At 35.7% G+C, this 57671-nt stretch carries 60 protein-coding genes, 1 pseudogene and 1 riboswitch (2 of these 62 only partly in view); of the genes and pseudogenes, 17 read left to right on the top strand and 44 right to left on the bottom strand.

The window, feature by feature from the left end; genetic code table 11:
* On the bottom strand, window positions 1-2328 hold the 5' portion of the coding sequence (cpdB, locus tag NSS74_RS03785) for a bifunctional 2',3'-cyclic-nucleotide 2'-phosphodiesterase/3'-nucleotidase (RefSeq protein ID WP_340813214.1). The gene continues 42 nt to the left of window position 1, outside the view; only the first 2328 of its 2370 coding nucleotides appear in the window; it begins with the start codon at window positions 2326-2328; the stop codon falls past the left edge of the window.
* 366 nt (window positions 2329-2694) lie between these two features.
* Between cpdB and NSS74_RS03780 the strand changes: the two genes are divergently transcribed.
* The gene (locus tag NSS74_RS03780; RefSeq protein WP_002143069.1) at window positions 2695-3474 is read left to right on the top strand and encodes a GDSL-type esterase/lipase family protein; all 780 of its coding nucleotides are present in this window, start codon (window positions 2695-2697) and stop codon (window positions 3472-3474) included.
* 72 nt (window positions 3475-3546) lie between these two features.
* A complete protein-coding gene (locus NSS74_RS03775) occupies window positions 3547-3993 on the top strand; it encodes a MarR family winged helix-turn-helix transcriptional regulator (protein ID WP_002088507.1) in 447 nt (148 codons plus the stop codon).
* Between the two features lie 24 nt (window positions 3994-4017).
* On the opposite strand, the gene NSS74_RS03770 is transcribed toward NSS74_RS03775, so the two are convergent.
* From NSS74_RS03770 to argC, 7 genes are all read right to left on the bottom strand, one after another.
* The gene (locus tag NSS74_RS03770; RefSeq protein ID WP_340813212.1) at window positions 4018-4239 is read right to left on the bottom strand and encodes a hypothetical protein; all 222 of its coding nucleotides are present in this window, start codon (window positions 4237-4239) and stop codon (window positions 4018-4020) included.
* Window positions 4240-4297: 58 nt separating this feature from the next.
* Window positions 4298-4849, bottom strand: coding sequence for a DUF2062 domain-containing protein (locus NSS74_RS03765; RefSeq protein ID WP_002088510.1), 552 nt, complete (start codon window positions 4847-4849; stop codon window positions 4298-4300).
* Window positions 4850-4997: 148 nt separating this feature from the next.
* Complete coding sequence (gene argF, locus NSS74_RS03760; RefSeq protein ID WP_002014968.1) at window positions 4998-5948, bottom strand: ornithine carbamoyltransferase; 951 nt, start codon at window positions 5946-5948, stop codon at window positions 4998-5000.
* Between the two features lie 12 nt (window positions 5949-5960).
* Window positions 5961-7121, bottom strand: a complete 1161-nt coding sequence (locus NSS74_RS03755) for an acetylornithine transaminase (RefSeq protein WP_002143073.1) — start codon at window positions 7119-7121, stop codon at window positions 5961-5963.
* Window positions 7118-7885 (bottom strand): acetylglutamate kinase, encoded by a 768-nt coding sequence (argB, locus tag NSS74_RS03750; RefSeq protein ID WP_002143074.1) that lies wholly within the window; start codon window positions 7883-7885, stop codon window positions 7118-7120. Before argB ends, NSS74_RS03755 begins: the two co-directional genes overlap by 4 nt.
* 11 nt (window positions 7886-7896) lie before the next feature.
* On the bottom strand, window positions 7897-9120 hold the full coding sequence (gene argJ / locus NSS74_RS03745; protein WP_002143075.1) for a bifunctional glutamate N-acetyltransferase/amino-acid acetyltransferase ArgJ: 1224 nt from the start codon (window positions 9118-9120) through the stop codon (window positions 7897-7899).
* A gap of 10 nt (window positions 9121-9130) precedes the next feature.
* Window positions 9131-10168, bottom strand: coding sequence for an N-acetyl-gamma-glutamyl-phosphate reductase (argC, locus tag NSS74_RS03740; protein WP_002143076.1), 1038 nt, complete (start codon window positions 10166-10168; stop codon window positions 9131-9133).
* Between the two features lie 224 nt (window positions 10169-10392).
* Between argC and NSS74_RS03735 the strand changes: the two genes are divergently transcribed.
* Window positions 10393-10578 (top strand): YqzH family protein, encoded by a 186-nt coding sequence (locus NSS74_RS03735; protein ID WP_002033845.1) that lies wholly within the window; start codon window positions 10393-10395, stop codon window positions 10576-10578.
* A gap of 29 nt (window positions 10579-10607) precedes the next feature.
* Here the strand turns inward: NSS74_RS03735 and NSS74_RS03730 are convergent, their stop codons facing one another.
* The gene (locus tag NSS74_RS03730) at window positions 10608-11402 is read right to left on the bottom strand and encodes an SDR family oxidoreductase (RefSeq protein WP_002143077.1); all 795 of its coding nucleotides are present in this window, start codon (window positions 11400-11402) and stop codon (window positions 10608-10610) included.
* Window positions 11403-11411: 9 nt separating this feature from the next.
* The gene (locus tag NSS74_RS03725) at window positions 11412-12365 is read right to left on the bottom strand and encodes an MBL fold metallo-hydrolase (protein ID WP_002143078.1); all 954 of its coding nucleotides are present in this window, start codon (window positions 12363-12365) and stop codon (window positions 11412-11414) included.
* A gap of 166 nt (window positions 12366-12531) precedes the next feature.
* Here NSS74_RS03725 and proI point away from each other — a divergent pair, with 166 nt between their 5' ends.
* A complete protein-coding gene (gene proI, locus NSS74_RS03720; RefSeq protein WP_016100643.1) occupies window positions 12532-13371 on the top strand; it encodes a pyrroline-5-carboxylate reductase ProI in 840 nt (279 codons plus the stop codon).
* A gap of 57 nt (window positions 13372-13428) precedes the next feature.
* Here proI and sdaAA read toward each other — a convergent pair whose 3' ends face one another.
* The 4 genes from sdaAA to rnz all read right to left on the bottom strand — a co-directional run bounded on the left by sdaAA (window position 13429) and on the right by rnz (window position 16654).
* Window positions 13429-14307, bottom strand: coding sequence for an L-serine ammonia-lyase, iron-sulfur-dependent, subunit alpha (gene sdaAA, locus NSS74_RS03715; RefSeq protein ID WP_002033842.1), 879 nt, complete (start codon window positions 14305-14307; stop codon window positions 13429-13431).
* A gap of 18 nt (window positions 14308-14325) precedes the next feature.
* Complete coding sequence (sdaAB, locus tag NSS74_RS03710) at window positions 14326-14985, bottom strand: L-serine ammonia-lyase, iron-sulfur-dependent subunit beta (protein ID WP_002088527.1); 660 nt, start codon at window positions 14983-14985, stop codon at window positions 14326-14328.
* 45 nt (window positions 14986-15030) lie between these two features.
* Window positions 15031-15168, bottom strand: coding sequence for a hypothetical protein (locus NSS74_RS03705; RefSeq protein WP_002066987.1), 138 nt, complete (start codon window positions 15166-15168; stop codon window positions 15031-15033).
* Window positions 15169-15730: 562 nt separating this feature from the next.
* Window positions 15731-16654: a ribonuclease Z gene (gene rnz, locus NSS74_RS03700; protein WP_002014952.1), complete on the bottom strand. Its 924-nt coding sequence runs from the start codon at window positions 16652-16654 to the stop codon at window positions 15731-15733.
* Between the two features lie 189 nt (window positions 16655-16843).
* Between rnz and NSS74_RS03695 the strand changes: the two genes are divergently transcribed.
* The 9 genes from NSS74_RS03695 (at window position 16844) to NSS74_RS03650 (ending at window position 25535) form a co-directional block, all read left to right on the top strand.
* Window positions 16844-17095 (top strand): DUF3932 family protein, encoded by a 252-nt coding sequence (locus NSS74_RS03695; protein WP_000665712.1) that lies wholly within the window; start codon window positions 16844-16846, stop codon window positions 17093-17095.
* Between the two features lie 396 nt (window positions 17096-17491).
* A complete protein-coding gene (locus NSS74_RS03685) occupies window positions 17492-17902 on the top strand; it encodes a hypothetical protein (RefSeq protein WP_002033980.1) in 411 nt (136 codons plus the stop codon).
* Window positions 17903-18019: 117 nt separating this feature from the next.
* Window positions 18020-18811 carry a hypothetical protein gene (locus NSS74_RS03680; RefSeq protein ID WP_340813208.1) on the top strand — a complete coding sequence of 264 codons (792 nt, stop codon included), beginning with the start codon at window positions 18020-18022 and terminating at the stop codon, window positions 18809-18811.
* Window positions 18798-19538 carry a hypothetical protein gene (locus tag NSS74_RS03675; RefSeq protein ID WP_159147060.1) on the top strand — a complete coding sequence of 247 codons (741 nt, stop codon included), beginning with the start codon at window positions 18798-18800 and terminating at the stop codon, window positions 19536-19538. Before NSS74_RS03680 ends, NSS74_RS03675 begins: the two co-directional genes overlap by 14 nt.
* A 5-nt stretch (window positions 19539-19543) precedes the next feature.
* Entirely contained in the window at window positions 19544-20404 is an 861-nt protein-coding gene (locus tag NSS74_RS03670) for a hypothetical protein (RefSeq protein WP_002143082.1), read from the top strand.
* Window positions 20391-21035 carry an ATP-binding cassette domain-containing protein gene (locus NSS74_RS03665; RefSeq protein ID WP_002143084.1) on the top strand — a complete coding sequence of 215 codons (645 nt, stop codon included), beginning with the start codon at window positions 20391-20393 and terminating at the stop codon, window positions 21033-21035. The genes NSS74_RS03670 and NSS74_RS03665 overlap by 14 nt, the downstream gene beginning before the upstream one ends.
* 12 nt (window positions 21036-21047) lie before the next feature.
* Complete coding sequence (locus NSS74_RS03660; RefSeq protein WP_159147062.1) at window positions 21048-21557, top strand: hypothetical protein; 510 nt, start codon at window positions 21048-21050, stop codon at window positions 21555-21557.
* Between the two features lie 548 nt (window positions 21558-22105).
* A riboswitch (M-box (ykoK) riboswitch) is annotated at window positions 22106-22273 on the top strand.
* Window positions 22274-22603: 330 nt separating this feature from the next.
* Window positions 22604-25309 carry a magnesium-translocating P-type ATPase gene (gene mgtA / locus NSS74_RS03655; protein WP_340813203.1) on the top strand — a complete coding sequence of 902 codons (2706 nt, stop codon included), beginning with the start codon at window positions 22604-22606 and terminating at the stop codon, window positions 25307-25309.
* A gap of 73 nt (window positions 25310-25382) precedes the next feature.
* Window positions 25383-25535 carry a hypothetical protein gene (locus NSS74_RS03650; protein WP_340813577.1) on the top strand — a complete coding sequence of 51 codons (153 nt, stop codon included), beginning with the start codon at window positions 25383-25385 and terminating at the stop codon, window positions 25533-25535.
* Here NSS74_RS03650 and NSS74_RS03645 read toward each other — a convergent pair.
* The gene (locus tag NSS74_RS03645; RefSeq protein WP_002033973.1) at window positions 25528-26766 is read right to left on the bottom strand and encodes a DNA polymerase IV; all 1239 of its coding nucleotides are present in this window, start codon (window positions 26764-26766) and stop codon (window positions 25528-25530) included. The two genes, NSS74_RS03650 and NSS74_RS03645, sit on opposite strands and share 8 nt — an antisense overlap.
* Window positions 26767-26908: 142 nt before the next feature.
* On the opposite strand from NSS74_RS03645, the gene NSS74_RS03640 reads away from it, so the two are divergent.
* Window positions 26909-27115 carry a hypothetical protein gene (locus NSS74_RS03640; protein WP_000809197.1) on the top strand — a complete coding sequence of 69 codons (207 nt, stop codon included), beginning with the start codon at window positions 26909-26911 and terminating at the stop codon, window positions 27113-27115.
* A gap of 51 nt (window positions 27116-27166) precedes the next feature.
* Here the strand turns inward: NSS74_RS03640 and NSS74_RS03635 are convergent, their stop codons facing one another.
* Window positions 27167-28285, bottom strand: coding sequence for a tripeptidase T (locus tag NSS74_RS03635; RefSeq protein ID WP_002015107.1), 1119 nt, complete (start codon window positions 28283-28285; stop codon window positions 27167-27169).
* A gap of 127 nt (window positions 28286-28412) precedes the next feature.
* Entirely contained in the window at window positions 28413-28958 is a 546-nt protein-coding gene (locus NSS74_RS03630; RefSeq protein WP_002015105.1) for a GNAT family N-acetyltransferase, read from the bottom strand.
* A 188-nt stretch (window positions 28959-29146) separates the two neighbouring features.
* Between NSS74_RS03630 and prli42 the strand changes: the two genes are divergently transcribed.
* Window positions 29147-29239 carry a stressosome-associated protein Prli42 gene (gene prli42, locus NSS74_RS03625; protein WP_000549036.1) on the top strand — a complete coding sequence of 31 codons (93 nt, stop codon included), beginning with the start codon at window positions 29147-29149 and terminating at the stop codon, window positions 29237-29239.
* 90 nt (window positions 29240-29329) lie between these two features.
* Here prli42 and NSS74_RS03620 read toward each other — a convergent pair whose 3' ends face one another.
* The 19 genes and pseudogenes from NSS74_RS03620 to NSS74_RS03530 form a co-directional block, all read right to left on the bottom strand.
* Window positions 29330-29569 (bottom strand): DUF3894 domain-containing protein, encoded by a 240-nt coding sequence (locus NSS74_RS03620; RefSeq protein ID WP_002088543.1) that lies wholly within the window; start codon window positions 29567-29569, stop codon window positions 29330-29332.
* A 64-nt stretch (window positions 29570-29633) separates the two neighbouring features.
* Window positions 29634-30194, bottom strand: a complete 561-nt coding sequence (locus NSS74_RS03615; RefSeq protein ID WP_002015103.1) for a L,D-transpeptidase — start codon at window positions 30192-30194, stop codon at window positions 29634-29636.
* Window positions 30195-30210: 16 nt separating this feature from the next.
* Window positions 30211-31179 (bottom strand): aromatic acid exporter family protein, encoded by a 969-nt coding sequence (locus tag NSS74_RS03610; protein ID WP_002033971.1) that lies wholly within the window; start codon window positions 31177-31179, stop codon window positions 30211-30213.
* Window positions 31180-31279: 100 nt separating this feature from the next.
* Window positions 31280-32002, bottom strand: a complete 723-nt coding sequence (locus tag NSS74_RS03605; protein WP_002088545.1) for an amino acid ABC transporter ATP-binding protein — start codon at window positions 32000-32002, stop codon at window positions 31280-31282.
* Window positions 31995-32654, bottom strand: a complete 660-nt coding sequence (locus NSS74_RS03600; RefSeq protein ID WP_002067073.1) for an amino acid ABC transporter permease — start codon at window positions 32652-32654, stop codon at window positions 31995-31997. The genes NSS74_RS03605 and NSS74_RS03600 overlap by 8 nt, the downstream gene beginning before the upstream one ends.
* A gap of 36 nt (window positions 32655-32690) precedes the next feature.
* On the bottom strand, window positions 32691-33470 hold the full coding sequence (locus NSS74_RS03595; protein ID WP_002033967.1) for a transporter substrate-binding domain-containing protein: 780 nt from the start codon (window positions 33468-33470) through the stop codon (window positions 32691-32693).
* A gap of 250 nt (window positions 33471-33720) precedes the next feature.
* A complete protein-coding gene (locus tag NSS74_RS03590) occupies window positions 33721-34134 on the bottom strand; it encodes a BrxA/BrxB family bacilliredoxin (protein WP_002015097.1) in 414 nt (137 codons plus the stop codon).
* A gap of 143 nt (window positions 34135-34277) precedes the next feature.
* Window positions 34278-34684, bottom strand: a pseudogene (locus NSS74_RS03585) (YjdF family protein).
* 123 nt (window positions 34685-34807) lie between these two features.
* Window positions 34808-35272, bottom strand: a complete 465-nt coding sequence (locus NSS74_RS03580) for an NUDIX hydrolase (protein ID WP_002190637.1) — start codon at window positions 35270-35272, stop codon at window positions 34808-34810.
* Between the two features lie 73 nt (window positions 35273-35345).
* Window positions 35346-36050 carry a DUF421 domain-containing protein gene (locus NSS74_RS03575; protein WP_088040116.1) on the bottom strand — a complete coding sequence of 235 codons (705 nt, stop codon included), beginning with the start codon at window positions 36048-36050 and terminating at the stop codon, window positions 35346-35348.
* A 106-nt stretch (window positions 36051-36156) separates the two neighbouring features.
* Window positions 36157-37335, bottom strand: coding sequence for an FtsW/RodA/SpoVE family cell cycle protein (locus tag NSS74_RS03570; protein ID WP_000831201.1), 1179 nt, complete (start codon window positions 37333-37335; stop codon window positions 36157-36159).
* 340 nt (window positions 37336-37675) lie between these two features.
* Window positions 37676-39001, bottom strand: a complete 1326-nt coding sequence (locus NSS74_RS03565; protein ID WP_340813200.1) for a dihydrolipoamide acetyltransferase family protein — start codon at window positions 38999-39001, stop codon at window positions 37676-37678.
* 15 nt (window positions 39002-39016) lie between these two features.
* Window positions 39017-40000, bottom strand: a complete 984-nt coding sequence (bfmBAB, locus tag NSS74_RS03560) for a 3-methyl-2-oxobutanoate dehydrogenase subunit beta (RefSeq protein WP_000290070.1) — start codon at window positions 39998-40000, stop codon at window positions 39017-39019.
* A gap of 13 nt (window positions 40001-40013) precedes the next feature.
* Window positions 40014-41015 (bottom strand): 3-methyl-2-oxobutanoate dehydrogenase subunit alpha, encoded by a 1002-nt coding sequence (gene bfmBAA / locus NSS74_RS03555; RefSeq protein ID WP_002033961.1) that lies wholly within the window; start codon window positions 41013-41015, stop codon window positions 40014-40016.
* A 27-nt stretch (window positions 41016-41042) separates the two neighbouring features.
* Entirely contained in the window at window positions 41043-42464 is a 1422-nt protein-coding gene (gene lpdA / locus NSS74_RS03550) for a dihydrolipoyl dehydrogenase (RefSeq protein ID WP_002033960.1), read from the bottom strand.
* 4 nt (window positions 42465-42468) lie between these two features.
* Window positions 42469-43572 carry a butyrate kinase gene (buk, locus tag NSS74_RS03545; protein WP_002088555.1) on the bottom strand — a complete coding sequence of 368 codons (1104 nt, stop codon included), beginning with the start codon at window positions 43570-43572 and terminating at the stop codon, window positions 42469-42471.
* Window positions 43573-43659: 87 nt separating this feature from the next.
* Window positions 43660-44760 carry a leucine dehydrogenase gene (locus tag NSS74_RS03540; RefSeq protein WP_002015088.1) on the bottom strand — a complete coding sequence of 367 codons (1101 nt, stop codon included), beginning with the start codon at window positions 44758-44760 and terminating at the stop codon, window positions 43660-43662.
* Window positions 44761-44795: 35 nt separating this feature from the next.
* Entirely contained in the window at window positions 44796-45695 is a 900-nt protein-coding gene (gene yqiS / locus NSS74_RS03535) for a phosphate butyryltransferase (RefSeq protein ID WP_002033959.1), read from the bottom strand.
* A gap of 195 nt (window positions 45696-45890) precedes the next feature.
* Window positions 45891-47963 carry a sigma-54 interaction domain-containing protein gene (locus NSS74_RS03530; RefSeq protein WP_002033958.1) on the bottom strand — a complete coding sequence of 691 codons (2073 nt, stop codon included), beginning with the start codon at window positions 47961-47963 and terminating at the stop codon, window positions 45891-45893.
* A 137-nt stretch (window positions 47964-48100) separates the two neighbouring features.
* Here NSS74_RS03530 and NSS74_RS03525 point away from each other — a divergent pair, with 137 nt between their 5' ends.
* A complete protein-coding gene (locus NSS74_RS03525; protein ID WP_001190193.1) occupies window positions 48101-48334 on the top strand; it encodes a DUF2627 domain-containing protein in 234 nt (77 codons plus the stop codon).
* Window positions 48335-48385: 51 nt separating this feature from the next.
* On the opposite strand, the gene NSS74_RS03520 is transcribed toward NSS74_RS03525, so the two are convergent.
* A complete protein-coding gene (locus NSS74_RS03520) occupies window positions 48386-49114 on the bottom strand; it encodes a glycerophosphodiester phosphodiesterase (protein WP_002033957.1) in 729 nt (242 codons plus the stop codon).
* A gap of 50 nt (window positions 49115-49164) precedes the next feature.
* Here NSS74_RS03520 and NSS74_RS03515 point away from each other — a divergent pair, with 50 nt between their 5' ends.
* Window positions 49165-49311 (top strand): YycC family protein, encoded by a 147-nt coding sequence (locus tag NSS74_RS03515; protein ID WP_001247671.1) that lies wholly within the window; start codon window positions 49165-49167, stop codon window positions 49309-49311.
* A 240-nt stretch (window positions 49312-49551) separates the two neighbouring features.
* Here the strand turns inward: NSS74_RS03515 and NSS74_RS03510 are convergent, their stop codons facing one another.
* The 7 genes from NSS74_RS03510 to dxs all read right to left on the bottom strand — a co-directional run.
* Entirely contained in the window at window positions 49552-50115 is a 564-nt protein-coding gene (locus tag NSS74_RS03510) for a PRK06770 family protein (RefSeq protein WP_002033955.1), read from the bottom strand.
* A 297-nt stretch (window positions 50116-50412) separates the two neighbouring features.
* Window positions 50413-51207, bottom strand: coding sequence for a sporulation transcription factor Spo0A (spo0A, locus tag NSS74_RS03505; RefSeq protein WP_002015081.1), 795 nt, complete (start codon window positions 51205-51207; stop codon window positions 50413-50415).
* Window positions 51208-51493: 286 nt separating this feature from the next.
* Window positions 51494-52786 (bottom strand): SpoIVB peptidase, encoded by a 1293-nt coding sequence (gene spoIVB / locus NSS74_RS03500; RefSeq protein WP_002015079.1) that lies wholly within the window; start codon window positions 52784-52786, stop codon window positions 51494-51496.
* A gap of 119 nt (window positions 52787-52905) precedes the next feature.
* Window positions 52906-54645, bottom strand: coding sequence for a DNA repair protein RecN (gene recN / locus NSS74_RS03495; protein ID WP_002088564.1), 1740 nt, complete (start codon window positions 54643-54645; stop codon window positions 52906-52908).
* A 270-nt stretch (window positions 54646-54915) separates the two neighbouring features.
* Window positions 54916-55365, bottom strand: a complete 450-nt coding sequence (argR, locus tag NSS74_RS03490; RefSeq protein WP_002015076.1) for an arginine repressor ArgR — start codon at window positions 55363-55365, stop codon at window positions 54916-54918.
* A 142-nt stretch (window positions 55366-55507) separates the two neighbouring features.
* On the bottom strand, window positions 55508-56347 hold the full coding sequence (locus NSS74_RS03485) for a TlyA family RNA methyltransferase (protein ID WP_002015074.1): 840 nt from the start codon (window positions 56345-56347) through the stop codon (window positions 55508-55510).
* Between the two features lie 3 nt (window positions 56348-56350).
* Window positions 56351-57671 carry the 3' portion of a 1-deoxy-D-xylulose-5-phosphate synthase gene (gene dxs / locus NSS74_RS03480; RefSeq protein WP_002143098.1) on the bottom strand. Its footprint extends 572 nt past the window's final position, so the window shows 1321 of its 1893 coding nt (coding positions 573-1893); the start codon falls outside the window, past its right edge; it ends in the stop codon at window positions 56351-56353.

Here is a 57671-nt window from a genome sequence, read left to right as displayed (position 1 = left end):
CGCTCCAACAAACGCCAGACCTGCTCCAATTGTAGAAGCAACACTTGTACCTGTTTTCGGTAAATCACGTTCTTCTTTATTTTCACTTACAGTTGTTGTTTCTTTTGAGTTTTGATTATCCGTTGTAGTTTGTCCAGATCCTGTATTATTTCCATCTTGTTTTGGTTCATTTCCATTATTGCCTTCACCTGTTGGTGGTGTCGTTGGATTTTCTCCGTTATTGCCTTCACCTGTTGGCGGTGCCGTTGGATTCTCTCCATTATTGCCTTCACCTGTTGGTGGTGTCGTTGGATTTTCTCCGTTATTGCCTTCACCTGTTGGCGGTGTTGTTGGATTCTCTCCACCAGTTTCCTTATCATCATTCTTCTTCGTTATATCAATTGCATATTTAGCAAATTCATTTTCAGATGGTCCAACATATGATATCTTTCCATCTTTCTTTATATGATTTTGTGCATTTGGTGAAGAATCAAATGTTGTATTTAATTTATCTGCAACAATCGGCTTAAACGTCCAATTTTGATCTGCTGCTGGATCAATAACTGGTGTTTCTTGCATATACTTCACAATGATTTGACGTGTTTCATCTTGTGATTGGTATACAACTTCCCCTTTACTTACACCTGGGAACGTTTGGCTACTTCCACGATAGTTATTTGTAGCGACGATGAACTCTTGATTATCAGCTACTGGCCTCCCTTCATACGTCATATTTATAATACGATTCGTATTTGCATTTACAACTTTTCCATCTTTATCGTATTTCGCCGGTTGTGTTACATCAATTTCGTATTTTAAGCCATCTAAAATATCAAAGTTATATGTAGGATAGCCTATATTTACTAACGGCTGTTCTTCTGTTTTCTTTGAATCAATTTGATTAAACTGACCTGCAGACATTTCAAGCCATTCTTTCACTTGTGCCCCATTTACTTTTACAGCATATAACGTATTTGGATATACATATAAATCCGCTACGTTTTTAATTGCTAATGTCCCTGCTGGAATATCCGTATAATATGTAGCACCGTTTCGGCCACCCGCTTTAAATGGTGCTCCTGCAGATAATACTGGAATTCCTTTATATTTACTATATTGTCCGTTTTCAGCGAATAGCTTTTCTACATACCATTTTTGTGCATTTGTCACAAGTTGTACAGAAGGATCATCTTGTACTAATGAGAAATAACTATTAATTGGCGCTGTCGTTTTTCCTACAGCTGTATTCACATAATCAATTGTCGCTTGATGATCATCCTTAATTTCATTAACTAATCTTTGATCAGATTGTACTAATGGGTTCCCTTTACTATCAGCAATCGGACGAAGTTGCGGCTTCGATTGCTCTTTTTGTACTTCCCATTTTCCGTTTACCTTTTTCAATTGCATATCAATAATACCCAGGTTACTTCCAAAGACACCAGGCATTACAACAGGAACACCATTAAATACATCCTTCACTTCAGTATGTGAATGTCCCATTAATACTGCATCTACACCAGGAACCTCTGTTAAATAATACGAAGCATTTTCCATTTTGGGGCTACGGCCGCTCTTATCGACACCTGAATGGGCTAATGCAACAATAACGTCCGCACCTTGCGCCTTCATTTCTGGAACTAACTTTTCCGCTGTATCAACAATATCTTTCGCTTTTACTTTTCCTTCTAAATTTGCTTTATCCCAGTTCATAACTTGAGGTGGAACAAATCCCATTACACCAATTTTCACCTTTTGTTTTTGACCAGATTCATCCTCTACTTCTTTTTCAAAAATATGATATGGTTTAAAGTAGTTTTGGTCGTTCTCTTCATTATTATCTTTATCGTCTTTATAAACGTTCGAGTTAATAACCGGGAACTCTGTTTTACTAATCACTTTGTTTAAATAATCTAAACCGTAGTTAAATTCATGATTCCCAAGAGAGATGACGTCATACTTCATTAAATTCATTACACGATATAATGGATGTGTATAACTAGGATCCACAGGCTTCTTCGGATCATTTATTTTATTCGCTACATAATCTCCAAGCGGTGTCCCTTGTAATGCATCCCCATCATCAAATAGGACAGAGTTCTTCGCTTCTTCACGTGCTTTATTAACAAGTGTTGCAGTTTGCACGAGACCTACTTTATTATCTGTTTTCGTTTGATAATAATCGTAATTCATTAAGTTAACGTGAATATCTGATGTTTCTAAAATTCGTAAGTTAACTGTACTCTCCCCAGCTTTTTCCTCTGCTTGAGCTGTTGTTGGCAACACTTGCGGTGCTATAACGCCAATAGCAAGTGTTGCTCCAGCTAGCATTTTTTTTGACTTTTTCACAAAAAATCCCCCTTATACAATTACCCCAAAATAATGAAGTGAATCTCTATCAGTCTCTAACCACATACCTTTTTTCCTCTATTAGAGACACGATTTTCATTTCATCTTGCGCTAACGAGTAGTCCCCTTAAACGCCCGATTGATGAAAACTAACAATTAACGGGAGATAAAGCTCCCACTAAGTAGAATTTCACCTTATCTGACATTATCATATATAAAGTTCTTTCGTATCGTCAATATTTTTTGACAAACTTCAACAAATTTTCTGTAAAGTTATTATAAACTTTTCATAAACATATAATATGCCCTTACATTGCTAATACTGCTGAATATGATACAATTACCAATTACAAGGAGGATGAATTTATGAGAAAAGTCATCTTAACAATTGTTTGTCTCCTCCTTCTAATCATTTCTTATTCTAATTTTGAAAAGAACGATGAGACAAAACAAAAAGAAACTGAAAGAAAAACAGAAAAAACATCTGCTCCGAGTTGGATTGATAAGCAAACGAATGATTCCTTTTATCACCTCGTATTAGGTGATTCACTTGCAAAAGGATATGGATCTACACAAGGGGGATTTGCCGAATTAGCTTCTAAACAATTAGAAGGACAAATTCATAAACCAATTAGGGTAGAAAACCTCGGTGTAAATGGTCTCACTACAGATCGTCTCGTTAAAAAAGTCCAGTCAGAAGAAGTTCAACAAAAAATTAGGGAAGCAAATATAATTACTATTAATATTGGAGCAAATAATTTATTCCGCTTAAATCGTGATGTAGGTGTTATAGATGGTATTAAAATGTTAAATAAAGAAAAAGCCCGTTTTGAAACGGATGTAAAAAACATTGTAAAGACCGTTCGAGATCAAAATCCGAATGCTTTACTCATTCTATCTGAACTCTATAACCCTTTACAACTAGATGACTCCATCGCAAGTTATGCAGATATGTTTTTAGATGGTTGGAATGATTCTATTTATTCTATTTCAAAAGCACATCAACCGTCGATTGTTTTACCAATTCGCAAATTAATATCGAAGGATAAAAAAGATTTACTATTTGACCAAGTACACCCAAATGATAACGGTTATACGATTATTGCCAATACATTTACAAAGCAAGTGTTATCCTACAAATATTAAGGCTACCATGAAACAATTCTATTTTTATACCTTGTCTTTTTTGTTACAATGATAGTGGAAGGGGGCCGTTATATGGAATCACGCGAGTGGGAACGTATTGTTGATCATCTTCTTTCGCTAGTGCCTCTTTTTTATCGCAAATTTATGCTTCCTGGAGAGTTTTCTTCTCAAAGACATATGCCGCCATCACATACGCAAGTGTTACTGCTTTTGCATGAAAATGGTACATTAGCAGTTTCAGAAATTGGCAAGCGGCTAGCGATTTCACGGCCTAACATGACCCCTCTATTAAACAAACTTATTCAAGAAGAGCTAATAGAGCGTCATTATAGCGAAAAAGATCGAAGGGTCATTTTAATTTCCCTAACAACTGAAGGGAAAATGTTAGTAAGTCAGTATCAGCAATTCATTTTAGGAAAACTAAAAGAAAATTTTCAAACATTATCTGAGGAAGAGCGTGAAAAGCTCATTTATTCTCTTAAAACCATTCAAAATTTAATTTTGAAAACAAACGCATAAAGCTGCTTCTAAATAGAAGCAGCTTTATGATTCGTAATAATTACCATAGTATACATTTGAATACGGCCATGTCATTAAATACGGTTTTCGTTCTTGAACAAGTTGCTGCTCAGGCTGTTGCATTTGCTGTATTTGCTGTATTTGTTGTATTTGTTGCTGCCGATATACTCCGAATTGCTGTCTCACTCCAGTTACAGGATAATAATTCGCATATGGATATACTTGAGGTACATAGTAATAATACATTCATTCTCTCCCCCTTTTTCTTAAACATATTCAAAGGAGAAAATGAATGTGACATTCTTTATATTTGAACAAGTGGTTCTCTCACTTGTTTCTTTCTTTTCTTCAAACGTAACTTACGATTCTTTTCATATAAATAATGCACAACGAAATATGAAATTACCCCAAACACAATTCCTATTATCGTCATACCAATTAATACATACACTTCACTCTGTAATAAGCTCTTTAACATCGTAAAAATATGGCTCGAAAACAAATCTGATATCGTAAATGGTTCATGATGTATTTTCTGTACATGAAATGGGTAAATCATTTTTCCTAGCGCATAAGCAAACGGAAATAAAAATACTGGGAGAAACGATATTTTCCCAATAATATTACCAATGACTGCGGCTGGAAAAGATCCCTTTGCTAACCTTACAATTGGATAAAATATTAAATATACGAGAGATGCCGTATAAATCACCAACATTTCTAAACCAAATCCAATCGCAAAACCTAGCGACACTTTCTTTGCTCCTTCTGGCGATCGAAGCAACTTAAAATATTGAAACTTTAATATTCTCCACATCCGCTGAAAAAACGAATATGTTTTCTTAGTTGTTTTCAAATTCATCATCTCTTTAACTATATTTTTTTATCTAGTATGTCCTTACATGATATGAAAAACAAATTTAGTTTTCTCTTTTTATTATAAATGATATAGAGATAATTAACTAAATATACATCCGACATTTCCATATAAAAAAACCTCCCTTTTAGGAAGGCTCTTCTATATTTTTAAATAAACTCACTAATAAAGCTTTTTGCGCGTGCAACCTGTTACCAGCTTGCTCAAAAACGATAGACTGTGGCCCATCTATAATCTCTCCAGTTACTTCTTCTTCACGATGAGCAGGCAGGCAGTGCAGGAAACGATATGTTTGCTTTGCATGTATAACAAGCTCTTTATTTACTTGGAAAGGCTGGAATAAAGTATATTTTTCTGCTTCTCCTTCTTGGCCCATACTCATCCAAACGTCAGTATAAATAAAATCTGCTCCACTTACCGCTAATTCAGGATTATGTAAAATTTCAATTTCAGCCCCTGTTTCATCAGCAATCGCTAATGCTTTTTTAACAATTTCTTCATTCGGCTCATACCCTACGGGAGTTGCAACAGTCATATTCATTCCGACTTTTGCACTCGCTAGCAATAGTGAATGACATACATTATTCCCATCACCTACATAAGCTAATTTAACTCCTTTAAACGTATGAACTTCTTCATATATCGTCATTAAATCTGCCAATGCTTGGCAAGGATGATGATCATCAGTTAAACCGTTAATAACTGGGATACTGGACTCTTTTGCAAGCTCCTCTACATCCGCATGCGAAAATGTGCGTATCATAATTCCATCAATATAATGAGATAGTACTTTCGCAGTATCTGACACCGTTTCTCCTCTGCCAATTTGCATCTCTTTTCCACTTAAAAACATTCCATGTCCTCCGAGCTGTACCATTCCTGCTTCAAAAGAAACGCGAGTACGGGTTGAATGTTTATCAAAAATGAGACCTAATATTTTCCCTTGTAATAAAGGCTCCTGCTTGTTCTTTTTTAAATATATAGCGAACTCAATTAAAGAAATGATTTCTTCTTGCGTCAATTCTTCTAACGTTAAAAGATCTTTCGTATTTAATTTCGGTACTTGTACAGTTGACATGAAATTTCCCCCTTATATTATTGATGCATTTTTTGTACAAACCACTCTTTTTATCATATATATTGCCTGTTCTAGCTCTTCATTCGTTACAATAAGTGGTGGTAATAGTCTTATAACATTAGTCCCTGCTTGTAATACGAGAAGTCCTGCTTTTTCTAGTTGTTCTATGACATTTGCAACCTCATGCTTGCATTCGATTCCAATCATAAGTCCCTTACCACGAATATTTTGAACACATTCAACGTGTCGTAATTCTTCTTGCAATTTCTTTAATACGTACTCGCCCTTTTCCTGTACCTCTTTAAAAAACGATTGTTCCTTAATGAATTGCAATACTTCTTTCGCTGCAGTCATAGCAATATAATTCCCACCGAAAGTTGAACCGTGTGACCCGGCAGTAAAAGAAGAACCTAGTTCTTTTCGGCCAATCATCGCTCCAACTGGAATACCATTCCCAAGCGCCTTTGCGATGGTAACGATATCAGGAACTATTCCCATTTGCTCATAAGCGAATAGTGTTCCTGTTCTGCCTATTCCAGTTTGTACTTCATCTATAATAAAAAGAGCATTGTACTGATTACATAGTTTTTCAATTTCCTTCAAAAAGGATGGATCAGCTAATATTACTCCTCCTTCTCCTTGAATAACTTCTACCATTACCGCCGCAACTTCTTCATTCATTACTTCCTCTAATGCTCGTATGTCGTTAAATGGTATATGTAAAAAAGACGGAAGTAATGGACCGAATCCTTCTTTCACTTTATCTTGCCCTGTTGCACTCATCGTTCCAAATGTTCTCCCGTGGAAAGATTGCTCACATGTTACTACGAGAGATTTTCCAGTATGCTTACGTGCTAGTTTTAAAGCCGCTTCATTTGCCTCCGCCCCGCTATTACAAAAAAACACATGATCTAATGCTGTATCTTCTGTTAATAATGATGCGACCTCTTCTTGTAAGGAGTTCGTAAATAAGTTAGATATATGCCATATATTTCTAAGTTGCTTTTCTACTGCCTTTACAACCGTAGGATGACAATGTCCTAAGTTACATACTCCAATACCAGAAGTGAAATCTAAATATTGCTCACCACTTTTATCAATAACTTTCGCTCCATTGCCCTTTAGAAATTCAATTTCTCTTCTTCCATATGTTTGAAAAAGATGGCTTGTCATACGATACTCACTCCTTTTGTTACCGTAGTTCCAACACACTCTCCTGTAACCTCAGTAAAATCCTTTGTACCATTTACAATACTAGCCTTTTTCACTCCCATTTTTAACGATGTAAGTGCCGCCTGTACTTTCGGAATCATTCCACCTGTAATGACGCCTTGTTCTATAAAAGTAAGAATTTCATATTCATCCGTTTTCTTTACCAATCTTCCTTCGTGTAATACTCCATCTACGTCCGTTATAAAAATGAGTTCTTTTGCGGATAGTGCGGCTGCAATTCCAGCTGCAGCGGTATCTGCATTTATGTTATAAACCTCATTACCATTTATCCCAATTGGGGCAATGACAGGAATATAATTCATATCTATCAACCCTTTTAGTAAGGCTGTTTCTACATAACTTACTTCTCCTACATATCCTATCGCTTCGCCAACAGGTTGAACTTGAAGTAAATTACCGTCACATCCTGAAAGCCCCACCGCAAGTAAATCATGTTTTTGTAAATTCATTACGAATTTTTTATTCGTACTTCCGCATAGCACCATTTGAACAACATCCATAACCTCTTTCGGCGTTACTCTTAATCCATCTTTCTTTTCTATCTCGATATTAGAGTCTTCTAACTTGGCATCAATTTCTGGGCCACCGCCATGGACAATAACAACCTTATACTTATTTTGCAATTTCTTTATACAATCAAAAAAGACACTATTTAATCGATTCAACATGCTACCGCCACATTTAACTACAATATAATCACTCATCTTCTCTCTCCTTATGTACGATAACAAGCATTTATTTTCACATATTCATAACTTAAGTCGCAGCCCCAAGCTGATCCCGTTTCATCTCCTAAATGTAAACACACATCAATTTTTATTTCATGTTCTTGTAATTTCTTTGTCATTTCCTCTCCAGAAAACATTTGAGGCTCACTATTTTTTAATACGGCGATAGATTGAAGAGTGATATCAATTGTATTTGGGTTAATAATTACTTCACTCTGTCCAGTACTACTAATAATTCGTCCCCAATTTGGGTCCTCACCGTATATCGCTGTTTTCACAAGACTGGAACCGACTATTTGTTTTGCAATTTTCTTTGCTTCTTCATTTGTTCTAGCCCCTAACACGTTTACTTCTATTAACTTCGTAGCACCTTCACCATCTTGTGCAATTTTTTTCGCTAAATCTTCACATACCTTTTGTAAAGCAACTACGAAAGTTTCCCAGTCTTCATGTTCCATATTCATCGTTTTCGTTTCTGATAATCCACTTGCCATAACGATGACCATATCATTTGTAGAAGTATCTCCGTCCACCGTAATTTGATTAAACGTATGATTCGTAATTTGTGATAATGCTGTTTGCAATACTTCATGCTCTATATTAGCGTCTGTTGTAATAAAACTAAGCATCGTTGCCATATTCGGTTTGATCATCCCTGAACCTTTTGCGACCCCAGCAATGATCACTGCTTCCCCATCAATTATCATCTCATAGCAAGTTTCTTTCGTTATAAGATCTGTCGTTAAAATTGCTTCACAAAAAGAATAAGCTTCACTTACTTCCTTTGTTGGCACAAGAGATTCAATTCCCTTTCGAATGATATCCATCGGTAAAGGTACTCCAATTACACCTGTTGAAGCGACTGCGACGTACTTTTCTTTTACTCCAAAGTGTTCCGCTCCTAATGTTCGCATCTCATAAGCATCTTGCAATCCTTTCATCCCCGTACAAGCATTTGCATTGCCGCTATTTACAACAATTGCTTGTAATTTCCCTTCTGCTGCTATGCTCTCCTTCGTTACTTGCAACGGCGCTGCTTGTATTTGATTTGTTGTATACACAGCGGCACATGATGCTGGCACCTCACAAACGATTGCACCCAAATCCTTTTTCACCTTTTTCAGACCATTTGCAGTACCGATTGCCAAAAAGCCTTTTGGTGTAACAATTGAACCATTTGTTAATTTTGTAATAGACGATGCTTTAATCATAATTTCCCCCTTATGGATAAAGCGGCATATGCTGTAAACCCGTTGTCTCTTCTAGTCCCGCTAATAAATTTGCATTTTGAACTGCTTGCCCTGCCGCACCTTTCATCATATTGTCTATAACAGAAACGACCGTAACTCTTTCTGTTCTTTCATCGTAAGCTATCCCAATATCACAATAATTTGAGCCCCTTACTTCTTTCGGACTTGGAAATTCTCCTTGCGAGCGAACTCGAACGAAAGCTGAGTATTCATACGTTTCTTCATACAACTTTTGAAGTTGCTCTATTTTCATTTCCTCTTTCACTTTCGCATAAAGTGTAATCATAATCCCTCGTGATATCGGTATTAAATGTGTACTAAACGTGATTGGCTTCGTTTCACGATTCCACTCTGCAAGCATTTGCTCAATCTCAGGAACGTGCTGATGTTGATTAACTTTATAAATGTGTAAGTTATCGTATAACTCAGGAAAGTGAGTCATTGTTGTTGGCGTTTTGCCCGCTCCAGATACTCCTGATTTCGCATCAATAATAATCGAAGCTTCTTCAATTATGCCGCTACGTACTAACGGCGCTACCGCTAATAATGCAGCCGTAGCAAAACATCCTGGGTTTGCAATTAAATTTGCATTTTGGATCTCAGGCCTTTTCCATTCACTTAATCCATATACTGCTTTCCTAAGAAGTTCTTCCTGTGCAGCTGGCCTTTTATACCACAATTCATATGACGAGGGATCTATCATACGAAAGTCTCCAGATAGGTCAATTACTTTTAAACCTACTGCCAATAATTTTGGTGTTAACTCTGCCGATACTCCCGCTGGGGTTGCTAAAAATACAATTTCAGCTTCCTTCTCTATTTTCTCCGCATCAATTTCTTGTAACGTATGGACAAGAACATTTCGAAAATGCGGGTATACATTTGTCATAAATTCACCGACTTGTGAAAAAGAATGGAGAGATGCTATCGAAAAATATGGATGTTGCTCTAATAACCGAATTAACTCAATACCTCCATATCCAGTTGCTCCAATAATTGCGACTTTCATAAGCTCCTCCTCATATCTATTCTTTAAATTAAGTTTGATTATAATATTGCATAATTATAAAGTCAATTAAATATTTATAATTTTTAAAAACTTCAAAATATTAACCTCGCTATAAAAGCAATATACACAAGTGGATTTTTATGCAAAAATAGTGCATAGTAGTATTTTCATTTCACTTCAAGTACAATAAAACAATACATGTATACATACAGGCGGGGAAAAACATGAATAAAAAATTAATTGAGAAAATGATTATAAAAAGTTTTCGGCAATATCAATGTAATCCTGTTTCAAAAGAGGATCAGGAAATGCTAATTAAACATATTCAAATGATAATTCATTTAAATACTGAAATTGATGTATACGAGGCTGTTGAGGATATCGTTTACGATTATGTGACTGGAAAATAAAAAATAGGAGATTTCCATATGGAAATCTCCTATTTTTTACTTAATGATTTGCCTGCAACGCGTTCAAATAAACCTGGGAATAATGCGTAGAGCTTTGGCCCCATTCCCATCCACTTCGGCAAGTTTACTTCACGTTTTTTCGTTTGCATCGCCTTTACGATTTGTTCTGCTACATATGTTGGTTTTAACATGTAACGTCCCATATTTTTCACATATGTACCTGATTGATCGGCTATTTCAAAAAAGTTCGTATCTATCGGTCCTGGGTTAATTGCTGTTACATATACATTTGTGTTAGATAACTCCATACGTAAACTATTCGTAAATCCTAATACAGCGTGTTTTGTTGCTGCATAAGCACTCGACTTCGGAGTTGCAATTTTTCCAGCCAATGAAGCAATATTAATAATTTGTCCTTCGTTCCTTTTTACCATATTAGGTAATACCGCTTTCGTACAAGCTACTAATCCAAATACATTTACTTGAAACATATCCTTTACTTCATCCATTGAAGCATCTTCAAACGTTTTAAAAATACCAAACCCAGCATTATTTACCAATATATCAATACGTCCTACTTCTTGTAATACCTTTGAAAAAACAGATTGTACTTTCGTTTCTTCACTTACATCTAATACATAGTAATAGCAAGGCGTATTATAAGTTACTTTAATTTTGTCTGCTAATGCTTGTAGCTTCTCTTCTGTTCGAGCCATTAATACCGGCGTCGCCCCTTGCTCTGCAACCTGCATTGCAACTTGCTCTCCAATTCCACTAGAAGCACCTGTAATGACGATTACTTTTTCTTGTAAACGTCCCGTCATTGCTGTCACCTACTTTGCATAATAAATCAATTGTTGTGAAGATTCATCAATCATCACCTGTTGATTATATGCTAAAAAGTCTAATTGTCCAACAGTTTCTGAGATAGTAAGTGGTAATTGCTCTTTATATAATACCGGAAATAGTTTTACACACACCTCAAATGCTGTCATTGGCTTTTCCTTTAATAGTTCAAGCACTTTAAAAGCACGTGTCTCTTGCTTTTGTAATCTTGTTTCAATAAGTTGTTTCACATTCAGAACATCTTCCCCATGCCCTGATAAAATCCGTGAAATATTCATTTCACTTAAACGTTTTAACGTTTGATTGTACTGCAATAAAGGATGCGCTCTTTCTGTTTGCCCTTCATATGGTGGTTCTAATATTGGATTTGAAGAAATATGACTAATGAGAGCATCCCCACCAATTAATATTCCATCAGATTCTCTATATAATGAAATATGAGTGGAAGCATGACCCGGGGTTTCAATCACTGTAAATCCAGGTAAGGAATCTATACGATCTCCCTCTCTCACGGTATGTGTTAACGATCTATTACAAGAATATTTAAGTGTCTTCGTCGTCAATAACGCCTCACCATTCAGAAATACTGCTGGAACGCCGAACTGCAAGGCTGTCTCTTTAAAAAATTCATGATACCTCTTTAAAAATTCAGCATTCTGTGTAATCCACGGTTCATTCCAAGGATGTCCGATAATCTTTACTTTTTCAGAAAATGTATCTAAAAGTCCGCAATGATCCGCATGGTGATGCGTAATCACTACCGTTTCAATATCTTCTATCTTATATCCTAATGCACCTAATTGACTTTCTAGTGCTTTCTTTGCTTCTTCTGTATTTGTCCCTGTATCAATTAACGTTAATGTTTCTCCCTCAACTAAAAACACATTCACTGTCTCAACTGCAAATGGAACAGGAATCTCCATTCGATGAATCGCCGTCATGCTTAGCCCCCCCTGTCTTTTTCCGGTTCAAAAATGAATACCTCTTCAGTTTACAACTTCCCTATAAATTTGTCATTATTTTCAGATAAAAAGAGGTCTTTTCCATAAAAAAACGAATGTATGTACATTTATAAGTATTTCTAACCAAATTTAAAGGAGGCACATCATGTCTATGCAAAACATTTCCTTTCTCGGTGCAGGCTCTATTGCCGAAGCGATTATTGGTGGCTTATTAAACGCAAATGTTGTTAAGGGAGAACACGTCACTGTAAGTAATCGTTCTAACGAGACAAGATTACAGGAGTTACATAAAAAATACGGTGTCAAAGGTACACATAATAAAAAGGAATTACTTGCTGATGCAAATATTCTTTTTCTAGCTATGAAGCCAAAAGATGTCGCAGAAGCGGTTATTCCTCTTAAAGAATACATAAATAATGACTTGCTTATTATTTCATTATTAGCAGGTGTTTCTACTCATTCAATTAGAAACCTACTTCAAAAAGACGTTCCGATTATTCGTGCAATGCCAAATACATCTGCAGCCATTTTAAAATCCGCTACCGCTATCTCACCTTCAGAACACATAACGGAGGAACATATTCGCACTGCAACATCTTTATTTGAAACGATTGGTCTCGTCTCTGTTGTAGAAGAAGAAGATATGCATGCTATCACTGCATTATCTGGAAGTGGACCAGCTTATATTTATTACGTGGTAGAGGCACTGGAAGAGGCAGCAAAAAAAATTGGTTTAAAAGAAGATGTTGCAAAATCTCTTATTCTTCAGACGATGATTGGTTCTGCTGAAATGCTAAAAGCAAGCGAAAAACACCCTTCTATTTTGCGAAAAGAAATTACTTCTCCTGGCGGAACAACTGAAGCAGGTATTGAAGTATTAAAGGAGCATAATTTTCAACAAGCATTAATCTCATGTATTACACAAGCAACGAAACGATCACACGATCTTGGAAAAACATTAGAAGAAATAGCAAAAGAAAAATAAAAAACGGAGCTCAACTTTATTTGAGCTCCGTTTTTACTTTAATCATATGATATGCTTTTAGTTATTACTCTTACCAAAAATCTCTTCTTGCAAACGACGACCTGTCGGTGTTGCTGCAAGGCCACCTTCTGCTGTTTCACGAAGTGCTACTGGCATCGTTTGTCCAATTCTAAACATCGCCTCAATGACTTCATCACATGGAATTGTACTAGTTACACCAGCTAATGATAAATCAGCTGAAATCATGGCATTCGCAGCTCCTGCTGCATTACGTTTTACACAAGGTACTTCTACAAGCCCTGCAACAGGATCACATACTAAACCAAGCATATTCTTTAATGAAATCGCCATCGCTGTAGCTGCTTGATCTTGTGTTCCACCAGCCATCTCAACTGCTGCTGCAGCTGCCATTCCACTTGCTGAACCTACTTCAGCTTGGCAACCTCCTGCCGCGCCAGAAATACAAGCATTATTCGCAACAACCATACCGAAAGCTCCTGCTGTAAATAAAAATTCAATCATTTCTTCGCGTGTCGGCTGTAATTTTTCTTGTAGTGCAAACAGTACACCTGGCACTGTTCCAGCAGATCCTGCTGTTGGTGTTGCACAAATAATTCCCATCGCCGCATTTACTTCATTTGTCGCAACAGCTTTACTCACTGCGTCCAAAATCGTATCTCCAGATAAGCCTTTTCCACTCTGCATATACGCTTGGACTTTCACAGCATCCCCGCCAGTTAAACCAGTCGGTGATTTTACACCACGAATACCGCGTTCTACTGCTTGTTCCATCACGACTAAGTTCTTTTCCATTCCAGCAATTACTTCTTCACGTGAGATATTTCTTGTTTGCATTTCACATTGAATCATAATTTCTGCGATTTTTACATTTTGCTCTTTAGCTTGCGCCACTAGTTCCGCTGCGTTCCGAAACATGGTGTGTCCCCCCTGCAATTAATCCATAATAGTTACTTGACAAATATTTTGTTGCCCATTTATTTCCGCAATTACTTCATCTGCTAATAATTCATCTGTTTCAATGACCATAAGCGCTCTTCTTCCTTTTTCTTTACGAGAAACACTCATTGTACTTATGTTAATCTCATGCTTAGCAAGGATTGAAGCTACAGCTGCGATAGCACCAAAGCGATCGTTATTTACAATAAGTAGTGCTGGACTCGTGCCTGTTAATTGAAGATCGAATCCGTTTAATTCTACAACTTCAATTTTACCGCCACCAATTGAGCAAGCAACAACTTCAATTTCCTCTTCACCTTTATACAGACGAATTTTCGCTGTATTTGGATGCGGAGCATTTGCATCTTCTTCAATGAATTCCACTTCAATCCCGCGTTCTTTTGCAATATCTAACGCACTTGGAATACGTAAATCATCTGTTTCAAATCCTAGTATTCCACCGATTAGCGCTACATCCGTACCGTGACCACGGTATGTTTTTGCAAATGAACCATATAATGAAATGCTAACTCTCTCTGGTTCATGACGAAACAGCTGACGAGCAACTTGCCCCATTCTTGCCGCGCCTGCTGTATGTGAACTTGATGGACCAATCATAACCGGACCAATAATATCAAACACTGAGCGATACTTCATCATAACTCCCCCTAAACCTCTATGAAAAAATTATTTACTATTCTATTAAGCTACCGAATCGGTTGCTGTTCCAGTCGTACCACGAATTTGTTCCGCTGTAAGAATTGGATAGTTTTTGAATAACAGTGAAGCAATATATCCTGAAATAATACCAGTTATAATAATAAATAAGAAACTTAGCATTACCTGCATTTAAAAATAATATAAGATAGTCCACAATAAAGTCTGGTAGCAATCCAAAGTTTAACACAGAACCCCTTACAAGCATAGCATAAACAAGTGAAACTCCCATTGCTTTCATACCTTTTGATATTTTAAAGCTAAAAAGGGAAAAAAGACTTAGTACAAATAATAGTAATATCCTTCCTATTATAATTTCCATGTTGCTCTCTCACGATTTAGTCAACTTCACTTGTTATGACAAATGGCTAAAACGCATGTAGCCTACAATAAATTATAATCTGCCCTCATTATAGCTTGTTTTTAATAAAACGCTTACTTTTAATGAATTTTAAAAGTTCTGAATAAAAATCCATTTTCGCTACTTGTACCACTCGTATGTCGTCTGACTTATATAACAGTTTTTCTAAATAATCGGTATTATGTATTTTTATCCTATATCTTCACATCATTAAAACTTTCTGTGTCATCCTATATAAAAATAAAATGATAACAGTTTTATTTTTAATTTTTTTTAGAAATAAAAAAAATGGCAACCTATCGTCACCATTTTTTCACAACATTATTATCTTTCTACTGGAAATGATTTTAAATCCGTAGCTATTTCTGTATTAGAAAATAGCTCTCTTGCCTCTTTCAATAATTCCTTATATGTATCTCCTTGATAACGAGAACTAATATGAGTCAATATTAAGCGTTTTGCATTTGCCTGAAGTGCAATACTCGCAGCTTGCTTAGATGTGGAATGAAAATAATCATACGCTTGTTGTTCATCTTCTGCCGCAAAAGTCGCTTCATGAACAAGTACGTCAGCATCTTGCGCAAGCTCTCTACTCGCTTCGCAATATCGTGTATCGCCTAAAATTGTAATAACTCTTCCTTTTTGAGGTGGGCCAATAAAATCTTTTCCATCTAACACTGTGCCATTCTCTAATTCAACTACTTCACCATCTTTTAAGCGTTTAAAAACTGGACCAGGTTTCACACCCATTCCCAGTAACTTATCCACTAAAAGAGCTCCCTGTATATCTTTCTCTACAATTCGATATCCGAAGCATTCAATTCCATGTGATAACCTTTTTGTTTCTACACAAAATTCATTATCCTCAAACACAATACCTTCTTCCGTAATCTCAACGATTTCAAGTGGATATTTAACGTGTGTCGTACTTACTAATAATGCCACTTCAATAAATTGTTTAATTCCTTTTGGTCCGTACACTGTTAATTTTGTTGTTCCACCTTGAAACGAACGGCTACCCAATAAACCCGGCAATCCAAAAATATGATCGCCATGTAAATGCGTAATAAATATTTTTTCAATGCGGCGTGGACGTACAGACGTATGTAGTATTTGATGTTGCGTCGCCTCGCCACAGTCAAATAACCAAGTCTGTCCTCGTTCTTCTAACAACTGCAAAGCAATTGCTGAAACATTCCTTCCTTTTGAAGGAACACCTGCACCAGTCCCTAAAAATACAAATTCCACTTTCTTTCCTCCAGCTCTTTATATAATCTATCTTTCATCTTACGGAATGTTATTTCAAATGGCAAATTGAATTTGTATAACCAATCATCTAGACAACTATATAACACGAACATTATATTTAAAAAATTTAGCTATCGTTCGTATTTTGTGGTAAAATGATTGTACTACATTTTAAGGGAGCGTTTTATTATGAAAGAAGTATTTCGTTTACAAACTGATTTTTCATCTTCATTTGATCGCTGGGTAAGTTCTTTCGTTTCTGATCACCCAGCACAATTAGAATGGACGACTTTAAAAGAATTAATCCATGAATATACAACATCACATACAAATGAGACGTTACCAACATATATTTCTTCAGCTTTAACATATTACGCACAACGCGTTTCAACAACAAGTAACTCAGAAATTGTTATTTTTGAAAATCCTACAATCTCATAATCTATAATAAAAAGCACTGGTTACAGTGCTTTTTTATTTATACTTACTTAACAAACAATCATCTTCTGTCCGAAAATCTGTATACATACTCCGATCAAATTCATCTAAAATTATCTTTTCACTTGATTTATTAAATAATCCTTTTGCTTGTAGCGCAATTGAAGCAACTATATTGTATTTTTTTTTGTAAATATCTTGTTTTTATTTAATATCTATAAGTAAAACAGTTTTTATTGGTTGAAAAACTTTGTGTAATGATATTTTTTATAAGATATTTGTTAAAAAGTTATAGCTAATATTAAAGAAATATTAATATTAGTAAATCTATATATTTCATTTTATTTAGTGTGCTATATTTTTTAAGGGCTTACAAGTAAAAGAATAGGAGGAGAAAAAATGAAAAAAATAACAGTTCTAACTTTAACGGCAGGAATTGCCTTGTCAAGCTTTGCAGCATCAGCAGCAGCAAAGTCTAATCATGAAGATAGACCCTGGTCAAATGTATATCGTGTTTACAGTCCTAATGATGAAACACCATCTCAACCTAAATATAATAAAACGGCTTATTATATGAGGGTAGACAACATGTCGGGATTAGATGGATATTTCAATGCCTGGGCTGCATTAAAAGATGGTACTGATGTTTCGGATGGTCATTCATACAAAATGCGTGATGGTCAAGAAGAATTCTTATACAATTTAGCAGTTGAGAAATATAATTCTGGTATCAAGGTTAAAATTGATACCAGAAGATGGGCTGAGGGTACAGCAAGCGGTGTTTGGAGCCCGGATAGTATTCGTAAATAATTATATAAAAAAATGAACTTATAAATATAATACTTTATATTCTTGTAAGCCTTTCCTCGTAACATTACATATTTTAAATGTTACGAGGAGTATATTTGAATTTTTAAGAGGTGAAACATGGGTACTTATTTTAATGAAAGAATGAATAATAGGAATTTTTATTTTTCGCTTATGTTAGGAATAGCCTTATCTTGTGTATATATATTATATTATGTAATTCCACTAGCCGATAAAAAGGATGTTATCTTCACTCCATATACAACTTGGATGGGAATTAATAGTATTGTAACACCTTCCTTTTTATTTTTCTTTATACTTCCAGTTATTGCAAGTTTACCTAGTTCATCGATCTTTCAGGAAGATAAAAAAAATGGATCTTTTTTGTTTGTAATTATAAGAAGTAATTATAAAATGTATTTTCTCAAGCTGTTTAGTAAAACCTTTTTTATCGGTGGCTTTGTTGTTATTATTCCATTGATTTTAAACTTTTTTTTATCATTTATGTTTCTTCCAAATGTAAATCCTGACGAAGTTTTAAATTCCAATATAGGGATGTATGAGCGAGCGACCTTTTTTATTAACATTTATTTCACTCATCCTTTTATTCATATGATGTTATATACAGTTATTGCTTTTGTTTATGGAGGAGCATTTGCTTTGTTTTCTCTTAGTATGTCCTTTTATGCCAAGCATACTTTTGTAACTTTATTAAGTGCTTTTTTATTACAACTTTTTTTAATGATAATTAATTTATTTTATCCTATGCCCCTCGCTCCTATATATTTCTTATCTGAATCCCATATATATCATGGAGCCAATATTATTGTTTCTATTTTAGTGTTAATAGGGATTTTTATTTTATCGATAATTTTATTTTTAAGAGGAGTAAAAAGACATGTTATTTTATAACCTTTTAAAAATGTATTTATTAGAGTTGTTTCAAAAACGAGGGTTATTTGTGATTAATATTTTATTTCTTATAGTTGGTGTGTCTATTCACCTCATTAGATCATTTTACTTTTTATCTAATGATTCTTTGTTTTCACTTCTTAGTACTTCAAGAGATATGAAAATAGTGTTATTTAGTTATCTTCCATTATTGTTGCTTTTTTTCTATTCATTTAATTATACGGATAAGAATGTTTATATGTATTTTAGACATAACACTCGTCAATCATATTGTTTTCATTTAATCATAAAAATTGTAAGTCTAACAATCATCTATTCAAGTATCTATCTGTTAATTGTAGGAATTAATTTTTTTATTGTGAAAGAAAAAATAGGGATTTGGTTGCTCCCATCTTCAAATTGGTTAGTAATTACATATTTTATAGTATCGTTATGGCTAGTAACTGTAGCAATATGCATTTTTGCACAAATACTAGTTTTTTTCATTAAAAATAAAGCTATTTGTATTTTTACTATTTACTTCCTTATTACGATAGATCAGTTGTTAGAAAAAAAATATAATTTCTCTTTATTTTGGTCAAAAGGTTTGATTTTTCAAGAAAAAGATTGGTTTCTAATAGATATAATCTTGATGAAATTTGGTTTTATGTTAGGGATTATTAGTATTTCATTTGCTATATTGAATATTTGTTTACATCGGATGGACTTATATAACGGAAGTGATTAATTACGATGAAAAATAGTATTTTTTATAAATTGGTAAAAAGGGATTTAATATTAAGCATTCATATTATGAAATTAAGATTTATAATATCATTTATTATTTATAGTGTGTTGGTTTTGGGAGAGGTATTTTTATTAAAGCAATCAGCCCTGTATAGAGAACTGCCTTCAAATGCTATAACAATTCTTGATGTTTTATATGAATTACTAAAAGGGATATCTTTTAAAGAAGTTGAAATGGGGCGATTCCAGCTTCCAGTAACATGGCTTATATTACAATTATCTTATTGTTTTATATTAGGTACTTATGTAAGAGCTGATTTTATACAACAGACACCGTATCTTTTAGCAAGGAAAGTGTCTAGGTATCAAGTATTGTTTAGCAAATTTATTAGTACAGGTATACTAACTATTTGTATAACTTTATTATTTTATATTGCCGTGTTCTTCTGGGGAGGTATTTTTTGTTCTTATCAATTTAACTGGGGGATATATACAGAAAATATTAATCCTAAAATTTATAATCATTTAAAAGAAACCATTTTTGTTATAAAAAGCTTTACTTTACAACTAATAACATCTTCCTTATTAGTTTGGGTTTATTTAATTGTGTCTACTAAATTCAAAAGTATTATTTCATATATATTGATTATAGTGATTATTACCATAACTATATTTATACCGGTTATATGTAATCCATTCGATAGTATGTTAATCCGTAAGAGTTTATTTTACGTTAATAATGAACATTTTCTATATTCTATTTCCTATTTTCTTTTGTGCACTTTTTTTCTATGGATAAGTGGTTATTGGGTAGGGAAAACATTTGAATTTGTTAATAGAAAGGATGATTCTGATGATATACATTGAGGCCAAGCATGTTTCTAAAATGCTAAAAGGTAATATTATTTTAAATGATGTTAATTTTGAATTAGAAAAGGGAAAGATTTATGGTTTTAAAGGGAGAAATGGTTCAGGTAAAACAATGCTTTTTAGAGCTTTATTAGGATTGATGAAAATAGATAGTGGTGAAATATTAATAGATAAAAAAATAATTGGTATTGATCATCCGTTTCCTGAAAATACAGGCATTATCATTGAATATCCAGGATTCATTCCAGACTATACAGGATTTAAAAACTTAAAACTATTAGCTTCTATTCAAAATAAAATAACGGATAAAACAATTAGTGAAACAATGGAGCTCGTAGGATTAAATCCAGAAGATAAAAGAAAAGTAAAAAAATATTCACTTGGAATGAAACAAAGATTGGGTATAGCACAAGCAATTATGGAAGATCCTAAGTTATTAATTTTAGATGAGCCTACAAACGCTTTAGATGAAAATGGAATTAGGGATATAACTAAAATCTTATTAGATTTAAAGTCTACAGGTACAACTATATTAGTTGCGAGTCATGATAGTGAAACATTAAATTTAATTGCAGACAGAATATTCCTAGTTGAAAATGGTAAAGTATCACTATCTTCAGAGATGTAGAGGGAGAAAGATATGAATAAAAAACGATATGTTTTTATGATTATTTGTACATTTTTTATATTAGGGGCATGTTGGAGATATCAGGTAGTAAATAATTTAAATGAATCTTATATTGTGAAATCAGAGAATATTAATCTAGGTCAATCATTTAATACAGATATATTTAAATTTAGCATTAATTCTTTCAAGAAGAAACAAGTAATTGATGATAACGGAAATAAAGAAGTTCATTATGTTTTTGATATTGAGGCAACAAATAACACGCAAACGGAACAAACAATTTTTACAGATTTGCATATATTAGCACCTTTAAAAGGTGTTAACAAGACGAATAGAATGTTTAATGAGAGTACAAGGAAAACAATAGTTTCATGGGAGAGTTTACAAAATCATAAAGGCATTGTAACAATGAAAATGAGAGAAAGCTGGGGTGTTGCACTTAGTACACCGGTGAAGTTAGTATATCTAGGCGAAAAAAATGGTAAGAAAATAAAATACATATTAGATTTACCTAACAATTAAAAGCCTAATTCGATTGTTGATTTCTGAATGAGATAAAATCACCTTTTCGATTAGATTGTTTGTAATATATAACCTAGCTCTTACTATTAAACAAAGAAAATATTCCTACTGTGGTGCAAAAATATGAAAAATATACGTTATCAATCTAAAAATGCCAATAAAGCCCCGAAAGAGGTTCTATTGGCATTTTAGATTTTAGCAAATCCTTTAAGGCAAAAAAGTATAAAAACACTTTTTTGCCTCTCTCATCCATGCTCATTTGTGTAATAATCGTTCCATCTACGTTTAAATAAATTTCTCCATGAGAACATAAATCTTCTCGCTCATTAAACAACCACTTCTGATTCTCAGATATTTATTATAAAATTTGGCGGTTTCATTATACATGCACCTCTTACAAAATATTTATTTCCCCATATTATCTATAAACAACATAATCCACTTCGTTCCATATATCCATTATAAATCTATTTAATTTTTCAAAAAAACAGATTAAAAAGATATTGACACTACGATTTTACAGTGCTAACATTCAACTTGTAATTGAATATGGTCTCTGTTAGGTGAGGCTCCTGTATAGAGAAACGCTGCTGCCCAAAAATGTCGAGAGACGCCAATGGGTCAACAGGAAAGGTCGGAATGAAGGCCTTTCTTAACGTAGCTGGTTTCAGTACCTATGCTATACAGTGCTAAAACTCAACGAGGGAGAGGTGCGTATGTTTTGTCATACACAAAAACTGTTTTTATCTATGTTTAATAACAGTCTTTGTTGTTGACTCTTTTTGACTACAAATTCAGACCTTTACTCGTTTTGAGTAAAGGTCTTTTTATGTCTTTATGCACCTTACTATGAAACAAACATAGCATATTCAGAAACTACTAATTGTACGGAGGTGAGGAACAGTGGCAAGTGATGATTCGGCCCAGATACCCATATGTTTTACGTTAATATTTCACCGTGTAGGTAGGAAAGAAACTGTTCCTCCCAATTTTAAATAGTCGAGTAACAGATTGTTTCCTCCTTCATGAAAAAGGAGGAACTACCAATGTTAAATTTACAAAGACAAGAAACGAAGCATGCTTACGATCAAGATAGCATGCAAACAAATAACAAAATATTAGTGGAAGTTGCAACACAGGATGTAAACTCTGCGTTAAAACTCTTAGAAACAACACAAGATGGACTCTCTAAACAAGAAGCGTCTCGTAGACTTTCTTTATATGGTCCTAACGAAATCGCTCATAATAAAACATTGCCGTGGTACATTCAATTTCTGCTGGCATTTAAAAATCCATTTATTTTTGTTTTGTTAGCTCTTGGAGCACTCTCTTTTTTCACAGATGATATACAAGGAACAATTGTCGTATCTGTAATGGTACTGCTAAGTGCAACGATTCGCTTTTTACAAGAATTCCGCTCTCAGAAAGCGGCGGATAAGTTAAAGGCTATGGTTCGAACAACTGCGAGTGTCTTTAGAATAGATGGATTTGTACACGAAACAAAAAACGTAACAAATTTAAATCGAAATTACACAACAGAAATTCCAATTGAAGAACTTGTACCTGGCGATATTATTTCACTTTCAGCTGGTGATATCGTGCCAGCTGATGTGCGTATTTTATCCGCAAAAGATTTATTTGTTAATCAGTCTTCTTTAACCGGGGAAGCACTTCCTGTAGAAAAATACGAAAACTGCTACCATACGGAAAATAAACATATATTACCGAAAAACATGAAAAAAAATTACAATCCGCTCGATATGGAAAACCTTTGCTTTATGGGTACAAATATTGTTAGCGGTAGCGCAAAAGCTGTTGTTGTTTCAACTAGTACGGATACGTATTTCGGCTCTTTAGCAAAAAAGGTTATCGGAAAACGTGCAGAAACAAACTTTGATAAAGGCGTAAACAAAGTAAGTTGGCTCTTAATCACATTCATGCTTATTATGGCACCCATTGTCCTTCTCATTAATGGATTCACAAAAGGAGATTGGCAAGAAGCTTTTTTCTTTGCTATTGCTGTTGCAGTTGGCCTTACACCTGAAATGCTGCCAATGATTGTAACTGCTAATTTAGCTAAAGGCGCCGTGAACATGTCTAAACAAAAAGTAATTGTAAAACAGCTCAACTCAATTCAAAACTTAGGTGCTATGAACATTCTTTGCACAGATAAAACTGGAACTTTAACAGAAGATAAAGTTGTCCTAGTTCGTCATTTAGATCCTAACGGAAATGAATGCGATCGTGTATTACACTTTGCCTATTTAAATAGCTTCTATCAAACTGGATTGAAAAATTTAATAGATAAAGCTGTTATTGAACATACAGAGGAGAACCATAAATTTGATCCATCAGCTTTTCAAAAGCTAGATGAAATTCCATTCGATTTTGCTCGGCGTCGCATGTCTGTCATCGTGAAAAATATTTTAGGTGAACATACAATGGTTTGTAAAGGTGCCGTAGAAGAAATTTTATCAATTTGTAACTACACTGAAGTTGATGGACAAATTGTCCCTCTCACTGAAGAAATGAGAGTAAATGTAAAACATCTTAGCGAAACTTTAAATAGTGAAGGAATGCGTGTCATCGCTGTAGCATACAAGAACGATAACAAACCTTATCATAAAGCTTATGCAGTACAAGATGAATCCGCTATGATCCTTACTGGATATATCGGCTTTTTAGATCCACCTAAACCATCTGCTGCTTCTGCAATTCAAGCATTGCAAAAACATGGCGTACAAGTGAAAATCTTAACAGGCGATAACGAAATTGTTACAAAAAAAGTTTGTAAAGAAGTGGGATTAAATATAGGTGAGCCTGTCCTCGGTTACGAAATTGATTCTTTACCAGATAAAATATTAGCAACACTGGCAGAAGAAACAACAGTGTTCGCAAAACTAAATCCAATGCAAAAGTCCCGCATCATTCGCGTATTGCAAGGTAATGGTCATACTGTAGGTTATATGGGGGATGGTATTAACGACGCCGTTGCACTACGTGATGCTGATGTTGGAATATCTGTTGATACTGCTACTGACATTGCAAAAGAATCTTCCGATATTATTTTACTTGAAAAAAGTTTAACTATATTAGAAGCAGGTATTTTAGAAGGACGCACTACTTTCGGCAATATTTTAAAATATATAAAAATGACAGCTAGCTCTAACTTTGGAAATGTATTTAGTGTATTAGTGGCAAGTGCTTTCATTCCATTTTTACCGATGCTTGCAATTCATCTCTTAATTCAAAACTTACTTTATGATATTTCACAGCTTTCAATTCCATGGGATAAAATGGATAAGGAATTTCTAGAGAAGCCTAGAAAATGGGATACTGCAAACTTGCGTAACTTCATTATTTGCATCGGTCCAATTAGCTCTATATTCGATATTATCACATTCGTTGTCATGTGGAATGTGTTCGGTGCAAATACACCTGGAGAACAATCGCTATTCCAATCTGGTTGGTTTGTCGTTGGGTTGCTAACTCAAACATTAATTGTCCATATGATTAGAACACAGAAAATTCCGTTCATTCAAAGTACAGCATCAATACCAGTTCTTATATTAACCGCTTGTATTATGGCAATCGGAATTTACATTCCATTCTCACCACTTGGTGCAGCAATTGGTTTACAAGCATTACCACTAAGCTACTTCCCGTGGCTCATAGGAATATTATTAGGTTATGCTTTCTTAACACAATTCCTGAAAAAGCTTTATATTAAAAAATTCCACAGCTGGTTGTAAAAATGAGAATGAGTGGGTATTTCTCACTCATTCTCAAAAAATATAACATGTACTTATATGCATGGAGGTAACCATGATGATATGGTATGATATCGTATTAAGGTTATTTATAGCAATTATTGTAGGAGCTTGCATCGGAATGGAAAGACAATGGAGACATCGAATGGCTGGATCCTCTCTTACATCTAAAAAAGAAGGGTTTAAATCTCTAAAACCTTCTACATAAACTTATTTTCTAATTTTTGCTGAAACGACTTTTCTTGCTTACGCAATAATTGACTACCTCTCTGTAAAAGAGGTGTTCCATACTTTTCATTAATTTGATCAATAACAGCAAGTAACGGCTCTTCTTTCGCATCTTCTTCGAATGAAAACAAATCTAACTGTTTCACTGATTCTGTCTTCCATTCTAATTCAGTAGCTGTAACACCTAACAGACGAACAGAATCACCATCCCAGTGTTGCTTCCATAAACGTGATGCTGCTTGGAAAATAACCCGTTCTTCCCATATTGCATTTTTCAATTGTTTACTCCGTGTTACCGTGCGACGATCATGGTATTTAATCATAATTTGAATGTTATAACTAACGAGAGTTCGTTTTTGTAGCCTTTTGCTTACTGATTTCGATAATCTTTCTAACATATCAAGTAATTCTTTTTCTTCGTCCATATCCTTTGAGAAAGTCATCGAATTTCCAACGCTTTTATGTTGTCCCATTTGATTCGGATCAACTTCCCTGTCATCCATACCTTTTGCACGTTTTTGTAAATCAACACCGTGCTTTCCAATTTTAGCGCGAATGATATGCTCGTCTCCTTTTGCTAACTGTTCAATTGTATGTATATGAATGTCTTTTAGTTTTTCAGCTGTTTTCTCTCCGATTCCATGCATCTCTGCAACTGATCGTGGCCAAATAATTTCTGGGATATCACGTTTTCGAAGTACTGTAATTCCAAGAGGTTTTTTCATATCTGAAGCAGTCTTTGCTAGGAAAAGGTTTGGGGCAATCCCAATGCTACATGGAAGCTGTAACTCTGTTAGTAACGCTTGTTGAATCATCTTCGCTATTTCAAGAGGCGAACCGAGCGCATAGCAATCTGTAATATCTAAATACCCTTCATCTATAGAAAACGGTTGTATTTGTTCTGTAAAACGGGAAAGAATTTGAAACATTTGAAATGAAGCTTCTCGATATAATGTAAAATTAGGGTGCCTCACAACTAATTGCGGGCATAATCGCTTCGCTTCCCATAGAGGCATCGTCGTACGTATTCCATATTCTCTCGCCTCATAACTACATGTTATGATAATCCCTTTTCTCTCTTTTTCATTCCCCGCAATCGCTAATGGCTTTCCTTGTAATGATGGGTCATGAGCAATTTCAACAGATGCGAAAAAACAATTCATATCTACATGTAAAATAACACGTCCATTTTTCGGATACATTTCTCGCATACTACTCACCCCTTAAAGAACATTTGTTCCTTCATTATATCAAATTTCTTTACGCGTTATAATAATTATTGGGTTTTCTCTATCTATTTTTTGCTATACTGTACGTAACAAATGGATATTATTGTAAAGGAGGTGAATCGTTATGAAACAACATAATAAACTCAATTATGTATTTATTATTATTATAGTAATCCTTGCGATTAATTATTTGTTACTTCCCCTTTTTAACATTAACATTTACGCTTTAGGAATCTTCTCTCATTTCATACGTTTTACAACAACTTATGTACTTCCGTGGGTCTTCTTATATTGGCTTATCCGCCTTGTGAAAGCAATTGAATCAAAATAAAAAAAGACGTGTAAACCATAATTGGTTCACACGTCTTTTTGACTTTATTACTTACTTCGCTACTTCTTCGATAATAGCTACAACTAATTCTGCTGTTTTCGCTAATTCTTCAACAGGAATTTTTTCATTTGTTGTATGAATTTCTTCATAACCAACTGCTAAGTTAACTGTTGGGATACCATGTCCTGCGATTACGTTCGCATCACTTCCGCCACCACTTTGGTGAAGAGAAGGCGTACGACCAATGTTTTCAGCTGCACGTTTCGCAACTTCTACAACGTGATCGCCAGCAGCAAACTTAAATCCTGGATACATAACGTTTACTTCAACGTCTGCATGACCACCCATTTCTTTTGCAGTTGTTTCAAATGCTTCTTTCATTTTTGCAACTTGTGCTTCCATTTTCTCATTTATTAAAGAACGAGCTTCTGCAAAGATTTGAACATGATCGCAAACGATATTTGTTTGTGTACCACCTTCAAAACGTCCAATATTTGCAGTTGTTTCAGAATCGATACGACCAAGTGGCATCTTTGCGATTGCTTTTGCTGCGATAGTAATTGCAGATACACCTTTTTCTGGTGCTACGCCAGCATGAGCTGTTTTCCCGCGAATAATCGCATTCACTTTCGCTTGTGTTGGCGCTGCAACTACAATTTCACCAACTTTTCCATCACTATCTAATGCATAACCATATTTTGCTGTAATGCGCTCGCGATCTAACGCTTTTGCGCCAATAAGACCAGATTCTTCTCCAACTGTAATAATAAATTCAATTTTACCATGAGGAATGTTTTTCTCTTTTAAGACACGAATTGCTTCAAACATAGATGCTAATCCAGCTTTGTCATCGGCTCCTAAAATTGTAGTACCATCTGATACGATATATCCATCTTTAATAGAAGGCTTAATTCCATTACCAGGAACTACTGTATCCATATGAGAAGTGAAATAAATTGTATCAACACCGTCTTTTGTTGCTGGTAAAGTACAAATTAAGTTACCTGCACCATGACCAGTCACACCCATCGTGTCATCCTCAAATACTTCTACACCTAAAGCAGTAAATTTCTCTGTTAACACTTTGCAAATTTCTGCTTCAAATTTTGTTTCAGAATCTACTTGTACTAACTCCATAAATTCATTTACTAAACGTTCTTGATTAATCATAAGACTGCGCCTCCTGCACTACCATTATGTATGTAACAACATTAATTATAACAGAATTTCGCAAAAGTTTCGAAATACAAGACAAAAAACAGATGGTTAACACATCTAGATACCCATCTGCCTTCTATTACTCGTTTAACAATACCCAGCGCATATGATCTTCCCAGATGCCATTTACCATTAGCATTTTTCGAGATACACCTTCATATTGAAATCCTATCTTCGTCACTACTTGTATAGATGCTAAATTTCGTGGCATAATTGGTGCTTCTATACGATGTAAATGAAATTCTTCAAAGGTAACTTGAATTGCTTTTCTAAGCGCTTCTGTTGTGTAACCTTTATTCAATTCTTCCTTATCTAATTTATAACCGAGTACACAAGATTGATAAATTCCGCGAACAATTAGATTAAATGAAATACATCCAATAATTTTTGTATCATCACCCTTTTTAAAAATCCAAAGCCTGATAATCTTGCCTTCCGCGAACTCTTTTCTATCCTTTTGTAACTTTTTCTTTTGATAATCTAACGTGAAAAACCCCTCCGGTCTATACTCTTCCCACGCTTTTAAAAATTCACGATTTTTGTCGTAATATTGAAGAACTTTTTCCGCATACGACTCATCAATTTCTCTTAAATGTAAACGATCTGTCTCGTATATTTTCATCATTGTATCTCCATTCTTCAGCTTGCATAACAAAAAATTAATAATCTATCTTTTAACATATTCTCTACGTATGCTCAAATTTCCTGTAATATTTTGCACCCCCTTCCCGAATTTTGTCCTTTCTCTCCCCTTGTCCACAATTTCATTTCTCGTTACAATGAAATTGTACTGATTTGCAAGGAGGTTTAACGATGCATAAAAAAGCTCAAAAAATTATGGTTTATATAATGCTAATTTCTATGCTTGTAACAACATTACTTACTGGCGCAAGTATGTTTTGGTAAAAAGGACGATTCACTCGTCCTTTTTTTACTGCTTACACATACAAAATAGACCATCTCGAAATCGAGATAGTCTATCTTGTAATGAACATTTTATTTTATATATATTACAATTGCTACAATGCTAAAGGAAAAGGCCATTACAAGTGCTATTACAAAACTTGTATATTGTTTCTGCTGAAATGCCCCAATAACAAAAGTAAGATTGAGTAATGCCATAAATACGATCGCTACAACGTAAGAACATATATTAAAAGTTGCCAATATGAATGTAATAACAAATAGAAAACCAACACAAAACTGCATGTAAGAAATTTTTGGATTTAAATACATATGAGCAACCCCTTTACTCAATTATCTTTATATATTCTCATTAACGCATGGTTATGTACACATGTCAAGACAACTTATAATAAAAGAAAAAGCCAACCGTTTCGTTGACTTTTCCAAATACTATGGCCCCTTTTTCCTTCGCCAATTGCTGAAATGTTTTTTTCGATTTCACAATCGATACTTTCGTTCCAATTGGAATACGATCAAACAAATATTCCACATCATGTTTCTTCATTCTTATACATCCTTGCGAAATATATTTTCCAATTGAACTAGGTTGGTTTGTCCCGTGTATCCCATACTTACTTCCATCCGTTCCTCTTGCATTAAATCCCATCCATCTCGATCCAAGTGGATTTTTGGGAGAGCCCCCAGGAATATCCTTCGCAATATAATAGGGATCCTTCGCCTTCAATACAATGTCAAAGGTTCCTTCTGGGGTTAATTCATTTGTTTTCCCTGTCGCTACTGGAAAAACCTTTTGGATCTTCCCATCATCGATGTAAGCTAGTTTATTCGTTGCTTTATTTACAATTATAAAAGGATCTCCAGCACGTGGGTTATCACCAAGAGGCCAGATCGGTGATAGAGAAAGACATAATAATAAAGAAAGAAGATACGGCATATATAGTTCCTACCTTCTAAATAAGTTCTTTTATATTATCCTTTCCCTTAAAACGACTTTTAATGAGTAAATATTGCTCCATCTCATAAACAAGTTGAACAAGTTTTGCACGTATTTCAAATTCTTCTCGCGAGACTGGTAAAGGCATTTCTCTAAATACTTCTCGCATTTCTTGAAGTTGTCTTAACGAAATGACCCCTGTACTTTCAGGTCGAATAGAATTCCCTATATTTTCAATTACGTCTGCAATCATATCAGCTTGTTCATACGTCCAAGATAGTGATGCAGCTAATGGTATCATGCGCTCCAAAATTTCAAATTGTTGCATACGCATATCAAAATACCGATAATAATAGTCATCTTCACGCATAAATTCATTCTCAAGTTTTTTAAATGATAAATCTTTCGCTTCTTTCAGCATCATTTCTGTTTCAATTAATTCGGCCCCACTCCAATTACTATCTCGATTCCGTAAATAAACGACCATTTCAAACAAAATCGTTCTGAAATGCTCTTCTATTTTTCCTTGATACTCTTTCAGTTTATTCTCACTGCTTGGCATGTACATGTTTACTAATAAAGCGACACTAATTCCAATCGTTAATATAGCAATTTCATTACCAACTATAGACCATGTAATTTGCTTTAATGAATACAGATGCATAACGATAACCGAACTCGTGACAATCCCTTCTTGAATTTTGCACATAACTGCAGTTGGAATAAAGGTAAGCAGTAATACGCTAATCGCAAGTGGTGTATAACCAATCGTTTCAAAAATACAAAACGCAAATACCATCGATAATACACAAGCTAAAAAACGGTGCAACGATACTTGAACGGATTTTCGTTTCGTATTTTGCACACATAAAATGACTAAAATACCAGCTGAACTATAAAATTCTAATCCTAATAACTGAGCAATAAAAACTGCCGCTCCCGTTCCAAGCGCTGTTTTCACTGTTCTATATCCAATTTTAAACATATCATTACCCCTATATGTATAAACGTATTTACAGTTAGTATAAAAAAAGGATGACGCAATGTCATCCTTTTCTACCTATTATTCACGTACCCTTCACATATTACAATATCTTTTGCAAAAATTCTTTTGCACGGTCACTTTTTGGTGCTGTAAAAAACTCTTCCGGATTACTATCTTCTACAAGCTTTCCACCATCTAAAAAGAGAACACGGTCTGCTACTTCTTTTGCAAATCCCATTTCATGTGTAACGATTGCCATCGTCATTCCTGTCGTAACTAATGATTTCATAACTTCTAACACTTCTTTCACCATTTCTGGATCTAGCGCAGAGGTAGGTTCATCAAATAACATAACTTCCGGTTCCATCGCTAACGCTCTTGCAATTGCTACACGTTGCTTTTGTCCTCCTGAAAGACGATTTGGATATGCATCTTTCTTATCTAATAACCCCACTTTTTCTAGAAGTTTCTCAGCTTTTTTTTCAGCTTCTTGCTTCGTTACTTCTTTTACATTGATAGGAGCATACGTAATATTTTCTAATACAGTCATATGAGGGAATAAGTGAAAATGTTGAAATACCATTCCGACATTTTCACGAACGTGCATAATATTTGTTTTCGGATTCGTTACTTCTTCCGTTCCAATCCAAATGTGACCATCTGTCGGCGCTTCCAATACATTCATACAGCGTAAAAACGTTGACTTTCCAGATCCAGACGGTCCAATAATTGCAACAACCTCTCCTTTCTCAATCGTTGTTGTAATTCCTTTTAATACTTCATTTTTCCCAAATGATTTATGAAGGTTGTCAATTTTAATCACTTTTCTTCATTCTCCCTTCAATGGCTTTCCCGACTAATGTAAGAATAATTACTAATATATAATAAATAAGTCCAACAAAAAGTAATGGCTCAAGATATTTAAATGTTTCACCACCTACAATATAAGCACGGCGCATTAAATCAGTCGCTCCTATTACGGTTACTACAGCCGACTCTTTCGTAAGTGTCGCAAACTCATTCACAAGTGCTGGTAATATATTTTTTAAAGCTTGAGGAAAAATAATATTTCTCATCATTTTACTGTAAGGAATACCTAAAGCCATTGCTGCTTCTGTTTGTCCTTTATCAACTGCTTGAATGCCGGCACGAATTACTTCTGACATATATGCACCTGAATTTAAGCTAAATGCAAGTACAGCTGCTAAAAAGGCCGGTATCTCATAACCCATCATTTGCGGAACACCGAAATAAATAATCATTAATTGTAATACTAGCGGTGTGCCACGAAATATTGACGTATAAATATCTGCTGCAATATTTAATACTCGTATTCTAGCAATTTTGCAAAGTGCTAATAACGTTCCTAAAATAAATCCTACCACAGCTGATGCAGCTACAATTTTCAATGTAACTTCTAATCCCTTTAATATATATGGTATTGAAGGCGTAATTGCCGAAAAATCTAGATTCATCCTTTTCATTCCCCTCACAGAAAAGTGAAAGGCAGCTTATTTTCCGCTGCCAAACCATTTCTTCACTAATTTATCCATTTCTCCATTTTCTTGCATTTTCTTAATTACTTTATTAAATTCTTCTGTTTTATCACTATTTTTCGGAAGAGCAATTGCTGCACCTACTTCTTCTGGTGCTTCTTGAATTTCAATTCCTTGTAGTTCTTTCATTTTTTCTAAATAATTTTTTGCAACTGTGTCTTCTATAATTGCAGCGTCAAAACGACCAGCTTTAATTTCTTGTACGATTTCTGGTATACGGTCACGTCCCTCAGCTTTGAAATCGACTTGTTTCTGAAATTCTTTTGCCTTTTCTTCTTGAATTGATCCTGTTTGTACTCCTACTTTTTTCCCTTTTAAATCTTCTAACGATTTAATATTAGAGCCCTTTTTTGAAACGATCATATTTTTTGCAACAAAATATATATCTGTGAAATCAGCATTATTTTTACGCTCTGCAGTTGGCGTCATACCCGCCATAACGAAATCAACTTTTCCTGAATTAAGAGATGCTAATAATCCGCCGAAATCCATGTCTTTCACTTTCACTTCGTATCCAAGTTCTTTTCCGATATATTTGGCAATATCAACATCAAAGCCGATAATTTCATCACTTTTTGAAGCTTCCACGTATTCATACGGTTTATAGTCTGCTGAAGTCCCCATAACGAGTACTTTTTTATTTTCGCCATTCGCCTTTTCTTCCCCATTACTACAAGCACTGAACATACTTACAATTAAAATAAGTGCAAATGATATTGATAATAACTTCTTCATCTTTCTTCCCCCTAATAATGTATATTTAAAAGTTTAATAGAATATTTATTCGATGTTTGTATTGTATCAGCACTTTAATTTTTATGCAATATATAAAATAAAAATAAATATAAAAACAGTATCAAAGCTGTTATTAATGCATAAAAACATGCATAAAATAACAACTTCCTGCATGTTTAATTATTTTAAAAACTAAATAAAAAAGGCGGTACACCCACTTGATTGTGGACGTACCGCCTTTTTCTCTTCCTTATAGTTCTTCGCAATTATCTTCGAAATAAGATTGTAGTTTTGCAATTACTTGCATTGGTTCATGACCTTCAATTTCATGACGTTCTACCATCGTTACAATTTTTCCATCTTTCAATAACGCAAATGATGGAGATGAAGGTGGATATCCTTCAAAATATTCACGAGCTCTTGCTGTTGCTTCTTTATCTTGACCCGCAAATACCGTTACAAGGTGGTTAGGGCGTTTATCATAATGTACGGAATGTGCAGCAGCAGGACGAGCAATGCCACCTGCACAACCACATACAGAGTTTACCATTACAAGTGTTGTACCATTTCTTTTAAATGCTTCTTCGACTGCTTCTGGTGTCGTCAATTCTGTATATCCCGCAGAGACAATCTCTTCACGCGCTTGACGGACAACATCATTCATAAAAAAGTTAAAGTTAATCAATCTTTTCCCTCCTCTAATTCTACCTATTTGTATCTTACCAGTTAATGTTTATGAAATACAAGTAAGTTTACTTGTATTTAGGCATAGAAAAGGTGTTAGAGCCCTTGCTCTAACACCTTTTTTTAATGGCCACGATGCTTTTGCTTTGCCTTTTGTACTTTAATTAAACGTCTTCTTTGTTTTTCAGCTTCTCGCTTCTCTTTAGACTGCACTTTCTTTTCTTGTTTATACAATTCATAAGATAAACTAATCGCTTCTTGTGCCTTAGTAAAACGTTTTACATTTACTTCTTTTGCCGCTTGTCGTATGATACGTTTTATATTTTTGGGACGCTGTTTTTCTTTCACTTCCACACCGCATTTTGCAACGTGCTGGAAATATGCTAACATTGGACCATTCACAAATATAAGTACTTCTTCATCTGAAGGTTCCATTCCAAAAATATACCTTGCTCCATACAATTTTCCTTTTCTTTATGCGTAATAATTCCTACGAAAAATTGACCATCGTGATATACTGTCAAATCCATTGACAGCCCCTCCTTTAAAAAAATTAGAAATACTGGACATCCCGGAGGGGAAGGTTACTGACATGAAATCATGCGTCTGGACTACCGACCAGAACTGTGTTTTTGTATCTCTTTCATTATATATTATATCTTATTTCCCATAATTTTTATATATTCACCAATCATTTTTTTATGCGATCCTACAATATAGTCAGGTAGTTCTGTTAGTGGGAAGAATGTAAGCTGAACCGCTTCTTCTTTATTCATAACAAAATTCCCTTCGTATTCATCGGTATAATAGGCTGTCGTTACGGATTGAAACTCATCACCGTTTGTTAATTTTGAAAAATAGTTCGCTCCAGAAAATACATTGATTAATCGGAGGTTCTTTACTTCTATTCCTGTCTCTTCATATACTTCACGGTAAGCTGTTTCTTCTGGTGATTCACCAAGCTCCATTAGCCCGCCAGGCAACCCCCATTTTCCGTAAGGCTCTGTTCTTTGCTGTAATAATACATATCCACTTTCATTTATAACGAGTACAACAGCACCAACTAAAATTAAAGGGCGATGACCAACTACTTTTCGTAATTCCTCTACATATCCCATGGAAACACCTCCCATTTTTTCGTTGTCCACACTATTGTATCATATGTATGAAACGACAAAATGCGTATATTTTTCATTTTTTTAACAAAATATTTATTTTATGAGCTTCATCTACTGTAGCTAACATAATGGATTCGACTTCTGCACTCTTCTCTAGAAATTCTCTCGCCCACTCTTCTGTTTTTCCTACTAAAGCTAGAACATCTTGCTGAATCCTCCCATTCTTTACTAATACAAAAGAAACTGGAGATCTTCTTCCCGCCACTTTCAGATCAAGCCGCGAAACTGCTTCATATTCTGGATACCGAAATATAGAAACAACACCATTCGCTTCCCACAATGCTAATTTAATCGTTTGAATATCGCTCACATTTCGCATACGAAGTTCCGAAAATAAATATTCCACCGTAATTCTCGCTTTTTTCAAATTGCTAAAATCAATGGAACCATCGTGTATAAGAATAATAGGTGCTGGCTCTAAAAAGCGTCTCCATCTATCCCATTTCAACATTAAGACTGAGCTTATAATGTGAAGTACAACGAGTATGAACGTTGTAATCATCGAGCCGAGTAACCCCACTTTTTCATCAGATAATGCGTTAGAAATATTCCCACCAAGCAATAATACTAATACAACATCTAAAAAACGAAGTTGCGCGATGGACCTTTGCCCCATCGCTTTCGCAACTAATATTAAAAATATGTATGCTATGATAGCCCGAATAACCCATTCACTATTAGAAAGATGCCGTGCCCCTTCAAAAATATGCATATGCATCACTTTGCACTCCTTACCCGTCTCAAACTGCTATTCTGTTTTAGTTTGCAACGTTTAAGAGCATATATGTAAAAAAGCTAGTTCGTTTTTACACGAACTAGCTTTTTTACTTAACTGAAAACATATATTTTTTATACGTTTTCCGTACGGACAATATGAGCCCCATCATAATCATATTCGAGAATAAGGAACTTCCCCCATACGATAAGAAAGGTAATGCAATCCCTTTTACAGGCATTAATCCGACGATCATACCAATATTTTGGAATATTTGAACTGTTAATATACCAATAGACCCAGCACATAATAATGTACCGAATAAATTATCAGCAGAATAACCGATAATAATTGTTCGATATAGCAGTAATAGGAACAAGAACACAACTAACGCGGCTACGATAAATCCACCTTCTTCGGCAATTGTAGCGAAAATAAAGTCAGTATGCTTCTCAGGGATATAGACGTTCCCTTCGCCAAATCCTTTCCCTTCCATACCACCACTACCTACAGCTAAAATCGATTGCTGTGTTTGATAACCTTGATCTGTATGTTCAAATGGATCTAACCAACCTAAAATACGTGATTGTTGGTGAGGTTTTAGTAACGTAACTAACTTATTAAAGAAGAAATCCTCATACCTTACGTAAATAAATATTAACGCCGATAATATGGTGACTGGAATAACTGTACATAACGCTATCAATTTCTTCTGAATACCTGACATAAATAAAATACATGCAATTGCAGCAGCATATAAGAACACCATCCCTGTATCCGGTTGGCTATATACAACAGCCATGGGCGGAAGGGATACAAGCACAATTTTACCTACTAATTGTAAATCCGTTTGGAATGTCCTTGCCATATACTGTGCATTATGTTTCACTGCTATACTTGCTACTACGAGAAGCAATGAAATTTTGAAAAACTCAGATGGTTGAATTTGTCCAACTAACGGAAATACAAACCATCTTTTTGCACCTAATTTTTCAGGTGTGAAAGTGGAAACCGGTAGTATTTTCAAAAGAATAAGTGAACCAAATCCGACGATATAAAGTGGCCAAGACAATTTTTGTAATTGATCTAAGTCGATGCTTGCAACAAGCAATAACAATACAACTCCAATTATGTAGTTCAAACCCTGTTTCATCGCAAAGTTTGCCTCTCCATATTGGCCAGTTTGCTGACTGCTATATATAGCAGCTATACTCGTAACACATAATGCTAACAAAATTAATATTAATTTTACATCTAAACTTTTTAGAAACTCGGTACTTCTTTTCATGACATCCTCCTGAAACATTGTTACAGCAAAATAAAAAACCAGGAGTCAACATTCTTCATGTTTTGACGACTGATTACACATTATCTATAAAACACTTATATAGAATAACTCTCTTTTTCATACAATACAATATATTATACTACAGTTTCATCAGTAAGATTTGCCAAAAAAATTATTCTTTTCTTATTTTATATCCATATACCATATATCAGCAATGTATTTTCATAAATTCCTAATACATAATCGTTCATTGTAAGATTACTGGGAAAGATATTATACATATAGTAGGATGTAGATGAAGAAATAAGATGATAAAAAGCTCGCATAAGCGAGCTTTTTATTAATATACAGATGTATTATTTTCTGACGTATTTTCTAGAATTTCTTTTACACGTCCTAAGAACTTACCACAAATTAGGCCATCTAGTACACGGTGGTCAAGTGATAAACATAAGTTAACCATGTCGCGAGCACCGAACATACCGTTATCCATAATTACTGGGCGTTTTACAATTGATTCAACTTGTAAAATAGCCGCTTGTGGGTAATTAATAATACCCATAGATTGAACAGAACCGAATGATCCTGTGTTATTAATTGTAAATGTTCCGCCTTGCATTTCGTCCGCTTTTAACGATTTCGTACGTACTTTTCCTGCAAGCTCTGTAATTTCACGAGCGATACCTTTAATCGTCTTCTCGTCCGCGTGTTTAATTACTGGTACAAATAGTTCATCCTCTGTTGCAACAGCGATAGAAAGGTTAATATCTTTCTTCTGAACGATCTTATCGCCAGCCCACATTGAATTGATTTGAGGATACTCTTTTAACGCTTGTGCTACTGCTTTTACGAAGAAAGCAAAGAACGTTAAATTAAAACCTTCGCGCTTTTTGAAATCACCTTTAATTGAATTACGGTATGACACAAGGTTTGTCACATCTACTTCAATCATCATCCAAGCATGTGGCGCTTCGTGTTTACTACGTAACATGTTCGCTGCAATTGCTTTACGCACACCTGTTACTGGAATTTCGATATCGCCAGGCATTGTTGGTACAGAAACTGGTTTTGCAGCTTCTACTTTTTGTGCTACTGGCGCTGCTTTTGGTGCTTCTGGACGCGCTTCTACTACTGCTGCTGCTACCGCTACCGCTTCCTCTTTCTTCGCACCTGCTTGCGGAATATTTCCAGATTCCACTAGCTTTAAAATATCTTTACGAGTGATACGGCCATTTGCTCCCGTACCTTCTACTAAATCTAAATCAACATTATGCTCACCCGCAAGTTTTAAAACAGCTGGTGAAAAACGTGGTTTTCCATCAGTTGGTTGTTTTGCTTTCGGTGCTTTTTCAGGCGTAGTTATATCTGCCTTTGGTTCTTCTTTTGTTTTTTCCTCAACAGCTGTCGCTGCTACTTCATCTGCGCCTTCTACTTGAATAACACAAACTACTTCACCTACAGCTAACGTCTCACCTTCACCAGCGATTAATTCTTTCACAATACCAGTGAAAGAAGATGGTACTTCAGCATTTACTTTATCAGTCATTACTTCTGCAAGCGGATCATACTTGTTTACGTGATCGCCAACATTAACGAGCCATTTACTAATTGTACCCTCTGTAACGCTCTCCCCGAGCTGAGGCATTGTGATATTTTCTACAGCCATGTATAGTCCCCCCGATTAAAATTCCGCAAGTTCACGCATTGCTTTTTCAACTTTATCTGGATTTACCATAAAGAATTTTTCCATTGTTGGTGCATATGGCATTGCTGGAACGTCTGGACCTGCAAGACGTGCGATTGGCGCATCTAAATCAAACAGACAGTTTTCAGCAATAATTGCTGCCACTTCACTTATAATACTTCCTTCTTTATTGTCTTCTGTTACAAGAAGAACTTTACCTGTTTTAGAAGCCGCTTCAATAATCGCTTCTTTATCTAACGGATATACCGTTCTTAAATCAAGAATGTGTGCAGAGATTCCATCTTGTGCTAACTTCTCAGCTGCTTGAAGAGCAAAGTGAACACATAATCCGTAAGTGATAACAGTAATATCATCACCTTCGCGTTTTACATCTGCTTTTCCGATTGGTAATACATAGTCATCTTCTGGCACTTCACCTTTAATTAAGCGATATGCACGCTTATGCTCAAAGAATAATACTGGATCTTCATCACGAATTGCAGCTTTTAATAAGCCTTTTGCATCATATGGTGTAGAAGGGATAACAATTTTTAAACCTGGTTGGTTTGCAAACATCGCTTCTACAGATTGTGAATGATACAATGCACCGTGAACACCCCCGCCGAATGGCGCACGAATTGTAACTGGACAAGTCCAATCGTTGTTAGAACGATAACGAATTTTTGCTGCCTCAGAAACAATTTGGTTTACTGCTGGCATGATGAAATCAGCAAACTGCATTTCAGCGATTGGACGCATACCATACATTGCCGCACCAATTGCTACCCCAGCAATTGCAGATTCTGCAAGCGGTGCATCAAGCGCACGATCTTCACCAAATTGATCATACAAACCGTGTGTCGCTTTAAACACGCCACCTTTTTTACCAACATCTTCTCCTAAAACGAATACTTTCTCATCGCGTTCCATTTCTTCGCGCATTGCTAATGTAATAGCATCAATATAAGACATTACAGCCATGAAACGTTCCCCCCTATTCTGCGTATACGTGCTTCAATGCATCTTCAGGTGCTGCATACGGAGCATTTTCTGCATATTCTGTTGCTTCATTTACGATATGCATAATTTCGTCTAGCATTTGTTTTTCAAATTCCTCAGTTAACACACCAACTTCTTTTAAATAAGCTGCAAATGTTATAATTGAATCTTTTTTCTTCGCTTCTTCTACCTCTTCTTTATCACGATAAACACGATCATCGTCGTCACTAGAATGTGCTGTCAAACGATATGATACTGCTTCAATTAAAGTCGGACCTTCACCACGACGACCGCGGTCTGCTGCTTCTTTTACAGCTTTATATACTGCAAGCGGATCGTTTCCGTCTATTGTATATCCAGGCATGCCGTAACCAATTGCACGATCTGATACGTTTTTACATGCTAATTGTTTTTCAACTGGAATAGAGATTGCATATTTGTTATTTTCACACATGAAAATAACAGGTAGTTTGTGTACACCAGCAAAGTTTGCTCCTTCATGGAAGTCACCTTGGTTTGAAGAGCCTTCTCCGAATGTAACGAACGTTACTAAATCTTTCTTCTCCATTTTTCCAGCTAGTGCAATACCAACTGCATGTGGTACTTGCGTTGTTACTGGTGATGATCCTGTAACAATACGATTTTTCTTTTGACCGAAGTGACCAGGCATTTGACGACCACCAGAGTTTGGATCTCCAGCTTTTGCGAAAGCAGACAACATAAGCTCTTTAGCTGTCATACCAAACGCTAGTACAACACCCATATCACGGTAGTATGGTAATGCATAATCTTTCTCTCTATCAAGAGCGAATGCCGCTCCAACTTGTGCAGCCTCTTGTCCTTGACAAGAAATTACGAATGGAATTTTACCTGCACGGTTTAATAACCACATACGTTCGTCAATTTTACGTGCAAGTAACATCGTACGGAACATTTCTAATACTTGCTCATCACTTAAGCCAAGCTCTTCATGGCGCTTTTCTTTTACTTCTGCCATTTTTCATAACCTCCTAAATCCACATTTTTATGCGTGTAACGCTCTTCCATCTACAGCAAGTGCAGCTTCACCAATCGCCTCAGATAATGATGGATGCGGATGAATTGTATGTGCTACTTCCCAAGGTGTTGCATCAAGTACTCTTGCAAGACCAGCTTCAGAAATCATATCTGTTACATGTGGTCCGATCATATGAACACCGAGAATGTCATTTGTTTCTTCATCAACTACAAGTTTTACAAAACCGTCTGATTCTCCGTATACAAGTGCCTTTCCGATTGCACGGAATGAGAACTTACCGACTTTTAACTTATAGCCTTTTTCTTTTGCTTCTTGTTCTGTTAAGCCGACAGAAGCAACTTCTGGACTACTATATACGCATTTTGATACCATAGAATAATCAATTGGTGTAACTTCTTTACCAGCGATATGTTCTACTGCAACAATTCCTTCATGAGAAGCAACGTGAGCAAGTTGCAAGCCACCGATTACATCTCCAATTGCGTAAATATGAGATTCCTTCGTTTGATAAAACTCATTTGTTTGAATGTATCCTTTTTCCACAACAATATCTGTGTTCTCTAAGCCCATATTTTGCGTATTCGCTTGTCTTCCGACAGATACAAGCATTTTTTCTGCTTTAAATGCTTTGTTCTCACCGTTATGTTCAGCTTGAATTGTTACTCCATTATCTTTTACCAATGTTTCTGGTAATACTTTTGCACCAGTTACCACTTTAATACCTTTTTTCTTGAATAGACGTTGCATTTCTTTTGAAACGTCATTATCTTCTAGTGGTAATATGTTTTTCGCATATTCTAATACAGTAACTTCTACACCGAAGTCAGCAAGCATAGATGCCCACTCAATACCAATTACACCGCCACCAACGATAATGATTGAGCTAGGAAGCGTTTCCATTTTTAGGGCATGATCCGAAGACATTACATACTCTCCGTCTAACTCTAATCCTGGTAATGAATTTGGACGAGAACCTGTCGCAACAAGCACATTTTTTGGAATTAACATTTCATTCTCTTCTCCACTTGCAAGTTCAACTGAAATTGTACCTGGCATTGGAGAGAAAATAGATGGGCCAAGAATACGGCCAATACCTTCAAACACATCAATTTTACCTTGTTTCATTAAATGCTGAACGCCTTTATGAAGCTGCGTTACAATCTTCTCTTTACGCTCTTGTACTTTAGCAAAGTTTAGTTCTACATTACTTGCAATAACTCCGAACTCTTCTCCTTTTTTAGCAGTTGCGTATACTTCCGCACTACGTAAAAGAGCTTTACTAGGAATACATCCTTTGTGTAAACAAGTACCACCAAGATTTTCTTTTTCAACAAGTGCAGTTTTTAACCCTAGTTGTGATGCACGAATAGCAGCAACATATCCACCAGTACCGCCGCCAACGATGACTAAATCATATTCTCTTGCCATTATCTCAACCCCTAGCTACTGTTTGTTTTTCTCGTACAATATATTCTTTTGGAGCTTCTTCTTCACGTAATACACGAAGTGCTCCTTCTGCTAACGCTTGTAATTCATCTTCTCCTGGATGTACGATAACATCTGCAATCCAGTGAACACGTTCTTTTATTTCATCGACAAGAATTTTACTGTACGCAAGTCCACCAGTTAATACGATTGCATCGATTTTCCCGTGAAGTACAGCACTAGCTCCGCCAATCTCTTTTGCAACTTGATACGCCATTGCTTTATAAATAAGAGTTGCCTCAGGATCACCTTTTTCAACCATTTGTTCTACTTTAATTGCATCGTTTGTACCGATAAGGCTTACAAGTCCACCTTGTCCGACAAGTTTTTTAACCATTTCGTCTCGGTAATACTCACCAGAAAAACACATTTCAACTAATTGTCCTACTGGTACTGTACCAGCACGCTCTGGACTAAATGGTCCTTCTCCGTTTAAGCCATTATTCACATCGATAACTTTTCCTTTTTTATGAGCACCAACTGTAATACCGCCGCCCATATGTGTAACTAATAAATTTAAATCCTCATATTTGTGATTTAATTCATCTGCTACTTTACGAGCAACCGCTTTTTGGTTTAATGCATGGAAGATACTTTTGCGTTCCATACCAGCAATACCACTTATACGAGCAATTGGCTCCATCTCATCTACAACGACAGGATCCACAATGAATGCAGGAATGTTTAATCCAGAAGCAATTTCATATGCTAAAATGCCTCCAAGGTTTGAAGCGTGATGACCACTAAACCCATTTTTTAAATCTTCTAACATCGCATCGTTTACTGTATACGTACCGCCTTCGATTGGACGAAGTAATCCACCACGCCCACAAACAGCGTTTAATTTTGAAATGTTAATACCATGAGAATGTAGAACTTCTAAAATCGTTTCTTTACGAAACTCATATTGGTCGATAATTCGCTTATATTTTCCAATCTGTTCTACGTCATGACGAATAGTTTCTTCTAGAACGGGTCTTTCATTATCAAAAACACCAATCTTTGTGGATGTACTACCTGGGTTAATAACAAGAATTCGATTTACAGACAATGTTGCTACCTCCACTAATAAATTTAAAAGGAAGTGGAAACCTCATAAGAGGTAACCACACCTTTTGTAAAAATTATATATGAATGATTAGCGACGGCTAATAATGTCGTGACCGTTGCGTAAGTATGTGCTACGAGAGTTTTTCAAGCTTGCAATGCGCTCTTCAGCTAGACGATCTGCCGCTACATAAGTTGCTATGCCATCGCGTTTTGAAATTTCGATTACTTTTGCAATTGTGTCATAAATAGACTCAACACGTTTTAATGCACGTTCTCTATTGTATCCATATAATTCGTCTGCTACGTTAATTACGCCACCTGCATTAATAACATAGTCTGGTGCGTATACAATACCCATTTCATGAATAAGGTCGCCGTGACGATCTTCTTTTAATTGGTTATTTGCAGAACCAGCGATTACTTTTGCTTTAAGTTGTGGAATAGTTTCATCATTAACTGTTGCGCCTAATGCACATGGTGCGTAAATATCACATTCAACACCGTAAATTTCATTTGGCTCAACTGCTGTTGCACCGAATTCTTCTACTGCACGTTGTACAGCTTCTTTATTAATATCTGTAACGATTAATTTTGCTCCTTCAGCGTGTAAATGTTTGCATAGGTGATATGCTACATTACCAACACCTTGAATAGAAATTACTCTTCCTTCTAGGTTATCTGTACCAAATGCTTCTTTTGCAGCTGCTTTCATACCACGGTAAACACCGTATGCAGTTACTGGAGATGGGTTACCAGAAGAACCAAATGATGGTGAAATCCCTGTTACAAAATCAGTTTCCTCATGGATAATATCCATATCATCTACTGTTGTACCAACATCTTCAGCTGTAATGTAACGTCCGTTTAGTCCTTGAATGTAGCGTCCTAATGCACGGAACATCGCTTCGCTTTTATCTTTACGTGGATCACCGATAATTACTGTTTTTGCACCACCTAAGTTTAAACCAGCTGCTGCATTTTTGTATGTCATCCCTTTTGCAAGACGCAATGCATCTTCAATCGCCGCTTCTTCAGAATCATATGTCCACATTCTTGTTCCACCAAGAGCTGGTCCAAGTGTTGTATCATGGATTGCAATGATTGCTTTTAAACCAGATTCTTTATCTTGACAAAATACCACTTGCTCATAATCATATTTTTCTAAGTATTCGAAGATTTCTAATGTCATTGTCGTTTCCCCCTAATTGTTTTACCCTATTTGGTTTATTTTGAAGCAGTCGCAACTGCCAATGCTAATGAATATACTTTTGTTTCTGCTGAATCAGCACGTGATGTTAAAACAATCGGTGCTTTAGCGCCAGCAATCATCGCTCCTACCTTTGCATTTGCAAAATAGACGAGTGATTTATATAGCACATTTCCAGCTTCAATCGTTGGGACGAGTAAAATGTCTGCCTTACCTGCTACATCACTTACTATGCCTTTATGTTCTGCTGCAATTTGTGATACTGCATTATCTAAAGCAAGTGGTCCATCAACGACACAATTTTTAATTTGTCCGCGGCGATTCATTTGAGTTAACATCGCTGCATCAATTGTCGCTTGCATCGCAGGATTAACAACCTCTACCGCTGCAATTGGCGCTACCTTTGGCAAATCAATTCCTATTGCCTGGGCAACTTCTACAGTATTTTGTATAATAGCAGCTTTTTGTGTTACATCAGGTGCAATGTTCATCGCTGCGTCTGTAACAAAAATAAGACGATCGTAATTTGGAACTTCAAACGCTGCAACATGTGAAAGCACGCTGCCCTTACGAAGTCCCCACTCTTTATTTAATACAGCTTTCAAAATATTTGCTGTTGGGATGTTCCCCTTCATTAGCACATCTGCTTCGCCATTGCTTACAGATTTAACAGAAAGTTCTGCAGCCTCAGCACTTGACGCTGCTGCAATCACTTCAATATGTTCTGAAGTTTGTAGCCCATGCTCTTGTAGCATCCCTATTATTTTCTCTTGATTTCCATATAGACGAAATTGAGCTAGCTGTAACTTGATTGCTTTCGCTACAGCTTCAATTACTTCATGATCTTCAGCTACTGCTACAGCCACAGTTTTTTTAGGCTGTCCTGCTGCTTGATCAATTAAGTGTTCTAACTTCATATTTTGTAATCAACCCTTTCCGTCGTCCCTCGTCTATTCATTAAGCAAATACCGTGCCAACTTTAAAAAGTGGTCTTACCAATAATGAAAACGCATTCAAAATGCAGCAAAATCAATACTTTGGAAAACAACGCAATATTCTGTCTCGTTTTGTCGCTTTTTGTATACCACGCAATAAATTGCACGGTACGCAATTTATTGCATGCTATTTTTTGCACAGTCATACTTTTCTAGCTTGTAATATAAGTTTCGAACTGAAATTCCTAACGCTTTTGCAGTCTTCGTTTTGTTCCCATCAAATTTCTCTAAATATTCACGGATAATATTCCCCTCAAATTCTGTCACTAGGTGTTCAAGGGCCTTCTCTTCTAATTCAGGTAATAAATTATTTTGTTTCGGCTCTACTTGTTCTTCTTTATGTAAAGGCGGTAAATGATGTACATCAATATATATTTCGTTATAATTCATAAAGATAATAGCTCGCCCTAAAATATTTTCAAGTTCCCTAACATTCCCTGGCCATTCATATGATTGTAAATACGAAACGGCTGAATCGGTGAGTCCTTCTACATTACGACCATAATCTTGATTAATTTTTTGAATTAACCTTTCTGCAATCGCTGGTATATCTCCTTTACGCTGACGAAGGGAAGGAATTTGAATCGGGATTTTATTTAAACGATAATATAAGTCCTCTCTGAACTCTCCTTCTAGAATGCCCTTTTCTAAATTCACATGTGTTGCTGCAATTACCCGGACATTAATAGGTATCGCTTTCGTTCCCCCTACTTTCACAATTTCTTTTTCTTGTAGCACACGAAGGAGCTTCGCTTGCGTATTTGCAGATAACTCTCCGATTTCATCTAAAAAAACACTTCCATTATTCGCTTCTTCAAAGAATCCTCGTTTCCCGCCTCTTTTCGCTCCAGAAAACGCGCCTTCCTCATAACCGAATAATTCACTTTCTAATAAGGTCTCAGAAATAGCAGCACAGTTTACTCGTACAAACTTATTGTATTTTCGATTACTACTGTTATGAATAGCGTGTGCAAATAACTCTTTCCCCGTACCAGATTCCCCTCTAAGCAATACTGTTGCCGGTGTATTCGCTCCAAGTTTTGCTTGTTCAATAGCTGCCGTCGTTTCATCTGAATCACCAACAATATCATCAAATGAATATTTTGCTTCTAACGTTCGAATAATTTGTCTTGCCCTATTCAATTCATTTGTTAACTTTTGAATTTCTGATACATCGCGAATTACCCCGACGCTCCCTTTCAATATCCCATCGACAATAACCGGTGCTACGTTTACAATTACATCTCGCTTTTTTTGCCCAATCTTCATATGTATTCCTCGTACCGCTCGGCGCGTCCGAAGTACTTTCATATGCATACTTTCACCTTCCACAATATCAGTTGTAGCCGGCTTCCCAATAATTTCTTCTTCAGTCAAACCCGTTAACTTCGTATAAGCAGGGTTTATAACTAGTCCTCTTCCTTTCTCATCAACAACCGAAATTGCTTCCTCAGATGAGTTAATAATCGCCTCAAGTAGCGTTTGAATTTCTTTTAAGTCTGTAACTTCTTCCGCTAAATCTACAACTTCTGTAATGTCTTTAAAAATCGCAAATGCCCCTTGAACCTCTCCACCTTCTTTTAATATCGGAATACGCGTTGTAATAATCTTTTTTTCATTCTCTAACGTCAGTTCATGATTCACTTCTATTTTTTTCGTGCGTATAATACGAAGCAACTTACTCGTTGGAATAACTTCTAAAATATATTTCCCTATTGCTTCCTCTTTTTTATATCCAGTAATACGCTCTGCGCTTTTATTAAACAGACGAACTTGTCCCTCTTGGTCTATAACAATCATACCGTCATGCGTTGAATTTAAAATTAAATTCCCTTGTTGCGTCTGTTCTTCTAGCTTTCCAATTAAGCTTTCCTTCTCATGCGCTAGTCTCGTAACAATTTTTGCAATATCCCCTGGTATAAGAAGGGTGTCTTTATGCTTGCTTCCCAATAAAACTTTATGTAAATCATAATCACCTGTCATATCAAACATTACATCAATATGCATAGAAAGAAACGGAGTTACACTATCACCAATCGGAGTCCCATATTCCTTTGCGATTTGTAATCCTTTCGCAATTGGATTACTATCAATAACTCCTATAATTTGAAATATATTCGAATTTTGCAACAGACTCAGCAGTGTACTCCCACCTTCACCTGCTCCAACAATTAACACATTTTGTTTCATACATTACACTTCCTCTCGAAGTATCTCTGCAAAATTTTTCACATTCTTATCTTACTCGTTCAGCAACCTCTTGACAAACCCCCATTCCATATAACATCATTAAAATACACAAAATAATCTGAAAAGGAGCGTTATGTATGCAGCGTTACCTCGCTCTATTATTAGCACTCATCCCCATTTCATTAGCCGTGCTTGGTATTAAACTAATGAGAGATACTGTATTTGGGATTTTGTTCTCCCCAATCCCTATATTATGGTTACAATTTTTAATCGGCGCTCTTTGCTTCGCACTCGGGTTTTATATCTTCGGCGGCTTCGTCTTACACAGAGATCGTAAGAGAAATAAAGTACAAGCACGCTTCAGAAGATAAAACAAAGTTTTCACATATCATAAATAAAAAATGAGACCATTATATTAGGTCTCATTTTTTTATCGGTAATAAAGTTCTTGCTGTTTCAGGATAATCAGTAATAATCGCTGATATATTCATATCAAAATATTTACGCATAAGCGTTTCTTCATTTATCGTGTAAGGACGAACCTCCACACCACTTCCCATCGTTAATTCAGCGATAGCATCTTGAAGATAACGATAATTCGGATGTACTGCAGTAGCACCCATCTTTTTTGCATATGCCCACGGGCTATGCAAACCTTCACGATACAAAATAGCTGTTTGAATATCAGGAGCCATCATATGACATCGCTTCATACTGTAGTGATTAAAAGAAGAAAACACAATCCGATCCTCTAGACTAAACTTACGTACAAGTGTTATAACCTCTTCTTCTAAACCTCTGTATGGGATTTTATTATTTTTCAGTTCAATATTGAGTAGCAATTTCGTTTTTGCGAGCCATTCTAACACCTCTTCTAGAAGAGGTATTTTGCAAAAACCTACTTTGTCACCGAATTTATAACTCGCATCCAACTTACATAAATCCTCATATAAATAATTTCGAACCGCACCTTTTCCATTTGTTGTCCGATCCACCGTTTCATCATGAATAACAACAACTTTTCCATCTTTCGTGAATTGAACATCGAGTTCAATTCCGTCTGCCCCGAAAGCCTCCGCCGCTTCAAATGAAATCATTGTATTTTCCGGATACGTTCCCGCCGCACCACGATGCGCAAATATAAGAGTCATCCTCACTCCCCCAATCTTATGCTATACTATACGAAAAAGGAGGTACTTCTATGAGACCATTACAAATTTCTCCAGACACTGCAGTCCGCCTATCAAAAGCGTTAGGTGTTCCACTTGAACAACTTATGCATATGCCACAGCATATTTTAATCCAAAAGTTAGTTGAATTAGAAAAACAAAATAAAGACGAAGAATAATATAGTCCTGTTTTGCAGGGCTTTTTATTATCATCTATTATATCATGGATGACTTCCCCACTAAAATCCTTTAACAGATGTACTACGATGCGATTTAGCCTTCACTTCATCATTTAATAATGAATTATATATCTTCTTTTTTGTTACAAGTCATAAAGAAAGCAGAATATTTATTCACAAGTCACCATTGCCCCCTTAAAGCAAGGTAATAAAAAAACTAGAAGCCCTTCATATTATTTTTTATTGAACGTGCGGAGTATCCCCTGATTCGTATAGTTCTTTCGCTTTTTCCTCCCCGAATGTAGTTAAAATATAATGTTGCTCTTCTACCGCATCCATCGCTCTAGTGGCTTTACAAACATTACCCTCTTGAGCATCCGAGAAAAAATTGTGATCTTCTACAATTTTACTAAAATCTTTTTTCGCCCATCTATCAGCAATTGCTACAAGCTCATTTTTCTTCGCAAAACTACTCTTATTTATGATTTTTTTTAATTTTTCAGCGTTATTTTGAATCATTGGGATGGATCCCGATTTTCGTTCTGCCACTACTTTTTGATGAGTCATGTGATACATCGCTGTAATGACTTCGCTTTCAGTAGAATTTTCAGTAACATACACATCAACAAAGACTCCATCTACCTCTCTACCTACTATCGTTGGGTCTTCTTTTTTATCTATTTGAGCACTCACTTCTTTATCTACTGGATTATCGGCAAGCTCTAACATTCCAAATGTAACTGCAACAGCAAGAACTCCCATAGCTGCTACTATTCCTAGCCAAGTTAATATTTTGTTTTTCATTTCCCTTCTCCCTCTGTATACCTATTTAATTACCTTAAAAAACTCACTTATATGTAATATTACTAAAAACAGGTTTTATTTTCCATAATATCAAACAACCCTTTTTATCTACCCAAATAATTTTGATAAAATCGATATCACTTCTCCCTCTTTTTCTCAACAAAATAAAAAGACCAACGAATTCTAAAATTCATTGGTCATTAAATAAAAGTTTATTGGTTTTAAAATTGATATCGAGTATAAATTTCAAGAATTATTAAGCTCTACTAAAACTTAAATCCCTTACTACTCTTCCTCTCAGCTAGCCTTATGTTCAAGTCTTAGCTTATCCGCAACCATTGCGATGAACTCGGAATTCGTAGGTTTTGCTTTTGACATGGATACAGTATAACCAAATAAGGACGAAATAGAATCAATATTCCCACGGCTCCAAGCTACTTCAATTGCGTGACGGATTGCGCGCTCGACACGGCTTGCTGTTGTATTATATTTCTTTGCAATATCTGGATATAATACTTTCGTAATAGATCCTAGTAATTCGATATCATTGTACACCATAGAGATTGCTTCTCGTAAGTACATGTACCCTTTAATATGAGCGGGTACACCAATTTCATGAATGATACTTGTAATACTCGCATCTAAGTTTTTCGGTTTTCCATCTATCGTTGTTGCTGATCGGAAAGATGGTAATGGACGTTTAATAGTAGCACTTTCCTTACCACTAACTTGACGAATATGACTTGTTAAATTCTCCATATCAAATGGTTTTAATATGAAATATGATGCCCCTAAATCAACCGCTTTTTTCGTCACATCTTCTTGTCCGAATGCTGTCAACATAATAACGCTAGGTTGTCTTAACCTTTCAATATGTCGCATTTTCTCTAGCACAGCTAGACCATCTAAATGTGGCATAATAATGTCTAAAACGAGTATATCAGGCTGCTTTTCTTTCAATAAGTTTAAACATTCTTGACCATTGTAAGCAATTCCGATAACTTCCATATCATCTTGGGCAGCAACATAACTCTCTAGCATCGATACCAATTCTTTATTATCATCCACAAGACATACTTTAATTTTCTCCACAGTTTTTCCTCCCTTACCGAATCGATTCTTCCGACATGTGTAAGCTTCTAGGCTACATGAATTGTTCGACAATTGTGTGAAAATTCCCTTTAAAGTTTCTTACTTTCCGATAAAATCACAAAAAAATATGTTTATCGTTCATTTTTTTACTTTCGCAACACATTCCATCATAGAATTACAGCGAAACGTTCAACCCTTTGCTTATATCTTACAACAAAAAACAGCTCTTGCGGAGCTTTTACAAAATTTCAACGAATTTTTCAAAAGAAAAGCGAGCTAATATGTATTAGCTCGCTTTTTTCTCTTGATCATAAATATTAATTCCAGCCTCATGTAACATCCATTCAATATGAACACCGTATCCTGACGTTGGATCATTTACAAATACATGTGTAACCGCACCAATTACTTTCCCATTTTGTACAATCGGACTTCCACTCATTCCTTGTACAATACCACCCGTTTTTGCTAGTAAACGTTTATCTGTCACTTTTATAACCATACCTTTTGTAGCCGGGAACTTTTGTGGTACCGTACTAACAACTTCAATATCAAACGCTTCCACCTTATCTTGATCAATAACTGTTAATATTTTCGCTGGCCCTTCTTTTACTTGATGGGATAATGCGATAGGCATTGCTTTATCCATTATGCCGTTTGTCATATCTGTGTTTAATTTCCCAAAAATACCATACGGGCTATTTATTGTAATATTACCAATCACTTCACGATCCGGTGAAAATCTTGCTAATTTTTCTCCCGGGTTCCCGTGACTTCCTCTTTCAATAGACGTTACTGTCGAACGCATAATTTGTCCATCTTCTACTTGAATTGGCTTTTTTGTATCATTATCGGAAATTACATGACCAAGCGCTCCATATTTCATAGAATCTGGATGTACAAATGTCATCGTTCCGATACCAGCTGCTGAATCACGAATATACAGTCCAATTCGGTAAGAGGATTCACCATTGTCTTTTTGTGGTGTTAGCTTAGCACGAATATATTTTCCATCTCTTAATAAAACAAGATTAAGCGGTTCACCTGTTTCTCCACTATTATGAATAAATGGTGCTACATCACTCATTCTTTCAATTGTTTTACCATTGATTTCAGTAATCATATCTCCAATCTGTACACCAGCTGTTTCACCAGGAGATACTTTACCCTTTTCAGTTTGAATTAAATGATGGCCTACAACAAGTACACCTTTTGTGTTCAATTTTACACCAATCGATTGTCCACCTGGAATAACTTTAAAATCTTTTAATACTTTCACATTTACTTTTTTCACTGGAAATCCAGCAAGTTGAAACACCATATCAGCTTCACCATTTTGGTGAGAATTTACCATAAGTTCTTGTTCATTTGAACTTACAGTAAACACATTACGATTTGTAGATGCAGCCTTAAAAACTGGTAATGATGCTATTTCTGATTGTTGTCCTTCAAAAACAACAAGTTGCTTCGGAGATGAAATAAACGTTCGAAGCGGTTTAAAACATCCAATAAAAACTAGAGAAACAAGGAGACAAAGACCTATTATTTTTCGAAATCTTTCTAATTTCAATTTGTTCACTCTCCTCGCTCCTACCCCACATTCAGCCTCTTGGCTTCACTTTTTAATCTCTCCTTGCAGCGCTTTATTTATAACCGGAAGAATTAAGAAATCGTCATTTGAGAAAAAAAAGCTATCCATTACTGGATAGCCTCTGCTGTCTGTTTGAAATGATGCGCTTGCGTAAGTAACTCTTTCGCATGCTCTGTCGTTAAATCTGTAATTTCAACACCAGAAATCATTCGAGCAATTTCTGTTACTTTTTCATCCGTACTTAACACAGTAACCGATGTAATCGTACGATCATTCGCCACTTGTTTTCTAATAAATAAATGAGAGTCCGCCATTGAAGCTACTTGAGGTAAGTGCGTAATACAAAGTACTTGCGAGTTTACTGATACACGATAAATTTTTTCCGCAATAGCCTGTGCAACCCGACCACTCACACCCGTATCCACTTCATCAAAAATAACAGATGCAACACCTTGATGCTTAGAAAAAATGCTTTTTAAAGCTAAAATAATACGAGATAACTCTCCGCCAGAAGCGACCTTTGAAAGTGGCTTTAACGGTTCACCCGGATTCGTTGAAATATAAAATTCCACATGATCGTAGCCATCCGCCGTAAGTTTTACCGGTGTTCCTTCCACGAGAGGTTCTTCTACATTTCCTACCCTCTTCATAATTCTCACTTCAAATTTCGTTTTTTCCATATATAGTTCTTTTAATTCTTGATGAATAGCGCTTGTAAGATGATCTGCAAGCTCATGACGCATAGTACTTAACAACGTTGCTTCTTTTACAATAACACCTTCTAATTTCGTTAACTGCTTTCTCGTCGTTTCAATATGTACGTCTTTATTTTCAATCGTAAAAATTTCTTGTTCAATTTTATCAGCATACGCTAAAATCTCTTCTACAGTATTTCCATACTTTCTCTTTAACATACGGATTTCATTCAAACGTGTTTCAATTTCATCTAGACGTTTCGGATCATATTCCATCATATCTAATTTTTCTCTAAGCTGATATGCAACTTCTTCTAATAAGTAATAACTATTCGCAATAGAATCATGATTTTCTTGATACGCTTCATCTAAGTGCGTAATACTCTCCATTTGTCCCATTGCATTTCTTACGTGATCCAATCCCTGTCCGTCTCCACTTAACGAACGATACGCATCTCCTAATGCTTTATAAATCTTTTCAAAATTGGAGATTTTTAATCGTTCCTCAGTCAATTCATATTCTTCATCCATTTTTAAATCCGCCTTACGAATTTCTTCATGTTGGAATTGAATTAAATCTAGACGATGGGCCATTTGTTGTTCATTTTCACTTAAAGATTTCAGCTGTTTTTTTAACTTCTCATAGTCTGTATATACATTTTGATATATGCCCAATTGTTTAACAATGCGATTTCCATCAAAATGATCAAGCATAAACATATGACGTTCTTCATTCATTAAATCTTGTGTTTCATGCTGTCCATGAATATCAACTAGCGTTTTTCCAATCTCTTTTAATATGCTGAGTGTAACAAGTTTCCCATTTACACGACAGACACTTTTTCCGTTCGCAGCGATGTCACGCTTCAAAATAATCATGCCATCTTCTATTTCTATATCTAACTCTTCTGCCTTTGCGATACATGGATGCTTGTCATCTTCTACATAGAATAAGCCTTCTATCTCAGCCTTTTCTGTTCCATATCGAACAAATTCTGCTGAACCACGGCCACCAACAAGCAAACTAATTGCATCAATAATAATGGATTTTCCAGCTCCTGTTTCACCACTTAAAACGGTTAAACCTTTTTGAAAAGAAATATTTAATGCCTCAATAATAGCAAAGTTTCTGATCGATAATTCCGATAACAATGCCCCATTCACCTCGTTATAAACTAATCCCCTATTAAGGGCTTTTCTCAGTATTCTTCATTCAAATAGTTATACTATATGTTTGTATGTATAAATTACTCTTCTAACCCGCTCCATTGTACCAAACATTCGTTTTACGGGTCAATCCACCTATTTTCTAACTTCATTCAAAAAAAATAATGTATTGTATTTGAAAATCCGTATTTTTCGCCAATAAAAATATCTTGTTTACTTTCCACTTTACAGAGGAAAGTAAACAAGATTTTTCTGTTAAAGCATATTTAAGAAACGATCAGAGACAACACCTGTATCTTCAGGTGTACGGCAAATAATTAAGCAAGTATCATCACCACAAATGGTTCCGACGATCTCATCCCACTCTAAATGATCAATGAGTGCCCCAAGTGAATGAGCGTTACCAGGCAATGTTTTTAGCACAAGCATATGTCCTGCCGTGTCTAATTTTACAAATGAATCCACTAGATTTCGTTTTAATTTTTGCAACGGATTAAATCGTTGATCTGCTGGCAAGCTATATTTATAGCGGCCATCATGTAATGGCACCTTCACTAAGTGCAGTTCTTTAATATCGCGCGATACTGTTGCTTGCGTTACATTAAACCCCACATTACGTAAAATATCAACTAGTTCATCTTGTGTTTCAATTTCTTTGTTAGCAATAATTTCCCTGATTTTAATATGGCGCTGACCTTTATTCATACATTTGCACCTCACACTATCTCTTACCATAGTTTAAACATTGGTATACTTCATTTATTTATGTTACCGTATAATCCATTACTTGTACACAATTGTTTTTACAATCATTATACGATTACAACAAAAAGAGGAACAACATATGTTATTCCCCTTTCCCTTTTTGTTTTAGAACATCATGTGCTTCTGTAACAACTTGCTCAATAGAAACCGGAGAATGATTTTCGCCATTCTCACGCTCACCGTGCCACTTTAGATGAATTAAAAATTCAATATTTCCATCCCCGCCTGTAATTGGTGAGAATGTTAAACCTTCGATATTATAGCCTTCCTTAAGAGCAAAATCGACAATCATTTCCACGACAGCTTCATGTACTTTTCTATCACGAACAATGCCTTTTTTCCCGACTTGTTCTCGTCCAGCTTCAAACTGAGGTTTAATCAATGCAGCTACATCACCATTTGGCATAAGCATTGTTTTTAAAACCGGCAATATAAGCCTTAATGATATAAATGAAACATCAATACTTGCAAACTGCGGTAAACCACGCTCTAAATCTGCCGGTGTCACGTAACGGAAGTTCGTTCGTTCCATCACAACAACACGCTCATCTTGACGCAATTTCCACGCAAGTTGATTATATCCTACATCTAATGCGTAGGATAACTTCGCCCCATTTTGAAGCGCACAGTCTGTAAAACCACCAGTTGATGAACCAATATCTATCATAACCTTATCTTGTAAATCAAGTTGAAATGTTTCTAATGCCTTTTCAAGCTTATAACCACCACGGCTTACATACGGCATGACTTGCCCTTTCACCGTAATCTCCGTATCTTGTGAGATTTTCTCCCCTGGCTTATCGAGTCTCATTTCATTCGCATATACAAGACCTGCCATAACAGCACGTTTAGCCTTCTCACGCGTTTCTATAAGTCCTCGCTCTACTAATAGTACATCTACTCTTTCTTTTTTTACGCTCATTTGTTACGCCCTTTTTTGTTTTGATGGAATCATTGTATGAATACGGTCTACAACAGCATCTGTTGTTAAACCAATTTCTTCTAACAGTTTTGTTACACTACCATGCTCTATGAAGCGATCAGGAATACCCATTCGTTCAATTAAAGCACTATGGTATCCGTTCTCAGAAGCAAATTCAACTACTCCCGTTCCAAAGCCACCGATTAAACAAGCCTCTTCAATCGTTAAAATCGGTATATTTTTCCCTAAAAGATCATGTAAATATGCTTCGTCCATCGGCTTAATAAAGCGAGCATTCACTACTTTCACTGATACTCCAGCTTGTTCAAGACGCTCAGCTGCTTCCATTGCCATCGGGATTGTCGTACCAAACGTTAAAATTGCTGCTTGTGTGCCTTCTTTTAACGTTTCCCATGTACCGATTGGAATCGCCTTTAATTCTTCATCCATTTGAACGCCAAGTCCATTTCCGCGTGCATAACGTAAAGCAATCGGTCCATCTTCGTATTGCATCGCTGTATATACTAAATGTTGACCTTCATTTTCATCTTTCGGCATCATAAGCACCATATTCGGCAAGTGACGTAAAAACGCGATGTCAAATACACCTTGATGCGTTTCACCGTCTGCTCCTACTAATCCAGAGCGATCTATTCCAATGAAAACATTTAAATTTTGGCGACAAATATCATGAACAACTTGGTCGTATGCTCTTTGTAAAAATGTTGAATAAATTGCTAAGAACGGCTTCATCCCTTGTGTTGCCATACCAGCTGCCATTGTTGTAGCATGCTGCTCTGCAATACCTACATCAATCATGCGATCCGGAAATTCTTTTTGGAATTTCTCAAGTTTCGATCCAACAGGCATTGCAGGCGTAATTGCAACGATACGTTCATCCGTTCTCGCTAGCTTAAGCACTGTTTCACTAACAACAGCACTCCATGCTGGTGCAACTTCTTTCGGTTTAACGAAGTCACCTGACTCAATTTTATACGATCCTGTTCCATGCCAAGTTCCAATAACGTCACTTTCAGCTGGTTTATAACCTTTTCCTTTTTTCGTAATAACATGAACAAGTACTGGGCCTTTTGTTTTCTTTGCATATTGCAACGTTTCGAATAACTTTTCATAATCATGCCCATCGACCGGACCTAAATATGTAAAGCCTAATTCTTCAAAAAAGACGCCTGATACTAGTAAATATTTTAGACTATCTTTTATTTTCTCTGCTGTCGCAGCAACTTTCCCGCCGACTGCTGGGATTTTCTTCAATATATACTCTAGTTCATCTTTTACCCAATGGTACTTCCCTGCGGTACGT

This window comes from Bacillus sp. FSL E2-8868 (assembly GCF_038005505.1).
Lineage (GTDB): Bacteria > Bacillota > Bacilli > Bacillales > Bacillaceae_G > Bacillus_A > Bacillus_A mycoides.
Note: the sequence above shows the minus strand (reverse complement) of the source record. Positions and strands in the feature narration are given on the sequence as shown.

What these genes read in the sequence shown, in the direction of transcription:
- NSS74_RS03780 (WP_002143069.1), top strand. Translation starts at nt 2,695, where the DNA reads ATGAGAAAAGTCATCTTAACAATTGTTTGTCTCCTCCTTCTAATCATT.
- NSS74_RS03775 (WP_002088507.1), top strand. Translation starts at nt 3,547, where the DNA reads ATGGAATCACGCGAGTGGGAACGTATTGTTGATCATCTTCTTTCGCTA.
- NSS74_RS03770 (WP_340813212.1), bottom strand. Translation starts at nt 4,239, where the DNA reads ATGTATTATTACTATGTACCTCAAGTATATCCATATGCGAATTATTAT.
- argF (WP_002014968.1), bottom strand. Translation starts at nt 5,948, where the DNA reads ATGTCAACTGTACAAGTACCGAAATTAAATACGAAAGATCTTTTAACG.
- NSS74_RS03755 (WP_002143073.1), bottom strand. Translation starts at nt 7,121, where the DNA reads ATGACAAGCCATCTTTTTCAAACATATGGAAGAAGAGAAATTGAATTT.
- argB (WP_002143074.1), bottom strand. Translation starts at nt 7,885, where the DNA reads ATGAGTGATTATATTGTAGTTAAATGTGGCGGTAGCATGTTGAATCGA.
- argJ (WP_002143075.1), bottom strand. Translation starts at nt 9,120, where the DNA reads ATGATTAAAGCATCGTCTATTACAAAATTAACAAATGGTTCAATTGTT.
- argC (WP_002143076.1), bottom strand. Translation starts at nt 10,168, where the DNA reads ATGAAAGTCGCAATTATTGGAGCAACTGGATATGGAGGTATTGAGTTA.
- NSS74_RS03735 (WP_002033845.1), top strand. Translation starts at nt 10,393, where the DNA reads ATGAATAAAAAATTAATTGAGAAAATGATTATAAAAAGTTTTCGGCAA.
- NSS74_RS03730 (WP_002143077.1), bottom strand. Translation starts at nt 11,402, where the DNA reads ATGACGGGACGTTTACAAGAAAAAGTAATCGTCATTACAGGTGCTTCT.
- NSS74_RS03725 (WP_002143078.1), bottom strand. Translation starts at nt 12,365, where the DNA reads ATGACGGCGATTCATCGAATGGAGATTCCTGTTCCATTTGCAGTTGAG.
- proI (WP_016100643.1), top strand. Translation starts at nt 12,532, where the DNA reads ATGTCTATGCAAAACATTTCCTTTCTCGGTGCAGGCTCTATTGCCGAA.
- sdaAA (WP_002033842.1), bottom strand. Translation starts at nt 14,307, where the DNA reads ATGTTTCGGAACGCAGCGGAACTAGTGGCGCAAGCTAAAGAGCAAAAT.
- sdaAB (WP_002088527.1), bottom strand. Translation starts at nt 14,985, where the DNA reads ATGAAGTATCGCTCAGTGTTTGATATTATTGGTCCGGTTATGATTGGT.
- NSS74_RS03705 (WP_002066987.1), bottom strand. Translation starts at nt 15,168, where the DNA reads ATGCTAAGTTTCTTATTTATTATTATAACTGGTATTATTTCAGGATAT.
- NSS74_RS03695 (WP_000665712.1), top strand. Translation starts at nt 16,844, where the DNA reads ATGAAAGAAGTATTTCGTTTACAAACTGATTTTTCATCTTCATTTGAT.
- NSS74_RS03685 (WP_002033980.1), top strand. Translation starts at nt 17,492, where the DNA reads ATGAAAAAAATAACAGTTCTAACTTTAACGGCAGGAATTGCCTTGTCA.
- NSS74_RS03680 (WP_340813208.1), top strand. Translation starts at nt 18,020, where the DNA reads ATGGGTACTTATTTTAATGAAAGAATGAATAATAGGAATTTTTATTTT.
- NSS74_RS03675 (WP_159147060.1), top strand. Translation starts at nt 18,798, where the DNA reads ATGTTATTTTATAACCTTTTAAAAATGTATTTATTAGAGTTGTTTCAA.
- NSS74_RS03670 (WP_002143082.1), top strand. Translation starts at nt 19,544, where the DNA reads ATGAAAAATAGTATTTTTTATAAATTGGTAAAAAGGGATTTAATATTA.
- NSS74_RS03665 (WP_002143084.1), top strand. Translation starts at nt 20,391, where the DNA reads ATGATATACATTGAGGCCAAGCATGTTTCTAAAATGCTAAAAGGTAAT.
- NSS74_RS03660 (WP_159147062.1), top strand. Translation starts at nt 21,048, where the DNA reads ATGAATAAAAAACGATATGTTTTTATGATTATTTGTACATTTTTTATA.
- mgtA (WP_340813203.1), top strand. Translation starts at nt 22,604, where the DNA reads ATGTTAAATTTACAAAGACAAGAAACGAAGCATGCTTACGATCAAGAT.
- NSS74_RS03650 (WP_340813577.1), top strand. Translation starts at nt 25,383, where the DNA reads ATGATGATATGGTATGATATCGTATTAAGGTTATTTATAGCAATTATT.
- NSS74_RS03645 (WP_002033973.1), bottom strand. Translation starts at nt 26,766, where the DNA reads ATGCGAGAAATGTATCCGAAAAATGGACGTGTTATTTTACATGTAGAT.
- NSS74_RS03640 (WP_000809197.1), top strand. Translation starts at nt 26,909, where the DNA reads ATGAAACAACATAATAAACTCAATTATGTATTTATTATTATTATAGTA.
- NSS74_RS03635 (WP_002015107.1), bottom strand. Translation starts at nt 28,285, where the DNA reads ATGATTAATCAAGAACGTTTAGTAAATGAATTTATGGAGTTAGTACAA.
- NSS74_RS03630 (WP_002015105.1), bottom strand. Translation starts at nt 28,958, where the DNA reads ATGATGAAAATATACGAGACAGATCGTTTACATTTAAGAGAAATTGAT.
- prli42 (WP_000549036.1), top strand. Translation starts at nt 29,147, where the DNA reads ATGCATAAAAAAGCTCAAAAAATTATGGTTTATATAATGCTAATTTCT.
- NSS74_RS03620 (WP_002088543.1), bottom strand. Translation starts at nt 29,569, where the DNA reads ATGTATTTAAATCCAAAAATTTCTTACATGCAGTTTTGTGTTGGTTTT.
- NSS74_RS03615 (WP_002015103.1), bottom strand. Translation starts at nt 30,194, where the DNA reads ATGCCGTATCTTCTTTCTTTATTATTATGTCTTTCTCTATCACCGATC.
- NSS74_RS03610 (WP_002033971.1), bottom strand. Translation starts at nt 31,179, where the DNA reads ATGTTTAAAATTGGATATAGAACAGTGAAAACAGCGCTTGGAACGGGA.
- NSS74_RS03600 (WP_002067073.1), bottom strand. Translation starts at nt 32,654, where the DNA reads ATGAATCTAGATTTTTCGGCAATTACGCCTTCAATACCATATATATTA.
- NSS74_RS03595 (WP_002033967.1), bottom strand. Translation starts at nt 33,470, where the DNA reads ATGAAGAAGTTATTATCAATATCATTTGCACTTATTTTAATTGTAAGT.
- NSS74_RS03590 (WP_002015097.1), bottom strand. Translation starts at nt 34,134, where the DNA reads ATGAATGATGTTGTCCGTCAAGCGCGTGAAGAGATTGTCTCTGCGGGA.
- NSS74_RS03580 (WP_002190637.1), bottom strand. Translation starts at nt 35,272, where the DNA reads ATGGGATATGTAGAGGAATTACGAAAAGTAGTTGGTCATCGCCCTTTA.
- NSS74_RS03575 (WP_088040116.1), bottom strand. Translation starts at nt 36,050, where the DNA reads ATGCATATGCATATTTTTGAAGGGGCACGGCATCTTTCTAATAGTGAA.
- NSS74_RS03570 (WP_000831201.1), bottom strand. Translation starts at nt 37,335, where the DNA reads ATGAAAAGAAGTACCGAGTTTCTAAAAAGTTTAGATGTAAAATTAATA.
- NSS74_RS03565 (WP_340813200.1), bottom strand. Translation starts at nt 39,001, where the DNA reads ATGGCTGTAGAAAATATCACAATGCCTCAGCTCGGGGAGAGCGTTACA.
- bfmBAB (WP_000290070.1), bottom strand. Translation starts at nt 40,000, where the DNA reads ATGGCTGTAATGTCTTATATTGATGCTATTACATTAGCAATGCGCGAA.
- bfmBAA (WP_002033961.1), bottom strand. Translation starts at nt 41,015, where the DNA reads ATGGCAGAAGTAAAAGAAAAGCGCCATGAAGAGCTTGGCTTAAGTGAT.
- lpdA (WP_002033960.1), bottom strand. Translation starts at nt 42,464, where the DNA reads ATGGCAAGAGAATATGATTTAGTCATCGTTGGCGGCGGTACTGGTGGA.
- NSS74_RS03540 (WP_002015088.1), bottom strand. Translation starts at nt 44,760, where the DNA reads ATGACATTAGAAATCTTCGAATACTTAGAAAAATATGATTATGAGCAA.
- yqiS (WP_002033959.1), bottom strand. Translation starts at nt 45,695, where the DNA reads ATGAAGTTAGAACACTTAATTGATCAAGCAGCAGGACAGCCTAAAAAA.
- NSS74_RS03530 (WP_002033958.1), bottom strand. Translation starts at nt 47,963, where the DNA reads ATGAAACAAAATGTGTTAATTGTTGGAGCAGGTGAAGGTGGGAGTACA.
- NSS74_RS03525 (WP_001190193.1), top strand. Translation starts at nt 48,101, where the DNA reads ATGCAGCGTTACCTCGCTCTATTATTAGCACTCATCCCCATTTCATTA.
- NSS74_RS03520 (WP_002033957.1), bottom strand. Translation starts at nt 49,114, where the DNA reads ATGACTCTTATATTTGCGCATCGTGGTGCGGCGGGAACGTATCCGGAA.
- NSS74_RS03515 (WP_001247671.1), top strand. Translation starts at nt 49,165, where the DNA reads ATGAGACCATTACAAATTTCTCCAGACACTGCAGTCCGCCTATCAAAA.
- NSS74_RS03510 (WP_002033955.1), bottom strand. Translation starts at nt 50,115, where the DNA reads ATGAAAAACAAAATATTAACTTGGCTAGGAATAGTAGCAGCTATGGGA.
- argR (WP_002015076.1), bottom strand. Translation starts at nt 55,365, where the DNA reads ATGAATAAAGGTCAGCGCCATATTAAAATCAGGGAAATTATTGCTAAC.
- NSS74_RS03485 (WP_002015074.1), bottom strand. Translation starts at nt 56,347, where the DNA reads ATGAGCGTAAAAAAAGAAAGAGTAGATGTACTATTAGTAGAGCGAGGA.